We start from the raw sequence: 42,627 nt of genomic DNA on the forward strand, positions 1-42,627 counted from the left end.
TCGGCACCCTGACGCTGCTCAAGGACGACGGCTTCAGCGACGCGGAGGCGCTGGAGTGGCTGTTCACCCCCGACCCCTCGCTCCCGGGGACTCCCGCGCAGGCGCTGCGCGAGAACCGCGGGACGGAGGTCAAGCGCAGGGCGCAGGCGCTGGCTGTGTAGATTCGCGGGGCCGGGCGCGCCGCGCGGGCCCGGCCCCGCGACCGTACGAGGGGGGGAGCGCCGCATGACGGCCGGAACCACTGCCCGCGCCGCTGCTCGTGTCGCCGACGATGCCGCCGGCGACGCCGCTGGCGATGCCCGCCAGCGGCTCGGCGCCGCGCAGCTCTATCTGTGCACCGACGCCCGGACGCGCCAGGGCGACCTGCCCGAGTTCCTCGACGCCGTGCTGGCCGCCGGCGTGGACGTCGTCCAACTGCGCGAGAAGGGCATGGAGGCGCGCGAGGAGCTGGCGCACCTGGAGGTGTTCGCCGACGCCTGCCGCCGCCACGGCCGGCTGCTCGCGGTCAACGACCGCGCCGACGTGGCCCACGCCGCCGGCGCCGGCGTGCTGCACCTGGGCCAGGACGACCTGCCGGTGCCCGCCGCCCGCGCCATCCTCGGCGGCGGCCCCGGCGACGCGCTGATCGGCCGCTCCACACACACCGAGGCGCAGGCGCGCGCCGCCGCCGCGGAGCCCGGCGTCGACTACTTCTGCACCGGCCCGTGCTGGCCCACCCCCACGAAGCCCGGGCGGCCCGCGGCCGGCCTCGGCCTCGTCCGGTACGCCGCCGGGCTCGGCACCGGCCGCCCCTGGTTCGCCATCGGCGGAATCGACCTCGGAAATCTCGACGAGGTCCTGGCGGCGGGCGCCCGCCGCGTCGTCGTCGTCCGCGCCCTCACGGCCGCGGAGGACCCCGGAGCTGCGGCGGGTGAGTTCGTACGGCGGCTGCGGGCGGCCCGGAACGGTGACGTCCGGTAGTCGCCGGGCGGGCTCCGGGGACCGTGTCCTGTACCGGGGATTGAGCTGGCCGTCTTGGGCCCGGGGGTGACCGGCGGTTAACCTGCCGCGTATGGCCACCGGCATCGCTTCGACCAGGAATGATCGCGCAGTCACTGTTCGTGAACTGCTCGCGTCCGGCAAGCAGTCGTTTTCGTTCGAGTTTGCCGCCCCTAAAACCGACAAGGGCGAGCGGACCCTCTGGAACGCCGTACGGCGCATCGAGGCCGTACAGCCGACCTTCGTCTCCGTCACGTACGGGGCCGGAGGCTCGTCCCGCGAGGGCACCGTCCGCGCCACCGAACGCATCGCCACCGACACCACCCTCACGCCCGTGGCGCACCTGACCGCGGTCAACCACTCCATCGCAGAACTGCGCAACGTCATCGGCCAGTACGCGGACGCGGGCATCCGCAACATGCTCGCCGTCCGCGGGGACCCCCCGGGCGACCCGATGGGGGAGTGGGTCGCGCATCCGCAGGGGGTGAACTACGCCGCGGACCTGGTCCGGCTGATCAAGGAGTCGGGCGACTTCTGCGTCGGCGTCGCCGCCTTCCCCGAGATGCACCCGCGGTCCACGGACTGGGACACCGACATCCGGCACTTCGTCGACAAGTGCCGCGCGGGCGCGGACTACGCGATCACCCAGATGTTCTTCCACGTCGACGACTACCTGCGGCTGCGCGACCGGGTGGCCGCCGCCGGCTGCGCGACGCCGGTCATCCCGGAGATCATGCCGGTCACCAACGCCCGCCAGATCCAGCGGTTCGCCGAGCTGAGCGGGGCCACGTTCCCGCCGGAGCTCGCGGATCGGGTTCTCGCGGTCGAGGACGACCGGGCCGCGGTACGCTCCATTGGCATCGAATACGCCACGGACATGTGCGAGCGGTTGCTGTCCGAGGGAATCCCCGGACTGCACTTCATTACGCTGAACCACTCCACGGCAACGCTGGAGATCTACCAGAACCTCGGACTGCACCGGCAGTCCTGAGGGAAGGCACCACCAAGCGGGGGCGGAAGAGAGGCATGTGATGGGCGACTTGGCCTGGTTGGCCCTCTATGCCGCGTTCGGCGTCATCGCGTTGTGGTTGCTCTGGGAAGTCCTGATGCAGTACAAGGCCCCGCTGCGCTGGCGCGCGCTGGCTTTCGTCGGCTTCCTCTGCGTGGTGCTCGGCGTCCTCATGCCGTCGGCCGTCGTGATCGGGCTGGGGGTGGTGACGTTCGCGGTCGGTCAGGCCAAGGTTACCCTCTCGTACCGCAGCGGCTACTCCGGCGGCTGGGCCATGAACAGGCGCGAGGAGGCCGAGGAGTACGGCGACGGGTACGGCGCGGAGGCGTACGAAGGACCGGAGCGGTACGACGACGCGGAGCGCCATAACGCAGCCGGGTTCGACGGCCGCCAGGCGCCGCCGCCCCCGCAGCACGGGGCCGAGTATCCGGCATACGAGCCGGAGAGCGCGCCGCCCGTGGCGCAGGAACAGACCACGCAGTTCTCGCCCTTCGGCGACGAGCAGGCGTTCGCGGGCGCCGCCCCCGCGCAGCAGCAGACGTTCGCGGGCGGCTATGACTCGTACGGCAACGGCGTCGGCTACGACTCCGGCAGCTACGCGACCACCTCCGCCTACGACTCCGGCAGCCACGCCACGACCTCCGCGTACGACTCCGGCAGCTACGCCACCACGTCCGCGTACGACACCGGCAGCCACGCCACCACCTCCGGTTACGAGGCCGGCGGCTACGCCACGAACGGCTACGGGCAGGACCAGCAGATATACCCGGAGGCGGGCGGCTACGGCACGGAGCACCAGTACGCCGGATACGAGACCCCCGCCCCCGCCGGATACGCGGACCCCTACGCCGGCGCGGAGTACGCCGCGCCGGCCCCGCCGCCGCCGTACTACGACTCCACGCAGGGCGGCGCCGGCTACCCGGGCTACGACCAGCAGCAGTACGCGCAGTACCCCGAGGGCTACGACACCGGCCAGCAGCCCGCGTACCCCCAGGAGAACTACCAGACGCCCGGGGAGGGCGTCTGGATGCCGCAGCAGCGCGACGCGGGCGCGCTGGGCGCCGAGGACCCCTACGCCCCGCAGCAGGACTACCCCGGCTATGAGCAGCAGTACCGCTACTGACCCCCGCGCCCCCGCGCCCCCGGCCCCCGCCGCCGGCCCCCCCGCGCCCCCTGCCCCACAGGTCAGCGGGAGCCGCGGAAGTCCGCGCCCTCCAGGATCAGCCCGGCGACCAGGGCGCCCGACATCCCCGCGTGCGCCAGCCCGCCGCCCGGGTGCGACCAGCCGCCGACCGCGTAGAGGTCCGGCACGGCCGTGGCGTTCGGCGGCGGCAGGTACGCGCCCCCGGCGCCGGCCAGCGCCGGCGGCGGCACCGCGCCGCCCGCGGCGCCCGTCTCGGCGGCGGTGTCCGCCGGCGTACGCACCTCGCGCCACAGCACCCGCTCCGCGAGCCCGGGCACCACGCGCCCGGCCGCGGCCACCATCCGGTCCGCGAACGCCTCCGCGGCCTGCCGCCCGCCGTCCCCCGGCCATGCCCCGGCCGGGACGACGGCGGTGAGCGTCACGGCCTCGTGCTCCGCGTCCGGGCGCTGCGCGGGGTCGTCGGGGCGCAGCACGGTGACGGTCGGCGCCGGGGCGGTCCCGGACTGCTCGCCGTCGAAGATCCAGGCCAGCTCGCCCGCCGGGTCGGGGGAGTGCACGACGGTGCGGTGCACGGCGTCGCCGTCCCGCGCGCCGCGCAGCGCCAGGCACACGGTCATGCGCGCGGGCACCGCCCGCGGCGCGGCGGGGGCCGCGCCGTCCTCGTACGCGCTCGGGGCCAGCTCGGCCAGCCGGGCCCGCGGCACTCCGGCGATCACCGCGTCGGCGTCCACCCGCCCGCCGCCGGCCAGTTCGAGGCCGGCCGCCCGGCCGTCCCCGTCCACCCGGACGGCGGCCACCTCCGTGTTGAACGCGAAGGTGATCCCGCGCTCCAGGCAGCGCTCGTACAGCGCGTCCGCCAGCGCCCGCATCCCCCCGTGCACGTACCACCCGCCGAAGGTCTCCTGCACGTAGAGCAGCATCGCCGTGCCCGCCGGCGCATGGCGCGGGTCGAGCCCGTACGCCAGGGCGTGCTGCGCGAACATCGTCCCCAGCGCGGGGTACGCGCCCAGCTCGCCCGCGGCGACGGCGGCCACGGTGGCGGGCGGGGCGGCCGGGCGCGGGCCGCGCAGGCGGCGCAGCAGCCCGCGCCCGGCGGGCGGCGGGGCGGCGGGGTAGAAGTCGGCGGCCAGCGCGCTGCGGTCGGCGGGCAGGGGCTCCTCGACGAGCGGGCGGCGGGCGGCCTCCCAGACCCGGCGGCCCCGGTCGAGCAGGGCGGTCCAGGCCGCGCCCGCGCCCGGGCCCGCGGCGGCGTCGAGGGCGGTGACGACACCCGCGCGGGAGGCGTTCGGCAGGGTGGCGGCGGTGCCGTCGGGGAAGAGGTGCCGCTCGGCCGGGTCCACCGGCACCAGGTCCACGCACTTCTCCAGCTTCCGCCGGCCGGTCTTGACGAACAGGTCGCGGTAGACGGCGGGGAGGTACAGCACCCCGGGGCCGGTGTCGAAGCCGAAGCCGTCGCGCTCCAGGCGCCGTACGCCGCCCCCGTGGGTGCCGGAGCGCTCGTGGACCGTCACCCGGTGACCCCTGAGGGCCAGCCGCGCGGAGGCGGCCATGGCGCCCATACCCGCCCCGATTACCGCGATCTCTGCCATGGCCCGGACCTTATCCGCCGCCCCGCGCGGGGCGGCGGGCGGGACCGGAGGGGCTGGGGGTTCGTACTCAGCTTTGAGTACACGTACTCAGACGGGGGCTTGAGTACCCGAGCGGATGGGCTGCGACCTGCACAAACGGCAAAGTGAGGGACGTGGGACGGACGCAGTGGGGGCCACGGACCGCCGACACGGGGTGGCGGAACGGGGCTCCGGCACCGGCCCACGAGGGGGGAACGGGGGAAGGGGGGAAGCTGCCCCGGTGGTGGAGCGACGGGGGATCGCTTCGCGCCGGGGCAGCGCCCGTCTCCGCGGGCGGCGTGCGCGGGCCGGGGCGGCGTTCCACCCCGGGGCGGCACTTGCCGGCGCCTGTCAGCGCCTGTCAGCACCTGTCTGCTGCGCAATTGCCGCGGAGGGTGCGGTCGGGGGCATCGTCGCTGGTAGCGGGGCAGTTCAGGTCGATTGTCAGTGGTGTGCGCCACGATGGGCACATACGAACAAACGACTGAAGGACTGACGCTGACAGGAGGCAAGCCATGGCAGCCGAGCCGGCTTACGCCCCACCGAGTGATGTCCACCCCGTCCTGCGCCCGGGCAGTGCGCCCAAAGCGGCGCTGGAGCTCCTCGCGCAAGCCCACGCCGGACTGGCGGAGGCCGCGGAGATGGAGACGGCGAACGAGCGCTACTCCCTGGCCCACCTCGCCGCCCTGCGCACCGCCGCCGCGGTGCTCGCGGTGCGCGGGCGCCCCGAGCCGTCGCCGCGGCGCCGGCAGCGCATCCGCAGCGCGTGGGAGGTGCTGCCGGAGGTCGCACCGGAACTCGCGGAGTGGAGCGCGATGTTCGCGGCCGGCGCCCGGCTGCGGGCCCGCGCGGAAGCGGGTATCAGGGATGCGGTCGACGAGCAGGAGGCAGCCGATCTCCTGCGCGCGGCGGGGATGTTCACGCGGATAGTCGAGCGGATGCTCGTCGTCCAGCCGCTGATACGTCCTCAACCGGGCCCGCAGGCGCGCTGAGCCGGCGCGCGCGGGCCCGGGCGCCGGGGGCGCGGGGAGCGGAGGCGCTGCCTCTAAGCTGGGCCACGCCCGATCTCCGAGGAGCGCTCCATGCCCCGTACGACACCGCACGACCACCTGCCGCGCGCGTCGCTGCGCGCCGCCGTCGTCTGGGAGGTGCTGGAGGACGCCCTGGCCCGGCACGGAGCCGCCGGGGAAGCCGGTGCGGACACCGCGCCCGGCGGCCCGCCCGCCGGCCGGGCGCTCGACGTGCTGGACACGGGCGGCGGCACCGGCGGCTTCGCCGTGCCCGCGGCCCGGCTCGGGCACCGGGTGACCGTCGTCGACCCCAGCCCGAACGCGCTCTTCGGGCTGCAGCGGCGCGCCGCCGAGGCCGGGGTCGCCGACCGGGTGCACGGCGTGCAGGGCGACATCCACGCCCTCTTCGACGTCACCGAGCCCGGCGCGTACGACGCCGTGCTCTGCCACGGCGTCCTGGAGTACGTCGACGACCCCGCCGCGGGCCTCGGCAACGCCGTCGCCGCGCTGCGGCCCGGCGGCCTCCTCAGCGTGCTGGCGGCGGGCCTCGGCGGCGCCGTGCTGGCCCGCGCACTCGCCGGCCACTTCGCCTCCGCCCACCGCGCGCTCACGGGCGGCGACGGCCGCTGGGGCGAGGCGGACCCGGTGCCGCGCCGGTTCACCCCCGAGGGACTGACCCGGCTGGTCGCCGCCGCAGGGGTGGAAGTGCGGTCCGTTCAGGGCGTACGGACCTTCTCCGACCTGGTGCCCGACGGCCTCGCCGAGTCCGAGCCCGGCGCGCTCGACGCGCTGCTGGAGCTGGAGCGGGCGGCGGCCGAGTCTCCGGCGTTCCAGCCGGTCGCGGCGCAGCTCCATGTTCTGGGCGGCCGGAAGTGATAACCGGTCCGCCCGCGGGCAAAGGTGCAGTAGGCCACAGGCCACCCGTTCGGCCCCGGCGCGCCGTATGATCTGAGTCAGGGCCTGCTACGGCGGGCAGGTCCGGATCCGCACCGCGGATCGGCGGATTTGGCGCAGAGGGGCGGGTTTCACGGGGGCGGGTACCTGCCTATCCTGGAGGTGCCGCGTCCCGGTCGCCCCCAAGCGACCGACGAGTAGGAGGACTCCGTGCCGCTCTCCGAGAACGAGCAGCGCATGCTCGAACAGATGGAGCGAGCGCTGTACGCAGAAGACCCCAAGTTTGCGACAGCGCTTGAGGGCAGCAAGCTGCGCACGTACACCCGCCGCCGGGTGTACCAGGCGGTAGCCGGCTTCCTGGTGGGTATCGCGCTCCTGATGGCCGGTATGGTCGCGCAGCAGATCTGGGTCAGCGTGGTGGGCTTCCTCGTCATGCTGGGATGTGCGGTGCTCGCCGTCACCGGTTGGCGCAGGACTGCGAACCCGGGCGAACAGCCACAGCAGCAGCCGGGCGACGCCGCGGCCCCTCCGGGCGGCCAGCAGCGGCGCAGGACCCGGCAGCGCCGTTCCATGATGCACAGGATCGAAGAGCGGTGGCAGCGCCGCCGCGACGAGGGTCGCTAGGCCACCAGGCCCCTCACCGTGCAGAGCTCCCCGGGCCCGGCCCGCGGGAGCTCTCCGCACGCGGTAGCGCCTTCGGCCCTTCGGAGGCCGAAGAGACCCGTTTCCCGTACGTCCCGGCCGGCCGGGGCCGGCAGCGGGAGACGTGAGGGAACAGCCGGGTGAGCGCTCACGGACCCGGTCCGTGAGCGCTCACGCATAGCAGAGAACTGCCACCCGCCGACTCACACACCCGGGCAACAAGCAGGCACGGGCGCGGGCATACCCGCCGTGGGAGACGCTCACGCCCGCCGCAGCGCACGTACCGCCCCGGCCTCCGCGTCACGCCTCCGGCCGCAGCCTCGACGGCCCCGGCCCCTGCCCGGGTGCACCGGCCCTCCACCACCCGCCGCCCCGCAGCGGGAGGCGTCACGCGGGAGGCGTCACGGCCGCGACGGCCGCAGCGCCGCGCCCGCGCGGCGTACCGCTGCGCCCCAGCGTCCCGTCACCGCCGCCCAGCGCGCCGACACCGCCCACAGCAACCGCGCCGAGGAGCGCGGCGCCACCGCCGCGCGCAGCCGCGCACCCGCGCCCGCGCTGCGGCCCATGGCCGCCCGCACCCTGTGGACGTCTCCCGCCAGCCCGTCGACCTGCCGCGGGCGCGGCGCGTAGAGCGTCTGCTCCACCGCCCCGGCCACCCGCAGCGCCGACTGCGCCGCCGCGCCGTCCAGGCTGCCGAACCGGATGAGCGCCGCCGCCGTCGTCCGCGGCGTCTGCGACTCGTCGGGCGGCAGCCCGAAGTCCCAGGCGGAGTCGATCAGTTCGCGCCAGGCCGCCAGCGCCCCCGCGCCGGTTCGCAGCCGCCTGCCCCGTTCCCGTACGCGCCACATGGCCGGCAGCGACGGCAGAAGCAGGAGCAGCAGCACCCCTGCGGCCCCCGCCGCGATGCCCGCCGCCGGCGGCCCGCTGTCGGTCGGGCCCGCGGCCCCGCCGGCCGCCGCCTCGTCGTCCGCGCAGCCGCCTTCCCGCCGCAGCCCCGCCGGGCAGTCGTCCTCCGACGCCGACGGGGACGGGGTGGGGACCGCGGAGCTGCCGCGGTCCGGCAGCTCGTTCGCGGGGTCGCCGCTGCCGCCGGGGGTGTCCTCCATCGTGTAGTCGGGCAGCGTGCCGCGCGTCGGCGTGGGCTCGAAGCGGGTCCAGCCGGCGCCCTCGAAGTACAGCTCCGGCCAGGCGTGCGCGTCCTGCAGCCCCACCGACATCGACCCGTCGCCCTGCGCCGTGCCCGGCACGAAGCCGACCGCGACCCGCGCGGGGATGCCGAGCGTCCGCGCCATCGCGGCCATCGTGAAGGAGAAGTGGACGCAGAAGCCCTGCCTGTTCTCCAGGAACTTCAGGATCGCATCGGGGTCGGAGGCGTCGAGACCGGTCTCCGTGTCGTAGACGAAGTTGGTGGTGAAGTAGTCCTGGAGCGCGAGCGCCCGCTCGTAGTTGTTCACCGCGTCCCGGGTGATCTCCCGCGCCTGCTCCCCGACTTCGTCGGGAAGCGAGTCGGGCACCTGCGTGTACTCCTCGCTCAGCGCGGGATCCGGCGCGGGCGCGGCGGCCAACTGGCGCGCGGTGGGCTCCATGATCAGGCTGGTGACCAGGTACTCGGCGCCGCCGGTGGTGGTGCCGCCGTCGCCGACGACCGACCGGCCCTCCGGCTCGTAGCGCCAGTCGCCGTCGATGTCCACCTGGTACGCGGGGTACGGCATGGGCAGCCACTGCTGCCGGAAGTCGTCGTCGGCCTGCACGTTCAGCGAGACCGGCGTGGCCTTGACCTGGCTGTTGGAGTAGCCCTGCGGCGTGGGCAACTGGTCCGGGATGTCCTCGATGCTGCGGCGTGACGGCTGCCAGGAGGTGCCGTCGAACCTGTCGAGGGCGACGAAGCGCATGTACAGCGCCTGGTTCTGGGCGTCGCCCGCGGCGCGGTAGCGGAACACCTCGCGGTTCTCCGGCTGGTTCAGGCTCTGCTGCAGCCGCACCACGGGGTTGATCGCGGTGACCGTGCCGCCGCCGGGACCCCGGCCGGGACCGGTGGTCTTGCCGTCCAGCAGCCCGCCGTCCAGCGACGGCAGCGCCGCGGGCACGACGAGCGCGAAGCCCAGCGCCACGGCGCCGATCCGCCGGCCCGTACGCACCGGTGCCAGCGGCCGGCCGCCGCCCTGGTCGGCCGGTCCCGGGGCGCCCGCGGTCCGGCCGCCGCCGAACATCCGGCCCCACTGCGCCAGCCGGTCCCGCCCCTCGGCGAGCAGCAGCAGCAGATACCCGGCGCCGGCGAGCAGGAACGTCAGCCAGCTCCCGCCCTCGTTGAGCCCGGCGGCGACGGAGTACAGCGCGAGCAGCGGCAGCCCGGCGGGGGCCGCGCTGCGGTACGTCACCGCCACCGCGTCCACCAGCAGCGCCACCCCGGCGATGCCGGAGAGCAGCATCAGCTCGATGCCGTCGGTGACCGGGGCCGGGATGGAGTAGCGGGAGACGTCGTCGCCGCCCTCCTGGAAGAGCTGGCGGAACTCCTCTATCGCCGAAGGCCCGGGGAGCACCCCGCCGGCCGCCTGGTCGGCGGTGAAGAGCATCGTCAGCAGCACCGCCGTGACCGCGGTCTGCGCGAGCACGGTCAGCGGGCGCGCCAGCGGGATGCGGCGGGCGATCATGCCGACGCCGCCGATCACGACGACGATGAAGACCGCCTTGAAGAACCAGGTCATCTTGTCGGTCAGCGGCAGCAGCGCGGTGGCGGCCAGCAGGGATGCCGCCGCCGCGCAGACCGTGAGCCGGGCCCGTCCGCTCATCTCAGCCCTCGCCTCCGCGGGCCGCCGCGGCGAGCTGGCCGGCCTGGTTGCCGGCTTCCCGCCACAGGTCGCCCATCGCCATCCCGGGCCGTACGGACAGCACCGTCCAGCCCGCCTCCCGGAGCTGCCGCACCCGCTCGGTGCCTTTCGGGGCCGCGCCGTACGCGCCGCGGGCCGCGCCGGGACGCGACTCCCAGGCCGCGCTGTCCGTCACGAACGCCACCCCCGCCGCCGTCCGCTGCCGCATCCGCGCGGCAAGCGCCGTCTGCTCCTCGTCCAGCTCGCCGAAGAAGGCCACGAGCAGCCCCTCGTGCCCGCCGCGCAGCACGTCGTACGCGGCCGAGACCGTGTCCCGCTCGGAGTGGTCGATGACGGCGAGGGTGTCCAGGAGTATCCCCGCCGCGTCGGCCGACTCGCCGCCGCGGGAGTTCAGCGCCCCGTCGGCGCCGGCCCCCAGCTCGCCGCCGTCGGTCAGCAGCCGCACCGTGTAGCCGCGCTCCAGCATGTGCAGCGCGACGGAGGCGGCGCCGGAGACGGCCCACTCGAAGGGCGAGTCGGGGCCGGAGCCGGTGTAGGCGTCGCGCCGGGTGTCCAGCAGCACCGTGCAGCCCGCGCGCTGCGGCTGCTCCTCGCGGCGGACCATCAGCTCGCCGTATTTGGCGGTGGAGCGCCAGTGCACCCGCCGCAGGTCGTCGCCGTGCCGGTAGCCCCGGGGGATGACGTCGTCCTCGCCGGCCAGCGCGAGGGTGCGGTGCCGGCCGTCGCCGTAGCCGGTGGCCTCGCCGGCCAGCCGGACCGGGGCCAGCGCCTCGGTGCGCGGCACCACGGTCAGGGTGTCGTACGCGCTGAAGGAGCGGGTCATCTCGCACATGCCGAACGGGTCCGAGAGCCGCAGTTGCAGCGGGCCGAGCGGGTAGCGTCCGCGCAGGTCGGAGCGGACCCGGTAGGTCACCTCGCGCTTGCCGCCCGGCTCCACCCGGTCCAGGACGAAGCGGGGCCGGGGGCCCAGCACGTACGGCAGCCGGTCCTGGAGCATCAGCAGCCCGGTCGGCAGCCGGGAGACGTTCTCCAGACGCAGGTGCACCCGGGCCTCGGAGCCAGCGGGCACCCGGGCGGGCGACAGCTTGCGGCTGCCGCCGACGCGGTAGCGGGTGCGGTGCAGCACGGCCGCGCACACCAGTGGCAGCGCGGCCAGCAGCAGCCCCACTCGCAGCAGGTCGGGCTGGCCGAGTATGTAGCTGCACGCGCCGGCCGCGATCCCGGCGGCGAGGAACGAGCGACCGCGCGTGGTGGTGCCGGCCAGGGCCGTACGCAGCCCGCCGCCCGCCTGGGCGTCCGGGCCCGCGGGCGGCGCGGCGGGGGCGGGCGGGGGCTGGCCGGTCATCAGTACCGCCGGCCGTCCGGGCTGTGCGCGCCGCCGCCGTACGCGGGTGGCATCGGCGGCGGTCGCTGCATGTCGGCGGCGGGCACCGGCACCTGCTGCAGGATCTCGGCGACGATCTGCTCGGCCGTCCGCCGGTTGAGCTGGGCCTGCGCCGTGGGCAGCAGCCGGTGTGCGAGCACGTGCACGGCCAGCGCCTGCACGTCGTCCGGCAGCGTGAACTCCCGCCCGGCCAGCGCCGCGGCGGCCTTCGCTGCCCGCAGCAGTTGGAGCGTGGCCCGCGGCGAGGCGCCGAGCCGCAGTTCCGGGTGCTGCCGGGTGGAGGTCACCAGGTCGACCGCGTAGCGCCGGACGGAGTCCGCGACGTGCACCGTACGCACCGCGTCGATGAGCTTGACGATGTCGTGGGCGTGCGCGACCGGCTGCAGGTCGCCCAGCGGGGAGATCCCGCCGTGCACGTCCAGCATCTCCAGCTCGGCCTCCGCGCTGGGGTAGCCGATGGACAGCCGGGCCATGAAGCGGTCGCGCTGGGCCTCGGGCAGCGGGTACGTGCCCTCCATCTCGATGGGGTTCTGGGTGGCGACCACCATGAACGGGCTGGGCAGCTCGTACGTCTGCGTGTCGATGGTGACCTGCCGCTCCTCCATCGACTCCAGCAGCGCCGACTGGGTCTTGGGGGAGGCCCGGTTGATCTCGTCGCCGATGACGATCTGGGCGAAGATCGCGCCGGGCTTGAACTCGAAGTCCCGGCTCTGCTGGTCGTAGACGCTCACGCCGGTGATGTCGGAGGGCAGCAGGTCGGGTGTGAACTGGATGCGGCGTACGGAGCAGTCGATCGACTTCGCCAGCGCCTTGGCGAGCATGGTCTTCCCGACGCCCGGCACGTCCTCGATCAAGAGATGGCCCTCGGCGAGCAGGACGGTCAGCGACAGCCTGACCGCCTCGGGCTTGCCCTCGATCACGCTCTCCACCGACCGCCGGACATCGTTCGCGGTACTGGTCAGATCGCTGAGGCTCGCTCGCTCGTCATACGTCGTCACCGGCCCTCCTCGGCCCGTCGCACGGGCCGTGCGCCGCGATCGCGGCCCGGCCCTCCCCGATACCGTGGCGCCCCGTGCACGCCGCCGGCACAGCCGGCGGAACGCAGCCACCACACCCGCATTCTTGCTGCCGAATGCCGGTTTCGTCAGTCGCCCGCCGGGAATTGCTCCGCGGACACCTCGCGGAGCAGTCCCGTGCGCACGTCGAACACGAAGCCTCGCACGTCGTCGGTGTGCGGCAGGAACGGGGAGGTCTCCACGCGGCGGATGGACTGGCGCACGTCCTGGTCCAGGTCGCGGAAGGACTCCACCGCCCAGGCCGGCCGCTGGCCGACCTCGGCCTCCAGCTCGAAGCGGAACTCCTCGGTGATCCGGAGCAGGCCGCAGTCGGTGTGGTGGATCAGCACCACGCTGCGGGTGCCCAGGGCACGCTGGCTGATGGTCAGCGAGCGGATGGTGTCGTCGGTGACCACGCCGCCGGCGTTGCGGATCGTGTGGCAGTCGCCCAGCTCGAGGCCGAGCGCGGCGTGCAGGTCCAGCCGGGCGTCCATGCAGGCGACCACCGCGACGCGCAGCACGGGGCTGGCGTCCATGCCGGGGTCGTCGAAGCTGCTCGCGTACCCGCGGTTCGAGGCCACGAGCCGGTCGGTGACGGTGGGGACGGCAGTGGCGGCGGCGGTGCTCTTGCTGGACGACGTGCTCTCAGCGGGCGTCATACTGACGACGGTATCCGGGCGGGGGCGCCGTTGCCCGGTCCGGGTGAGGTAGCCCACAGGGAGCAATGCGCGCGGCCCTCTCCCGTCGGCGGGAGGGGGCGCGCCTTCGGTGCTTGACTGCCCGGGGGGTGCAGTGGGCTAAAGTGACGCGAAGTGGGAGCCGTGGCGCCCCCTTTCATGCGGTTCGCCCGCCGCACGCGCGGCCGGCGGCCCGCTCCGGGCCCGGCCGGCGCCGCCGCGCAGGGCGGCAGCGGCCACTCCCCTTCGGCGAACGGGTGGGACAGGAGGCGGCACCGTGAACGACGCACGCGCCGCCGTCCACGTCCCCGTCATGCTCCGCCGCACCACCGAACTGCTGGCGCCGGCGCTCCGCGCGCCGGGCGCGGTGGCCGTCGACTGCACGCTGGGCCTCGGCGGCCACAGCGAGGCCCTGCTCGCCGCGCACCCCGGGCTGCGGCTCGTCGCGCTGGACCGCGACCCCGCCGCCCTGGAGCTGGCCGGCCGGCGGCTGGCCCCGTACAGCGGGCGGGTGACCCTGGTGCACGCGGTCTACGACGAGCTGCCGGCCGTGCTCGCGAAGCTGGACCTCGGCCCCGTGCAGGGGATCCTCTTCGACCTGGGCGTTTCGTCCATGCAACTGGACGAGGCCGGGCGGGGTTTCGCGTACGCGCAGGACGCGCCGCTGGACATGCGCATGGACCAGACCCGGGGGGTGAGCGCCGCCGAGGTGCTCAACACGTACCCGCCCGGCGAGCTGGTGCGCATCCTGCGCGCGTACGGCGAGGAGAAGCAGGCGCGGCGCATCGTCGAGGCCGTGGTGCGCGAGCGGCAGAAGGAGCCGTTCACGCGCAGCGCGCGGCTGGTCGAGGTGATCCGCGAGGCGCTGCCGCAGGCCGCGAAGCGCACCGGCGGCAACCCCGCGAAGCGCACCTTCCAGGCGCTGCGCATCGAGGTCAACGGCGAGCTGGCGGTGCTCGAACGCGCCGTGCCCGCGGCCGTCGCGTCGCTGGCCGTCGGCGGACGGATCGCCGTGCTCGCGTACCAGTCGCTGGAGGACCGGCTCGTCAAACGGGTGCTGGCGGCCGGCGCCGCGAGCACCGCGCCGCCGGGGCTGCCGGTGGTCCCGGAGCACCACCAGCCGCGGCTGAAGCTGCTCACCCGCGGCGCGGAGCTGCCGGCCGAGGAGGAGATCGCGGAGAACCGCAGAGCCGCCCCCGCGCGGCTGCGGGCGGCGGAGCGGATCCGGGAGGACCTGTGAGCCGTTGCGGAGCGGGTGTGCCGTGAGGCGGCCGAGGATCGCGTTCCCGCGCGAGAGCGGCGCCCGGCTGCTGGGCAGCAGCTCGGCGGCCCGCACGCCGTTCGTGCTGCTCGTGGTGGTGCTGCTGGGCGCGGGCCTGCTCGCGCTGCTGCTGCTCAACGCGGCCGTCAACCAGGGCTCGTTCCGCGTCGGCGACCTGAAGAAGGAGACGACGCGGCTGACCGACGAGGAGCAGCGGCTGCGCCAGGAGGTGGAGGAGCGGTCGGCGCCGGACGCGCTGGAGAAGCGGGCCCGGGAGCTGGGCATGGTGCCGGGCGGGCCGCCGGTGTTCCTCTCGCCGGGGGGCGGCGTACGGGGCGAGCCCTCGGCGGCGACCGGTCCGCCGCCGCCGGCGCCGAGCCCGGCGGACGCGGCGGAGCCGGAGGCGGAGCGGGACGGCGACAAGGCGAAGAAGCCGGATGAATCGGATAGAGCGGCCAGGGCGGCCAGAGCGGCCAGGCCGGACGAGCAGGACAGGGCCGGGGCCGGGGAGCGGGCGGCGGAGGCCGCGGCGGCCGGAACACCGGCGTCCACCGCCCCCGGGGCCTCCGCCTCACCGCCCGCCGCCGAGGAGGCACCGTGACGACCCGCGGCTCTGGCAGCACCCCCGGCGACGGTGACGGCACCCCGCGCCGCCGCGTACCCCGCCCCGCGAGCGGCGCCGGCGGCGCCCGGCCCCGTACCCGCGCGTCCTCCGGCCCCGCCCCGCCCCGCCGCCCTGCCGGCGGCGGGGCGCGGTTCCGGCTCGCCGCGCCCCGCCCCCGGCTGCGTCTGGTCAGCGTCGGCCTGACCCTCCTGCTGCTGGTCTTCACCGCCAGGCTGCTGCAGGTCCAGGCCGTGGACGCCGCCGAGTACGCGGAGAAGGCGCAGGTCAACCGGTACGTGCCGATGACGCTCAGCGCCGAGCGCGGCGTCATCACCGACCGCAACGGCGTCGAGCTGGCCACCACGGTCGACGCGTACGACATCACCGCCGACCCGTACCTCTTCACGCCCGGGCAGGCCGACGTCAAGGACGCGCCCCGGCGGGCCGCCGAGGCGCTGGCGCCGGTGCTGAAGGCGGACGCGAAGGAACTGCAGGCCAAGCTCGCCACGCCCGACTCGCGCTACGTGAAGCTCGCGTCGATGCAGACGCCGCAGGTCTGGGACGAGATCAAGAAGCTGAAGTCCGCGTCGGCCGAGCGCGAGGCGGCGGGCGGCCGGCAGGACGTGCTCGGCGGGGTCTTCGCGGAGGAGCGGAACAAGCGCGTCTATCCGAACGGCGATCTGGCCGCCGGGATACTGGGCTTCGTCAACGCCGACGGCGAGGGCGGCGGGGGCGTCGAGCGGCAGCACGACAAGCTGCTCGCCGGCAAGGACGGCAAGCTCGTCTACGCCCAGTCCGCCGGCCGCCGCATCCCCACCGCGGACGCCGAGGAGAACCCCGCGGAGCCCGGCTCCGACGTCGAGCTGACCATCGACCGCGACATCCAGTGGGCGGCCCAGACCGCCCTGGAGAAGCAGGTCGACGCCTCGGCGGCGGACCGCGGCTACGTCATCGTGCAGGACACCCGCACCGGCGAGATCCTGGCCATGGCCAACGCCCCCGGCTTCGACCCCAACGACCTGTCCGGCGCCGCTCCCGGCACCCTCGGCAACCCGGCCCTGGAGGACGCGTACGAGCCCGGCAGCGTCAACAAGGTCATCTCCATGGCCGCCGTGCTGGAGGAGGAGGCCGCCACCCCCGCCACCCGCGTCACCGTGCCGAACGTGCTGCCCCGCGGCGGCCACGCCTTCCACGACGACATCGAGCACCCGACCTGGTACCTCACGCTCAACGGCGTGCTCGCCAAGTCCAGCAACATCGGCACGATCCTCGCCGTGGAGCAGTTGGGGGAGAACCAGCGGCAGGCCAACAAGGTCCTCCACTCCTACCTGCGCGACTTCGGCCTCGGCAGCCGCAGCGGCCTCGGCGTCGCGGGCGAGACCCCGGGCCTGCTGAAGCCCGCGGCCGAGTGGGACGCGGCGCAGCAGTACACGATCCCGTTCGGCCAGGGCCTGTCCATCAACGCCATGCAGGCCGCCTCCGTGTACTCGACCGTCGCCAACGGCGGCGTACGGATCGAGCCCACCCTCGTCCGCGGCAGCCGCGGCCCCGACGGCCGCTTCGACCCGGCGCCGGAGCCGGCGCGGGACCGCGTCGTCAGCGAGAAGACGGCCAGGACCCTCTCCCGGATGCTGGAGTCCGTCGTCGACGACGAGGAGGGCACCGGCGTGAAGGCCCGTATCCCGGGCTACCGCGCGGCCGGCAAGACCGGCACCTCCAACAGGGTGGACCCGCGGACCGGCCGCTACAGCGGCTACACCGCCTCGTTCGCGGGCTTCGCCCCCGCCGACGCGCCGCGCGTGACCGTGTACTGCGCGATCCAGAACCCCACCGAGGGCAGTTACTTCGGCGGCCAGATCTGCGGCCCCGTCTACAAGAAGGTCATGGAGTTCGCGCTCAAGACGCTCCAGGTGCCGCCGACAGGGGTCAAGGCGCCGCCGATGCCGGTCACGTTCGGCGCCGGCACCGACGGCACGGGCGGGGACGGCGGCGGGGGAACGGACGCCGGCGGCGTGGCCGACGGCGGATAAGAACGGAAAGATCGGACCTGCGCAGTGAGCACAATCACGGACGATCCGGGGAACCGCGAACCGCGGCCCCCCTGGCTTGGCAGTGCGGCAGGCGGGCCCGGTACGCTGCCCGCCGTGCCCCACCCCGATCAGTCCCACCAGGAAGCGTCGGGCGCCCCGGCGAAGCATCCGGGGGCGCCCCGCCCCGCCGAGGTCGGCCCCGTACCGCTCACGGATCTGGCCGACCGGCTGGGCACCGGTGTCACCGGCGAGGCCGGGGGCGTCACCGTCACCGGCATCACCCACGACTCCCGCGCCGTACGTCCCGGCGACGTCTACGCCGCGCTGCCCGGCGCCCGGCTGCACGGCGCCGACTTCGCCGCGCAGGCCGCCGACCTGGGCGCCGCCGCGGTGCTCACCGACCCGGCCGGCCTGGAGCGGGCCGCCGGCACGGGGCTGCCGGTGCTGGTCGTCGGCGACCCGCGGGGCCGGATGGGGGAGCTGGCCGCCGCGGTCTACGGCGAGCCGGGGCGGGACCTGCTGCAGCTCGGGGTCACCGGCACGTCGGGCAAGACCACGACCGCGTACCTCGTCGAGGGCGGGCTGCGGGCCGCGGCCGAGAAGGCCGGCGCCGGGCTCACCGGCCTCATCGGCACGGTCGAGACGCGCATCGGCGACGAGCGGCTGAAGTCGGAGCGGACCACGCCGGAGGCGACGGACCTGCAGGCGCTGTTCGCCGTGATGCGGCAGCGCGGCGTCGCGTCGGTGGCGATGGAGGTCTCCAGCCACGCGCTGGTGCTCGGCCGGGTCGACGGCGTCCTCTTCGACGTCGCCGTCTTCACCAACCTCAGCCCGGAGCACCTGGACTTCCACACCGACATGGAGGACTACTTCCGGGCGAAGGCGCAGCTCTTCACGCCGGCCAGGTCGCGCACGGGCGTCGTCAACATCGACGACGAGTACGGGGCACGCCTGGCCGAGGAGGCCGCGGCCCCCGACGGCGGCTACCCCGTGACCACGTACTCCGCGGAGGGCCACCCGGACGCCGACTGGCGCGCCGAGGACGTGGAGGTCGGCGTGCTCGGCTCCACGTTCACCGCGGTCGGGCCCGGTGGCATCGCGGTCCCCGCCAAGGCCCCGCTGCCCGGCACGTTCAACGTCTCCAACACCCTCGCCGCCATCGCCGCGCTCGTCACCGCCGGCATCGACCCGGCCACCGCCGCGAGCGGCGTGGCCGCCGTGCCGGGCGTGCCGGGCCGGCTGGAGCGGGTCGACGCGGGCCAGGGCTACCTCGCCGTCGTCGACTACGCACACAAGCCCGACGCACTGGAGTCCGTGCTGCGCGCGCTGCGCAAGGTCACCGAGAACCGGCTGCACGTCGTCGTCGGCTGCGGCGGCGACCGCGACCCGCACAAGCGCGGGCCCATGGGCGCCGCCGCCGCCCGGCTCGCCGACACCGCGGTGCTCACCTCCGACAACCCCCGCTCCGAGGACCCCCTCGCGATCCTCGCCGTGATGCTCGCCGGCGCCGCCGAGGTGCCGGTCTACGAGCGCGGCGACGTGCTGGTCGAGGCCGACCGGGCGGGTGCCGTCGCCATCGCGGTGGCCCGCGCCGGCGCCGGCGACACGGTGCTGATCGCCGGCAAGGGCCACGAGCAGGGCCAGGACACGGCCGGTGTCGTACGCCCCTTCGACGACCGCGACGAGCTGCGCGCGGCGATCCGTGCCCGGCTCGCCGGCGGAGGGGATGCCGCCGGCGGCCTACCCGCCGATCCCGCGGGAGGCGACCGGTGATTCCGCTCAGCCTCGCCGAGGTCGCCGACCTGACCGGAGGCGAGCTGCACGGCGTGGCCGACCCGCAGGCGCTGGTCACCCGCCCTGTGGTCATCGACTCGCGGCAGGCGGAACCGGGCAGCCTCTTCGCCGCGTTCACCGGTGAGCACGTCGACGGGCACGACTTCGCCGCCGGCGCCGTCGCCGCCGGCGCCACCGGCGTCCTGGGCACCCGCCCGGTCGGGGGCGTGCCGACCGTCGTGGTCCCGTCCGTGCCCCCGGCGCTCAGCGCGCTGGCCAAGCACGTCGTCGCCCGGCTCAGCGGTTCGCTCACCGCGCTCATCGCGCTCACCGGCTCCTCGGGCAAGACGTCCACCAAGGACCTGCTCGCCCAACTGCTGCAGCGCCTCGGCCCGACCGTCTACACCCACGGTTCCTTCAACAACGAGATCGGCCATCCGGTCACGGCCCTGCAGGCCGCCCCCGACACCCGGTACCTGCTGCTGGAGATGGGCGCGCGCGGCCTCGGCCACATCCGCGAGCTGGCCGACGTGACGCCGCCGCGCATCGGGCTCGTCCTCAACGTCGGCACCGCGCACATCGGCGAGTTCGGCGGCCGGGAGCAGATCGCCGCGGCCAAGGGCGAGCTGGTCGAGGCGCTGCCGCCGGGGGCGGACGGCGGGGTCGCGGTGCTCAACGCCGACGACCCCCTCGTCCGCGCGATGGCCTCCCGCACCCGGGCGCGCACCCTCCTCTACGGCGAGGCACCCGAGGCTGACGTACGGGCCGCGGACGTCCGGCTCACCGATGACGGGCGGCCGGAATTCACCCTGCACACGCCTGCCGGCAGCGCCGGTGTGATCATGCGGCTGTACGGTGAGCACCACGTGTCGAACGCGCTTGCCGCCGCCGCCGTCGCGTACGAGCTGGGCATGTCCCCGAAGCGGATCGCCGAGGCGCTCTCCGCCGCCGAGGCCCTGTCCGGCCGGCGGATGGAAGTCAGGCGGCGGGCGGACGGCGTGACGGTCGTCAACGACGCGTACAACGCCAACCCCGAGTCCACGCGGGCCGCGCTGCGCGCGCTCGCCGCCATGGGACGGGGCAGCACGACGCCGGGGGGCCGGACGTTCGCCGTGCTGGGCGCGATGGCGGAGCTCGGCGACCACGCCATGGCCGAACACGACGGCGTGGGCCGGCTGGCCGTCCGCCTGGGCATCAGCAAGCTCGTGGCAGTGGGCCGGCAGGAGGCCGCCTGGCTGGACATGGGCGCGAAGAACGAGGGTTCGTGGGGTGAGGAGTCGGTGCACGTGTCCGACGTCGACGCGGCGGTCGACCTGATGCGCGGCGAGCTGCGGCCGGGAGATGTCGTGCTCGTCAAGGCATCCAGATCCGAGGCACTGTGGCGGGTGGCGGAAGCGCTGCTCGCCGAGGAGGGCGCCGCCCGATGAGGCAGATCCTCTTCTCCGGGGCCCTCGGGCTCTTCTTCTCCCTCATCGGCACCCCGCTGCTGATCAAGCTCCTGGCCCGCCGGGGCTACGGGCAGTTCATCCGCGACGACGGCCCGCAGGCGCACCACAGCAAGCGCGGCACGCCGACGATGGGCGGCGTCGCATTCATCCTGGCCACGATCGTCGCGTACGCGATCACCAAGGTCGCCACCAGCAGTTCGCCCACGTACTCCGGGCTGCTGGTGCTCTTCCTGATGGCCGGCCTGGGCCTGGTCGGCTTCCTCGACGACTACATCAAGATCGTCAAGCAGCGCAGCCTGGGCCTGCGGGCCAAGGCGAAGATGCTCGGGCAGTTCACCGTTGGCATCGCCTTCGCGGTGCTGTCGCTGAACTTCGAGGACCACCGCCAGTTGACGCCGGCGTCCACCAAGCTGTCGTTCACCCAGGACTTCGGCTGGTCGATCGGGCCCGTGCTCTTCGTCATCTGGGCGCTGTTCATGATCCTGGCGATGTCGAACGGCGTGAACCTCACCGACGGCCTGGACGGCCTGGCCACCGGCGCCTCGGTGATGGTCTTCGGCGCGTACGTCTTCATCGGCGTCTGGCAGTACCAGGAGTCCTGCCTCAACGCGGACGTCCTGACCAACCCCGGCGCCTGCTACGACGTACGCGACCCGCTCGACCTCGCCGTCGTCGCCTCCGCGCTGATGGGCGCCTGCTTCGGCTTCCTGTGGTGGAACACCTCGCCCGCGAAGATCTTCATGGGCGACACCGGCTCGCTGGCCCTCGGCGGCGCGCTCGCGGGACTGGCCATCTCCTCCCGCACCGAGCTGCTCCTGGCCATCCTCGGCGGCCTGTTCGTCCTCATCACCCTGTCGGTGGTGATCCAGGTCGGGTCGTTCCGGATGACCGGCAAACGGGTCTTCAGAATGGCGCCACTCCAGCATCACTTCGAGCTGAAGGGCTGGAGCGAAGTGCTCGTGGTGGTCAGATTCTGGATCATCCAGGGCATGTGCGTGATCGTCGGCCTGGGCATCTTCTACGCCGGCTGGGCGGCCCGGTGAGCGAGTTCGCCGGGCGGCAGGTGACCGTCGCCGGGCTCGGGGTCAGCGGCGGGCCCGCCGCCCGCGCGCTGCACCGGCTGGGCGCGCAGGTCACCGTCGTCGACGGCGCCGACCACGACCGCGCCCGGGCGCAGGCCGCCGAGCTGACGCCGCTGGGCGTGACCGTACGCCTCGGCGACGGCGACACCCTGCCCGCGGGCACGGAACTGGTCGTCACCACGCCCGGATGGAAGCCCTCCGCCCCGCTGTTCGCCGCCGCGGCGGCGGCCGGGGTACCGGTCTGGGGCGACGTGGAGCTGGCCTGGCGGCTGCGCGGCACGTCGCCTTCGGGCCGGCCGCCCGCCGACTGGCTGGCGATCACCGGCACCAACGGCAAGACCACCGCCGTGAAGATGCTCGCGGGCATGCTCACCGCCGCCGGGCTGCGCACCGCCGCCGTCGGCAACATCGGCGTCCCGCTGGTCGACGTCGTCACCGGCCACGGCCCGTACGCGGACCTCGACGTGCTCGCCGTCGAGCTGTCCAGCTACCAACTGCACTGGGCGCCGTCAGTCCGCGCCCACTCCGCCGCCGTCCTCAACCTGGCCCCCGACCACCTCGACTGGCACGGCTCCATGGAGGCGTACGCCGCCGACAAGGGCCGTATCTACGAGGGCAACCGCGTGGCGTGCGTCTACAACACCGCCGACCCGGTCACCGAGGAACTGGTGCGCAAGGCCGACGTCGAGGAGGGCTGCCGCGCGGTCGGGTTCACCCTCGGCGCCCCCGCGCCCGGGCAGCTCGGCGTCGTGGACGGGCTGCTGGTGGACCGGGCGTTCGTGCCGGACCCGCAGCGCACGGCGCAGGAACTCGCCGCCGTCGCCGACGTGCAGCCGCCCGCCCCGCACAATGTCGCCAACGCGCTGGCCGCCGCCGCCCTCGCGCGCGCGTACGGGGTCGAACCCGCGGCCGTACGCGAGGGACTGCGCACCTTCCGCCCCGAGCCGCACCGCATCGAACGGGTCGCCGAGGTCGGCGGCGTGACGTACGTGGACGACTCCAAGGCCACCAACACCCACGCCACCGAAGCCTCGCTGGCCGCGTACGACGGCATCGTGTGGATCGCGGGCGGGCTGGCCAAGGGCGCGGTCTTCGACGACCTCGTCGCCGGCGCGGCGCAGCGGCTGCGCGGCGCCGTACTGCTCGGCCGGGACCGGGCGCTGATCGCCGGGGCGCTGGCGCGGCACGCGCCCGGGGTGCCGGTGGTGGACATCGACCGGACGGACTCCGGGGCGATGGCGGCGGCCGTCGCCGAGGCGGCGCGGCTGGCCGAGGACGGCGGCACCGTGCTGCTGGCGCCGGCGTGCGCGTCGATGGACATGTTCACGAACTACAACGTGCGCGGCGAGGCCTTCACCGCCGCGGTGCACGAACTGGCCTCCGGCAGGGGCCGGGGGACCCGCTAACGCGGCGAGGCGTGCGAGCCGGTCTGCACGCTGTGCCGCGCGGGCGTCGGCCGTGTCCGGCAACCGGCTTCCTGCCGAACGGGCCCGGCGCCGCCCGCCAGCGATCGCCGGCAGCGGCCTCCCTGCGCCCCCGGGGCGCTTGGGCGGTCCCTCCCCGGCACCGCCGGCCGCGGGGGCGGACCACGGCGGGACAGGCACGGGGCCCTGGATCCCCGCGGCCCGAAGGGGACCGCGTACCGTCGCGTCGTGCCCCCGGGCGGGGCGCCGGCGTGGCAACCTCGTTGCCCATGGGGGAAGTGCGGTGCCAGCGAGGAGACGGCGGATGAGCAGAGCGGACCAGGAGCGGCGCGCGCGGCGGCCCGCTGCCGCGCGCGGTACGGCCCCGAAGAGACTGCCGCGGCCGGCCCGTACCGTCCCCGCGGCGCGTCCGGCCCGCCGCCTGGGCGCGGGACCGGCCGGGCTGCGCCGGCTCGCGCGCCGGGTACGCCGCGCCTGGGACCGGCCGCTGACCGCGTACTACCTGCTGCTCGGCGGCAGTCTGCTGATCACCGTGCTGGGCCTGGTGATGGTCTTCTCCGCCTCCCAGATCGAGGCGCTCAACAGCGGCCTGGCGTCCACGTACTACTTCCGCAAGCAGCTCGTCGCCGCCGCCCTCGGCACCATCCTGCTGCTCCTCGCCTCCCGGATGCCGGTCCGGCTGCACCGCGCGCTGGCGTACCCGATCCTGGCGATGTCGCTGTTCCTGATGGCCCTGGTGCAGGTGCCGGGGATAGGGCAGTCGGTCAACGGCAACACCAACTGGCTCAACTTCGGCGGCCCGTTCCAGCTCCAGCCCAGCGAGTTCGGCAAGCTGGCACTGGTGATGTGGGGCGCTGACCTGCTGGCACGTAAACAGGACAAGAAGCTGCTCACCCAGTGGAAGCATATGCTGGTGCCGTTGGCGCCCGTGGCGCTGCTGCTGCTCGGTCTCATCATGCTCGGCGGCGACATGGGCACCGCGATGATCCTGGGCGCGATCCTGCTGGGCCTGCTGTGGGTGGCGGGCGCCCCGACCCGGCTGTTCGCGACCGTCATCGCGGTCGGCGTGACCCTGACCGTCGTGCTGTTCACCTCCAGCCCGCACCGCATGGACCGGCTGCGCTGCATCGGCGCCACCGAGCCGGGCCCCGGCGACATCTGCTGGCAGGGCCTGCACGGCATCTACGCCCTCGCCTCCGGCGGCTGGTTCGGCTCCGGGCTCGGCGCGAGTATGGAAAAATGGGGCGAACTCCCGGAACCGCACACCGACTTCATCTTCGCCGTGACCGGGGAGGAACTCGGCCTGGCGGGGACGCTGTCGGTGCTGGCTCTCTTCGCGGCTCTAGGCTATGCGGGTATCCGCGTGGCCGGACGTACGGAGGACGCTTTCGTAAGGTACGCCGCGGGGGGCGTGACCGCCTGGATCATGGCGCAGGTCGTGATCAACATCGGCGCGGTCCTGGGACTGCTGCCCATCGCCGGCGTCCCGCTCCCGCTGTTCTCCTACGGAGGCTCCGCCCTGCTGCCGGCGATGTTCGCCGTGGGGTTGCTGATCGCGTTCGCGCGCGAGGAACCGGCGGCGCGGGCGGCGCTGGCCATGCGGCCCGCGGGGGTGCTGCAGTCTGCTAGAAGAGTGCTCACCGGCAAAAGGCCGGAGAGCACGGCCAACAGAGCCAGGACAGCCAGGAGACAAGGTGACGGACCGCCGGCGGGCGGCCGTCGCGGAGAGCGGTGAAATTCGGTGCATGTCGTACTCGCCGGTGGGGGGACCGCCGGCCACATCGAGCCCGCGCTCGCCCTCGCCGACGCCCTGCGCAGGCAGGACCCGGCGGTGGGCATCACGGCGCTCGGTACCGAGCGCGGGCTCGAGACCAGGCTGGTCCCGGAGCGCGGCTACGAACTGGCGCTGATCCCCGCGGTCCCCCTGCCGCGCAAGCCCACGCCGGAGCTGATCACCGTCCCCGGACGGCTGCGCGGGACCATCAGAGCCGCCGAGGAGGTGCTGGAGCGCACGAAGGCCGACTGCGTCGTCGGCTTCGGCGGCTACGTCGCCCTGCCCGGCTATCTGGCGGCCAAGCGCCGCGGTGTGCCGATCGTGGTGCACGAGGCCAACGCGCGCCCCGGACTTGCCAACAAGATCGGCTCGCGCTACACGAAGTTCGTCGCCGTCTCCACGCCCGACAGCAAGCTGCGGCACGCGAACTACATCGGCATCCCGCTGCGGCGCTCCATCGCCACCCTGGACCGCGCCGCGATGCGCCCCGAGGCGTGCGCCGCGTTCGGGCTCAACCCCAACCTGCCGACGCTGCTGGTCTCCGGCGGCTCGCAGGGCGCCCGCCGGCTCAACGAGGTCGTCGAGTCGGTGGCGCCGTACCTGCAGCGCTCCGGCGTGCAGATCCTGCATGTCGTCGGGCCGAAGAACGAGCTGCCGCAGGTCGACAATATGCCCGGCATGCCGCCGTACGTCACGCTGCCGTACGTGGACCGGATGGATCTCGCCTACGCCGCCGCCGACATGATGCTCTGCCGCGCCGGCGCGATGACGGTCGCCGAACTGTCCGCGGTCGGGCTCCCGGCCGCGTACGTCCCGCTGCCCATCGGCAACGGCGAGCAGCGGCTCAACGCCCAGCCGGTGGTGAAGGCGGGCGGCGGACTGCTCGTCGACGACGCGGAGCTGACGGCGGATTGGGTGCGTCAGGAGGTCCTGCCGGTGCTCACCGACCGCCAGCGGCTGCACGAGATGTCCTGGGCCGCGGCGGAGTTCGGCCGGAGGGATGCCGACGAACTCCTCGTCGGCATGGTGTACCAGGCTGTGGACGGCAGACGGAGATCATAGGTCCGCGATCTCACCACACCAGGCAGGGGGTACGGGGATGGCCGGAGCGGTCCGCGAGAAGGCGGCGGCCGGCCGCGAGAAGCGCGGCGCCGGGTCCGGCGGTCCGCCCGCCGCCCGGCGGCCGGCCGGCCGCCGGGGCCGGCGGCTGCCGAGCCGCCGGGTGCTGATCGCCGTGCTGCTCGTGGCGCTCGTGCTCGGCGGGTTCTCCGGCTGGGCCCTGTACGGCTCGAACTGGCTGCGGGTGGAGCAGGTGACGGTCTCCGGCACGGACGTGCTGACCGCCGACGAGGTGCTGGACGCCGCCCGGGTCGCCGAGGGTGTGCCGATGGTGACCGTCGACACGGACGCGGTCGAGGCGCGGCTGGCGGCGGAGTTGCCGCGTATCGGCACCGTGGCCGTCGACCGCGACTGGCCGCACCGGATCGCGGTGACGGTCACCGAGCGGCAGCCGGCGGTGCTGTTGCGCAAGGGGGAGTCTTTCGTGGAAGTCGACGACGAGGGTGTGCGGTTCGCCACGGTGCGCACGCCGCCCGAGAAGGTGCCGGTAGTGGAGATGCAGGTGGCGGACTCGCCGAGCCTGGACCGCTTCGGCCGGCAGCGGCTGCGCGAGAGCGCGGTACGGGTCGCGGGCGCGCTCTCCGGGCGCGTGCGCCGTGACACCCGTACCATCCTTGTGCGTTCATATGACTCCGTCACGCTCGAGCTGTCCGGAGGGCGGACCGTGCTGTGGGGGAGCGCGGAGCGGGGCGCGGCGAAGTCGAAGACGCTGGCGGCGGTCATGAAAGCGGAGCGCGATGCCCGGTACTTCGACGTCAGCGTTCCCAGCGCCCCGGCGGCGTCGTCGAGTTGACGCACATATGCGCAGTTCAGACCCCCCGTGAGGGGTCGCAACGCCTGATCACATAGGGTGAAAAGAAAAACGGGAGGTTCGGCGTGTTCATTGAACGCGGAAGCCTTGTCGACTTAGTGTCTCGTTCCAAGAGTCCAGGTACGGGATGCTGCGGTAACCCTAAACTTCACGCTTAGGGTTCGACCGGCGTTCGGGGACCCCCACAAACGGCAGACGTAACTCGAGGCGAGAGGCCTTCGACGTGGCAGCACCACAGAACTACCTCGCGGTCATCAAGGTCGTCGGTATCGGCGGCGGTGGCGTCAACGCCATCAACAGGATGATCGAGGTCGGTCTCAAGGGCGTCGAGTTCATCGCGATCAACACCGACGCGCAGGCACTGCTGATGAGCGACGCGGACGTCAAGCTCGACGTCGGTCGCGAGCTGACCCGCGGTCTCGGCGCGGGCGCCAACCCGGACGTCGGCCGCAAGGCCGCCGAGGACCACCGGGAGGAGATCGAGGAGGTGCTCAAGGGCGCCGACATGGTCTTCGTCACCGCCGGCGAGGGCGGCGGCACCGGCACCGGCGGTGCGCCGGTCGTGGCGAACATCGCCCGGTCGCTGGGCGCGCTCACCATCGGCGTCGTGACCCGCCCGTTCACCTTCGAGGGCCGGCGCCGCGCGAACCAGGCCGAGGACGGCATCGCCTCGCTGCGCGACGAGGTCGACACCCTCATCGTGATTCCCAACGACCGGCTGCTTTCGATCTCCGACCGCCAGGTGAGCGTTCTCGACGCTTTCCGCTCCGCGGACCAGGTGCTGCTCTCCGGTGTCCAGGGCATCACGGACCTCATCACCACCCCGGGCCTGATCAACTTGGACTTCGCGGACGTCAAGTCCGTGATGTCGGAGGCGGGTTCCGCGCTGATGGGCATCGGCTCGGCACGCGGCGACGACCGCGCGGTGGCCGCGGCCGAGATGGCGATCTCCTCGCCGCTGCTGGAGGCGTCCATCGACGGCGCCCGCGGTGTACTGCTGTCCATCTCCGGCGGCTCGGACCTCGGCCTGTTCGAGATCAACGAGGCGGCCCAACTGGTCAGCGAGGCGGCCCACCCGGAGGCGAATATCATCTTCGGCGCGGTGATCGACGACGCCCTCGGCGACGAGGTGCGCGTCACGGTCATCGCCGCCGGGTTCGACGGCGGCCAACTCCCGTCGAAGAACCGGGACAAGGTCCTCGGCTCGTACGGCGGGCGCGACGAGTCCCCGGCCGAGTCGGTCGCGGACCCCGCCCCCGCCAGGGCCGCCGAGCCGGAGCGCCCCGCGTTCAGCGGCCTCGGCTCCCTGTCCGGCGGGAGCACCGAGGACAGCGTCCCGGCGCCGCTGCCGCCGCCCGCGACCCCGCAGGTGCCGGCGGCCCGGCCGTACCCGGACAGCGAGGCCGAGGAGCTGGACGTGCCGGACTTCCTGAAGTGACCGGCGGGTTGATCAAGTAACGTACAACCCGTGATAGGGGAGACATACACGACAGGCGGCGCTCACTTCGCCTTCACCGACCGGTGGGGCGGCGTGAGCGCCGCTCCGTACGCGGAGCTGAATCTCGGCGGCGCCGTCGGTGCGGACGATCCGGCGGCGGTCGCGGCCAACCGCGACCGCGCCGCCCGCTCCCTCGGGGTCGAGCCCGCGCGGGTCGTGTGGATGCACCAGGTGCACGGGCGCGACGTCGCCGTCGTCGACGGGCCCTGGGGCGACGCGCCCCCGCCCGCCGTGGACGCCGTCGTCACCCGCGCCCGCGGCGTGCCGCTCGCCGCCCGCGGCGCCGACTGCGTGCCGCTGCTCCTCGCAGACCCCGCCGCGGGGGTGGCGGGTGCCGCGCACGCCGGGCGGCCCGGCATGGTCGCCGGGGTGGCCGGGGCCGCGGTCGAGGCGATGGCCGGGCTCGGCGCCGAGCCCGCGCGGATCGTCGCCCGCCTCGGGCCGGCCGTCTGCGGACGCTGCTACGAGGTCCCCGAGGCGCTGCGCGAGGAAGCCGCCGGGCAGGTGCCGGCGGCGCGCGCGACGACGAGCTGGGGGACGCCGGCACTGGACATCCGTGCGGGCGTGGTCGCGCAGTTGGCAGCGCTGGGTGTGGGAATGATCACAGTGTCGGACGTGTGCACGCTGGAGTCCGAGGACCACTTCTCGTACCGGCGCGAAGGTGCCACGGGCCGGCACGCGGGGTACGTCTGGCTGGACGGGGAATGATGAACGGGATCACGGGGGACGGCGGGATGCCTGAGGGGGCGGACCGGGAGCGCCGGGACGAGTTGGCGGCGAACCTGGCGCGCGTGGAGGAACGCATCGCCGGCGCGTGCGCCGCGGCGGGCCGCAAGCGCGAGGAGGTCACGCTCGTCGTCGTGACCAAGACCTACCCCGCGAGCGACGTGCTGCTGCTGGCGACCCTGGGCGTGCGGCACGTGGCCGAGAACCGCGACCAGGAGGCCGCGGGCAAGGCCGCACTGTGTGCGCAGTGGTACGCGGAACGGCGCGCGGACGCGCCGCTCACGTGGCACTTCGTCGGCCAGTTGCAGACCAACAAGGCGCGTTCCGTGGCCCGCTACGCGGACTACGTGCACTCCGTCGACCGTCCCCGGCTCGTCACGGCGCTCGCCGCGGCGGCGCAGCGCGAGGGCCGCGAACTGGGCTGCCTGTTGCAGGTGGCGCTCGACAAGGAAGCGGACTCCGGCGAGGATTCCGGCAGCGGTGCGACGGCGGACCGCGGCGGTGTCGCACCCGGTGACGTACCGGCGCTGGCGGACGCGGTGGCGGCGGCCCAAGGGCTGCGGCTGTGCGGGCTGATGACGGTCGCGCCGCTGGCCGGGACGTACGCGGGGCGGCAACGGGCGGCGTTCGAGCGGGTGGTGGAAATCTCATCCCGCCTGCGCGTCGCGCATCCGGCTGCAACGATGGTCTCGGCAGGGATGAGCGGTGACCTGGAGGAGGCAATTTCCGCAGGAGCGACACACGTACGCGTCGGCACCGCGGTACTCGGAGTCCGGCCTCAGCTCCGGTAACGTCGCCAAGCGAGTCGGATCACAGTAGAAAATAAGCTTCATTCCCGGTCAATTCAGGCAGGGCAGCGTGGATCACGTCACTGGCGAAGATCGATCCACCGCAGAGCGGAGGGCGTAGAGCATGGCCGGCGCAATGCGCAAGATGGCGGTCTACCTCGGCCTCGTGGAGGACGATGGGTACGACGGCCCGGGGTACGACCCCGACGACGAGTTCGAGCCGGAGCCCGAGCCCGAGCGTCGCCACCGCCACCAGGCCCCGCAGCCGCCGCAGCAGGAGGAGCCGCCCCGGGCGATCGCTCAGCCGCCGGCGCAGCGGGAGCGGCCCACGGACCGGGAGCCCGCGGGGCGTTCCCCCGGACTACTGTCCGAATCGGGGCGTTCGGGGCGAATCGCTCCCGTGTCTTCCATCACACCTGACCGTCCCAGCCTGGAGAAGAGTGCCCCGGTGATCATGCCCAAGGTCGTATCCGAGCGGGAGCCCTACCGGATCACGACGCTTCACCCGCGTACGTACAACGAGGCACGTACCATCGGGGAACACTTCCGCGAGGGCACGCCTGTGATCATGAACTTGACCGAGATGGACGATACGGACGCGAAGCGACTTGTCGACTTTGCGGCTGGACTCGTCTTCGGTCTGCACGGCAGCATCGAGCGCGTGACTCAGAAGGTGTTCCTGTTGTCGCCTGCTAACGTCGATGTAACAGCGGAGGACAAGGCCCGCATCGCAGAGGGCGGGTTCTTCAACCAAAGCTGAGCCAGGCAACACTGTGCGAGCGGCCGTGGGGGCCGGAACGCGAAGGGGAGAGGACCACAGCGAGATGGACGTCGCGCTTCAAGTGATCTACATCGCGCTGTTCGTTTTCCTGATCGTGCTGATCTTCCGGCTGATCATGGACTACGTGTTCATGTTCGCCCGCTCCTGGGAGCCGGGCAAGCCCATGGTGGTGTTGCTTGAGGGCGCCTATACGGTCACGGATCCACCACTCAAGCTCCTGCGGCGGTTCATCCCGCCGCTGCGTCTAGGGGGCGTGGCGCTGGACCTGTCCTTCTTCGTCCTGATGATCATCGTCTACATCCTGCTCACCGTGGTGGGCGGAGCGAGGTGACGATGGAGCGGGACGGAGACTGTCGATATGCCGATGTCGCCGATGACTACGTTGAGGTGAAGAAATGCCGCTGACCCCCGAGGACGTGCGGAACAAGCAGTTCACGACCGTCCGACTCCGAGAAGGCTATGACGAGGACGAAGTCGACGCCTTCCTCGACGAGGTCGAGGCCGAACTGACCCGGCTGCTCCGCGAGAACGAGGACCTGCGGGCCAAGCTGGCCGCGGCGACCCGGGCCGCGGCGCAGAGCCAGGGGATGCGCAAGGGACCCGAGCCGCAGGACCGTCCCGGTCCTCCCGGACACGGCGGGCCGGTGCCCGCCGCCATATCGGGCCCGCAGCCGGTGCCGCCGCAGCAGATGGGCCCGCCGCAGGGCGGCCCGCCTCAGCTTCCTTCCGGCGCACCCCAGCTGCCCGCAGGTCCCGGTGGCATGGGTCCCGGCGGCCCCGGCGGTCCCGGTGGTCCTCCCGGTCACGGTCCGCACGGCCCCGGCCCGATGGGTCCCGGCGGCCCGGGCGGGCCTGGTGGTCCCGGCGGTCCCGGCGGTCCCGGTCACGCCCCGCACGGCGGCCCGCCGCAGCACGTCGGCGCCCCCCCGCAGCAGCACGCCGGCCCGCCGCAGCAGCACGGCGGCCCCGGCCCGCAGCAGGGCGGTCCCGTCGGCGGTGACAGCGCCGCCCGGGTGCTGTCGCTGGCCCAGCAGACCGCGGACCAGGCGATCGCCGAGGCCCGCGCAGAGGCCAACAAGATCGTCGGTGAGGCCCGCAGCCGCGCCGAGGGTCTGGAGCGCGACGCGCGTGCCAAGGCCGACGCCCTGGAGCGGGACGCGCAGGAGAAGCACCGCGTGGCGATGGGCTCCCTGGAGTCCGCGCGCGCCACGCTGGAGCGCAAGGTCGAGGACCTGCGCGGCTTCGAGCGCGAGTACCGCACCCGGCTGAAGTCGTACCTGGAGTCCCAGCTCCGCCAGTTGGAGAACCAGGCGGACGACTCGCTCGCCCCGCCCCGTACGCCCGCGGCGGCCTCGCTGCCCGCGGCGGCGGCACCCGCGCCGGCGCCCGCGCCCTCGATGGCCCCGGCCGGTGCCGGTGCCATGAGCGGCCCGCCCAGCATGGGCGGCGGCATGGGCGGCCAGCAGCCCATGCCGACCAGGCAGCCGGCGGCGGGCGGCCCGTCGTACGGCAGCCAGCAGCAGATGTCCCCGGCCATGACGCAGCCCATGGCGCCGGTGCGCCCGCAGGGCGGTCCGATGCAGCAGCCGCCGTCGCCGATGCGCGGCTTCCTCATCGACGAGGACGACAACTGAGCACGGCCTGACGGCCGTCGGCATATCGCAAAGGGCCGGGTCCCGCGGAACGCTCGCCGCGGGGCCCGGCCCTTTGCGTGCCCGCGTACGCGGTCAGGCCCGGGCGGGGGCCGCGGCAGGGGCCGTGGCGGGGGCCTCGGCGGGGGGAGTGGAAACGGAGACGGCGCCCCGTCCCCGTGGGCTCACGGAGGCGGGGCGCCGCAGGCAGCGGGCCTGGGTCAGGCCCGGACGAGCCGGAACGTCAGGGACAGCGGCTCGTCGGTGAACGGCTCGCCGTAGCCCGCGGCTTCGGCCGCCTCACCCGGGGCGAAGTCCGTCGCGAGGACCTCCTCCGCGATCAGCCCGGCGTGGTCCGTGAGCGCCTGGCGGACCTCCGCGTCGGTCGTCGACCAGCGCAGCCGGATCCGGTCCGCGACGTCCAGGCCGGAGTTCTTCCGCGCCTCCTGGACCAGCCGGATCACGTCCCTGGCCAGGCCCGCGCGGCGCAGCTCCGGCGTGATCTCCAGGTCCAGCGCCACGGTCGCGCCCGCGTCGGAGGCCACCGACCAGCCTTCCCGCGGGGTCTCCGTGATGATGACCTCGTCCGGGGAGAGCGCCACCGTCTCGCCGTCGACCTCCACCGTCGCGCTGCCGGCGGTGCGCAGGGCGGCCGACAGCGCCGCCGCGTCCGCTGCCGCGACGGCCTTCGCCACGTCCTGCACCCGCTTGCCGAAGCGCTTGCCCAGCGCGCGGAAGTTGGCCTTCGCGGTGGTGTCCACCAGGGAGCCGCCGGCCGCGCCACCGCCGGCCGCGCCACCGGCAGCCTCGGACAGGTCCGCGAGCGCGGTGACGTTCAGCTCCTCGGCGATCTGTGCGCGCAGCTCCTCCGGCAGCGTCCCGAATCCCGCGGCGGCCACCAGCGCCCGTGACAGCGGCTGGCGGGTCTTCACCCCGGACTCCGCCCGCGAGGCCCGGCCCAGCTCCACCAGGCGCCGTACGAGCTGCATCTGCCGCGACAGCTCCGGGTCGAACGCCGCGGCGCCGGAGGCGGCCGGCTCCGGCCACGCCGCCAGGTGCACCGAGGCCGGGGCGTCCGGCGTGACGGGCACCACGAGGTCCTGCCACACCCGCTCGGTGATGAACGGCACCACCGGGGCCAGCAGCCGCGTCACCGTCTCCAGTACGTCGTGCAGGGTGCGCAGCGCCGCCGCGTCGCCCCGCCAGAAGCGCCGCCGGGAGCGGCGCACGTACCAGTTCGACAGGTCGTCGACGAAGGCGGACAGCAGCTTGCCGGCGCGCTGGGTGTCGTAGGCGTCGAGGGCGTCGGTCACCCGGGCCGTCAGCGCGTTCAGCTCGCCGAGCAGCCAGCGGTCCAGCAGCGGGCGGTCGGCGGGCGCCGGGTCGGCGGCCGAGGGCGCCCAGCCGGCGGTGCGGGCGTACAGGGCCTGGAAGGACACCGTGTTCCAGTACGTCAGCAGGGTCTTGCGCACGACCTCCTGGATCGTCCCGTGGCCCACCCGCCGGGAGGCCCAGGGCGAGCCGCCGGCGGCCATGAACCACCGCACCGCGTCGGCGCCGTGCTGTTCCATCAGCGGGATGGGCTCCAGGATGTTGCCCAGGTGCTTGGACATCTTGCGGCCGTCCTCGGCGAGGATGTGCCCGAGGCAGACCACGTTCTCGTAGCTGGACTTGTCGAAGACGAGCGTGCCGACGGCCATCAGCGTGTAGAACCAGCCGCGGGTCTGGTCGATGGCCTCGCAGATGAACTGCGCGGGGTAGCGGGTCTCGAAGACGTCCTTGTTCTGGTACGGGTAGCCCCACTGCGCGAAGGGCATCGAGCCCGAGTCGTACCAGGCGTCGATGACCTCCGGCACCCGCTCCGCCCGCAGCGTGCAGCCGTCGGCGGTGCAGGGGAAGGTGACCTCGTCGATGTACGGGCGGTGGGGGTCGAGACCGGACTGGTCGGTGCCGGTCAGCTCGGTCAGCTCGGCCAGGGAGCCGACGCAGGTGAAGTGGTCCTCGGCGCAGCGCCAGACGGGCAGCGGGGTGCCCCAGTAGCGGTTGCGGGACAGGGCCCAGTCGACGTTGTTGTCGAGCCAGTCGCCGTAGCGGCCGTGCTTGACGGAGTCCGGGTGCCAGTTCGTGCGCTCGTTCTCGCGCAGCAGGGCGTCCTTGACCTCGGTGGTGCGGATGTACCAGGACGGCTGGGCATAGTAGAGCAGCGCCGTGTGGCAGCGCCAGCAGTGCGGATAGCTGTGCTCGTACGGCTCGTGCCGGAACATCAGCCCGCGCGCCTCGAGATCGGCGACCAGCGCCTCGTCGGCCTTCTTGAAGAACTGGCCGCCGACCAGGGGCAGCTCCGCTTCGAAGGTGCCGTCGGGACGGACCGGGTTGACCACGGGCAGGCCGTACGCCCGGCAGGTCCTCATGTCGTCCTCGCCGAACGCGGGCGACTGGTGCACCAGGCCGGTGCCGTCCTCGGTCGTCACGTACTCCGCGTTGACGACGAAGTGCGCGTCGGGGATCTCCACCAGGTCGAACGGGCGGCGGTAGGTCCAGCGCTCCAGCTCCCGGCCGGTGAAGGTCTGCCCGGTCGGCTCCCAGCCCTCGCCGAGCACCTTCTCCACGAGCGGCTCGGCGACGACGACCCGCTCCCTGCCGTCGGTGGCCACGACGTAGGTGACGTCGGGGTGGGCGGCGACCGCGGTGTTGGACACCAGGGTCCACGGGGTCGTCGTCCACACCAGCAGCGCCGCCTCGCCGGCCAGCGGTCCTGAGGTGAGCGGGAAGCGGACGTAGACCGAGGGGTCGACCACGGTCTCGTACCCCTGCGCCAGCTCGTGGTCGGACAAGCCGGTGCCGCAGCGCGGACACCAGGGGGAGACGCGGTAGTCCTGGACGAGCAGGCCCTTGTCGTAGATCTGCTTCAGGGACCACCAGACGGACTCCACGTACTCCGGGTTCATCGTCCAGTACGCGTCGTCGAGGTCGACCCAGTAGCCCATCCGCTCGGTGAGCTCGGCGAAGGCGTCCGTGTGCCGCTGGACCGAGGCGCGGCACCTGTCGTTGAACTCGGCGATGCCGTACGCCTCGATGTCCTGCTTGCCGTTGAAGCCGAGCTCCTTCTCCACGGCCAGCTCCACCGGCAGCCCGTGGCAGTCCCAGCCGGCCTTGCGCGCCACGTGGTAGCCCCGCATGGTGCGGAAGCGCGGGAAGACGTCCTTGAAGACGCGGGCCTCGATGTGGTGGGCACCCGGCATGCCGTTGGCGGTGGGCGGCCCCTCGTAGAAGACCCACTCGGGCCGGCCCTCGGACTGCTCCAGGGAGCGGGCGAAGACCTTCTGCTCCCGCCAGAAGTCGAGCACGGCGTGTTCGAGGGCGGGCAGGTCGACCTGGGCGGGTACCGGTCGGTACAGGGGCGTAGTCATCGGGGACTCATCCTCCGGCTGGCGTGCTGACGGCCGAACCGGAGGGACGAGAGCCGGGGCTCCCGCGGTACCACCCTCCTTGGCGGCGGAGCGCATCTCACGCGCCCACCGCCCCCTCGTTGGGGCAGCGCTGCCGGTTCTACTCGCCCGGGGGCTTTCCTCCGGCGGCTCCGGGGTGATCTTCGCGCCGTGCACACCGCCCGGGCTCGCACCGTCCCCGGGTCGCTCCTCGGCTGCGTACGGAACTACTCGTCCCCATCCACGCCTGTCGCTGCCGACAGTGTACGGCCCCGGGGTACGCGCCGCCGACCGGGTTTGTGCGCCGCGGGTGCCGGGGCCGTTTGGCCCAGCGGCGGCGAACCGTACGAGTGGGCGGAAGCCCGGGATTACCCGGCGCGCGGCTGGGCACAACGTTTTGAGACCGGTCAGCCATGGCGTGCCCTGTTGCCGCGGACCCAGTGTCGATTTATCGTTCCGGCACCATTCGCGAACAAGATCACAATATGTGAAGGGGTCCCGGCCATGGTTGCGAAGAAGACCGCGCCGGCGGCGAAAAAGTCCACAGCGAAGAAGACCGCGGCGAAGAAGGCGGCAAAGAAGGCGCCGGCGAAGAAGGCCGCCGCAGGCCGGGCCACGGCGGAGGCCGCGGGGGAGCGGGCGGCGGAGCAGGCCACGAAGAAGCAGGCCACGAAGAAGCAGGCGCCGAAGGTGGCCGCGAAGGTGGCCGCGAAGGCGGCGGCCACGACGGCCACGAAGGCGGCTGTGAAGAAGGCCGCGGGGAAGAAGACGGCGGCGACCGCGGGGGCGGCCGGCGGCGCCGTCCCCGCGAAGAAGTCGCCGCCCGCGAAGAAGGCCGCGGCCAGGAAGGCGCCGGCCGAGAGGACCGAGCCCGCGAGGAAAACCGCGGCACGGGCCGCCGCCCCGGCGCGGAAGCCGGCGAAGAAGGCGGCGGCCAAGAAGACGTCCGCCAGGACGTCTCCGGGGAAGAAGACGGGAGCCAAAACGGTGGTCGCAAAGAAGACGCAGGTGGTGGAGGCCCCGGTCGCCGAGGCGGCGGGCGGGACGGCAGCACCGGCCGAGCCGGGGGAGCTGGCCGTGCGTCCGGGGGAGGACCCCTGGACTCCCGAGGAGATCGAGGAGGCCCGCCAGGGCCTGCTGGACGAGGTCGCGAGCCTGCGCTCGGAGATCCGCGCCTCCGAGGAGGCCGTCAGCGGGCTGATGCGCGACTCCGGCGGCGGCGCCGGAGACGACCAGGCCGACACGGGGACGAAGAACATCTCGCGCGAGCACGAGATGGCGCTCGCCGCCGGTGCCCGGGAGCGGCTGATGCAGACCGAGCGCGCCCTCCTGCGGCTGGACGACGGCACGTACGGGCGGTGCGAGAACTGCGGCAAGCCGATCGGCAAGGCGCGGATGCAGGCGTTCCCGCGGGCCACCCTGTGCGTGGAGTGCAAGCAGCGGCAGGAGCGCCGCTGAGGGGCTGCCGAGGCGCTGACGGGGCCGGTGGGCAGCGGTTACGGGCTGTGGTGCGGCGGCTCGTACGGGTGTGCCGTACGCTCGACCCCAGTCAGCGCACCGGAGGGCACACGTGACAGAGGCGGAGCGGATCAGCGGGGACGCCACGGAGCCCCGCGGTCAGGACGAGGGGTCCTCCGCGGCGGACGAGAAGCCCGTGGCCGGTGCCGGTGCCGGCGAGACCGGCACGGCAGCCGCGACGGGTGCGGCAGGTGAGGCCGGCAAGGGCGAGGACGACGCGCAGGAGGCGGCGGCCCGCGGCCCCAGGCGCATCGGCGTGCTCCTCGGCGTCGCCGCCCTCGTCTACGTCCTCGACCTCGTCACGAAGCTGATCGTGGTCGCAGAACTGGAGCCGGACAACCGCTCCGTCGAGGTCGTCGGCGACCTGCTGCGCTTCCAGGTCGTCCGCAACGCGGGCGCGGCGTTCGGCATCGGGGAGTCGATGACCGTCATCTTCACGCTGATCGCGGTCATCGTCATCGCCGTCATCGCCCGGCTGGCGCGCAAGCTCTACAGCCTGCCCTGGGCCATCGCGCTCGGCCTGCTGCTCGGCGGCCCGCTCGGCAACCTCACCGACCGCCTCTTCCGCTCCCCGGGCTTCTTCGAGGGCCACGTCGTGGACTTCATCGCCCCCGAGCACTTCGCGGTGTTCAACCTGGCGGACTCCGCGATCGTCTGCGGCGGCATCCTCATCGTGGTCCTGTCCTTCCGCGGCCTGGACCCCGACGGCACCATCCACCGCGGCTGACTGCGGCTGTCCGGGGAGCCCGTACGCGCCTGCGATACTTCCCCCGTGAGTACCGTGCCCGAGATCCGCACCCTGCCCGTACCCGACGGCCTCGAAGGCGAGCGGCTCGACGCCGCGCTCGCCCGGATGTTCGGGTTCTCCAGGACCAAGGCCGCCGAGCTGGCCGGCGCCGGCAAGGTCCTCGTCGACGGGCGGGAGGCCGGGAAGTCGGACCGGGTGACGGCCGGCGCGTGGCTGGAGGTCGAGATGCCGGCGCCCGCGGCGCCGGTGCGGATCGTCGCCGAGCCGGTGCCCGGGATGACCGTGGTCTACGACGACGAGCACGTGGTCGTCGTCGACAAGCCGGTCGGCGTCGCCGCCCACCCCAGCCCCGGCTGGAGCGGGCCCACGGTGGTCGGCGGCCTGGCCGCCGCGGGGTACGCCATCTCCACCTCCGGCGCCGCCGAGCGGCAGGGCGTGGTGCACCGGCTGGACGTCGGCACCTCGGGGCTGATGGCGGTGGCCAAGTCGGAGCGCGCGTACACGCTGCTGAAGCAGCAGTTCCGGGAGCGTACGGTCGACAAGCGCTACCACGCGCTGGTCCAGGGCCACCCCGACCCGCTCAGCGGCACCATCGACGCCCCCGTGGGCCGCCACCCCGTGCACGACTACAAGTGGGCCGTCGTCGCCGACGGCAAGCCCAGCGTCACGCACTACGACCTCGTGGAGGCGTTCCGCGCGGCCAGCCTGCTCGACATCAAGCTGGAGACCGGCCGCACCCACCAGATCCGCGTGCACATGTCCGCCCACCGCCACCCGTGCGTCGGCGACCTCACGTACGGCGCGGACCCCGTGCTCGCCAGGCGGCTCGGCCTGGAGCGGCAGTGGCTGCACGCCGTACGGCTGGGCTTCGAGCACCCCGAGGACGGCCGGTGGGCGGAGTTCACGTCGGAGTACCCCGAGGACCTGCGGCGGGCCCTGGAGACCGTACGCGCGGACAGCGCCTGACCGCCGCCGGGGCCTCCGCGTCCTACGGCACCTCGGCGTCCGGGCGGTGCGCCGCGCCGGACGGCGGCGCCTGCGCCGTCATCACCTTCGGCAGCGCGTACGGGTGCTTGTCCCGCAGCCAGGCGATCAGCTCCTCGCGCACCATGCAGCGCAGGTCCCACAGCGCATCCGCGTCCCGCGCGGTGGCCAGTGCCCGTACCTGCATCGTGGTCGGCGTGGTGTCCGTGACCACCAGGCTCCAGTTGCGCCCGTCCCAGTGCGCGCAGCCGAGCAGCACCTCGTGCAGCCGCTCGCGCAGCTCGCGCACCGGCGCGGAGTGGTCCAGGTGGAAGTAGACCGTGCCGGTCAGCTCGGGGCCGCCGCGCGACCAGTTCTCGAAGGGCTGGCCGGTGAAGTATGAGACGGGGATGGTGATGCGGCGCTCGTCCCAGGTCTTCACGGTCAGGAACGTCAGCGTGATCTCCTCGATCGTCCCCCACTCGCCCTCCACGACGACCGTGTCGCCGATACGCACCAGGTCGCCGAAGGCGATCTGCAGCCCCGCGAAGAGGTTGCCCAGCGTCGACTGGGCGGCGATGCCGGCGATGATGCCGATGACGCCGGCGGACGCCAGCATCGACGTGCCCACCGCCCGCATCTGCGGGAACGTCAGCAGCATGGCGGCCACGGCGACCGTGCAGATGACGAACACCACGACGCGCTGGATCAGCGTGAGCTGCGTACGCACCCGCCGGCGGCGGGCGGAGTCGCGGGCCTTGGCCTTGTAGCGGTGGTACATCAGCTCCACCGCGACCGCGACCACCTTCGTCAGCAGCCACGCCAGCGCCGCGATCAGCAGCAGCGTCAGCACGCGCGTGACGAACGTCCTGCTGTCGTCGCTGTGGGCCAGATCCGCGCGCGTGTACGTGCCCAGCAGGATCGACGTGAGGATGGCGAACTGCAGCGGCGCGCGGCAACTGCGCAGCAGACCCCATATCGGGGTCTCTGGGTGCCGGGCGTCGGCGCGGCGCAGCAGCAGGTCGACCACGACCCCGGCGATCGCGGTGACCGCGACGGCGCCGCCGATGACCAGGACGGGCCGGAGCACATCCTCGGTGGACACGTGAGCCTCCTTCGAGCGCGGACCTCCCTGACCGTATCTGCCACGATGGGCGCATGACGATTCTGCTCTTCCACTCCATGTACGGACTGCGACCGGCCGTGCACGCCACGGCGGAGCGCTGGCGCGCCGCCGGGCACGAGGTGGTCGTGCCCGACCTCTTCGACGGGCGTACCGCGGAGACGGCCGAGGAAGGGCTGGCGCTCAGGGACGAGATCGGCAGGGATGAGCTGCTGGCGCGCGCCGTGAAGGCCGCGGCGCCGCACTCGGCGGGCGGGGTGCTGTACGCGGGGCTGTCGCTCGGGGGCGCGCTGGCGCAGAACCTGGCGCTGGCCGACGAGCGCGCGCGGGGGCTGCTGCTGATGCACGGCACGTCCGACGTCGCCGACGGGGCCACCGCCGCCTCCGGCGAGCTGCCGGTGCAACTGCACGTGGCGGACCCCGACCCGTACGAGACGCACGACTGGCAGACGGCCTGGTACCTGCGGATGGGCCGGGCCGGCGCCGACGTGGAGGTCTTCCGCTACCCGGGCGCGGGGCACCTGTTCACCGACCCCGGCCTGGCGGACTACGACGCCCAGGCGGCGCAGTCCGCCTGGCCGGTGGCGGATGCGTTCGCGGCGGAGCTGGACGTGCGCTCCGCCGCGTAACGCGGGCGGGAGCGCTTACGCGCCCAGCTTGTCCAGCTCGGCGGGGAGCGCGGAGCCCTCGACGTTCTCGCCGTCGATCCTGATCGTCGGGGTGGAGTCGACGCCGGCGTCCTCGAAGCTGTTGATCATCTCCAGGGCCCACTTGTCGAACGTGCCCTTGTTGACGGCCTTCTGGAACTGCTTGTTGCCCTTCAGCTCGTCGACGTTCTTGGCGACGTCCAGCAGGTACTCGTTGTCGGCGAACTTGTCCTCGCTCTCCGCCGGGTGGTGTTCGGCGGAGTAGAGCAGCCCGTGGTACTCCTTGAACGCCTCGGTGCTGACGTCCAGGGCCGCGCCCAGGGCGCTGGCGGCGTTCTTGGAGCCGTTGCCGCCGAAGTTGCCGTCGATGATCGCGCCGAGGGTGACGCGGAGCTGGTACTTGCCGTCCTCGGCGCCCTTCTTGAGCCGCTCGCCCAGTTGCTGCTCGAACTGCGCGCAGGCGGGGCAGCGCAGGTCCTCGTAGACGTCGATGGTCTTCTCGGCGTCCTCGCCGCCGAGCACGACGGTGGTGCCCTTCTCGCCCTCGGCGTTCGCCGGCTGGACGAGCTTGGCGCTCTTCGCGGCGCTCCAGTCCTTGTCGCTGCCGCCGTCGTCACCGCCGCCGGCGACGGAGATCGCGACGGCGATGCCGCTGACGATGGCCAGCACGCCGACGACGGCGCCGGCGACGAAGAGCTGCCGGCGCACCTTCTCCTTCTTGGCCTGCTTCTCGCGCTCGACGCGCAGCCGCTCGCGCGCGGCCCGCTTGGCTTCCTGGCTGTTTCGCTTGCTCATGAGGTGAGGTCCTTGTGTGTGGTCGGAGTGGCTGTGTGCGTGCTTGTTCGGCCTGGCTGCCGGATCAGGCAGCGGCCGGGCACGGCGGGCCACGCCGCAGGACCGAGTGCAGCAGGTGCGGCTGCGGGCGGGCGGCGCGGGTACGGTCCGACCGGCGGCCGGGGCGGCCGGTGCTCCGTACCGGGGCGACGGTGACGATCGCGACGGCCAGCAGCAGCGGCCGGAAGGCCACGGCAGCGGCGGCGCGCAGCAGCCCGGCGAGCGCCGCCTCGCCGCGGCGCAGCCAGGCGGCGGCGACCAGGCCGACGGCGACGTGGGCGGCGAGCAGCAGCCAGGGGCTGGCGGCGGTGCCGGCCAGGGCCTCGCCGCGGGCGGTCATCCGGGCCAGCGGGGTGCCGAACTCGCCGGAGCAGAGCAGGTCGAGCCCCAGGGAGCGCATGGAGCCGGCGACGGGGCCGCCGGACTGGCCGTAGCAGGTGTGCTGGCCGGTGGTGAAGACGGTGTCGGCCGTCAGCTCCAGCGGCACGAGCAGGGCCGCGATGCCCCAGTAGCCCCGCTCGCGGCGGCCGGCGAGCAGATAGGCGACGGCGAAGACGCCGGCGGAGAGCGCGGCGAGCGTGCCGAGGGGGAGGGGGGTGGCCGAAAGGAGGACGTGGGCGCCCGCGGACAGGCTGATGCACAGCGCGGTGAAGACCGCCGCGCGCATCAGCCTGATCGTTACGGTCGCGTGTTCCATCGTGCGTGATTCTGCCATGGCGGACGGTAAACCGCGGCTAAAGGGGAGGCCCGGTTCCGGTCCGGCCGGGGCCCGCGGTGTCAGTGCCGGGTCCTAGACTTCCCAGCGTCCTGCCCGAGCCCTCGCGCCCGTCGTCTGCTGGAGGTCCTCCGCCGTGGCCAAGCCGCCTTTTACGCATCTGCATGTGCACACGCAGTATTCGCTGCTGGACGGGGCGGCGCGGTTGAAGGACATGTTCGCGGCGTGCCGTGAGATGGGGATGTCGCATATTGCGATGACGGACCACGGGAATCTGCATGGTGCGTATGACTTCTTTACGCAGGCGTCGGCGGCGGGGNTGACGCCGATTATCGGTATTGAGGCGTATGTGGCGCCGGAGTCGCGGCGGAACAAGCGGAAGGTGCAGTGGGGGCAGCCGCATCAGAAGCGTGATGACGTGTCGGGTTCCGGTGGGTATACGCATAAGACGATCTGGGCGTCGTCGCGTACGGGTCTGCATAATCTGTTCCGGTTGTCGTCGGANGCGTACAAGGAGGGGTGGCTGCAGAAGTGGCCGCGGATGGACAAGGAGGTGATCGCGGAGCATGCGGAGGGGNTGATCGCTTCTACGGGGTGTCCGTCGGGTGAGGTGCAGACGCGGTTGCGGCTGGGGCAGTTCGATGAGGCGCTGGCGGCGGCGGCGTGGTATCAG

37 protein-coding genes (1 of these 37 only partly in view) are annotated in these 42,627 nt (G+C 73.6%); 28 read left to right on the forward strand and 9 right to left on the reverse strand.

Features of this window, described 5'->3' with window-relative positions:
* The 4 genes from B124_RS06785 to B124_RS06800 form a co-directional block, all read left to right on the forward strand.
* Nucleotides 1-161 carry the 3' end of an Rv2175c family DNA-binding protein gene (locus B124_RS06785; protein WP_496501753.1) on the forward strand. It extends 208 nt beyond the left edge of the window, so 161 of the gene's 369 nt are visible here — the last part of the coding sequence; the start codon falls outside the window, past its left edge; it ends in the stop codon at nt 159-161.
* 64 nt (nt 162-225) lie between these two features.
* Entirely contained in the window at nt 226-960 is a 735-nt protein-coding gene (gene thiE, locus B124_RS06790) for a thiamine phosphate synthase (protein ID WP_496501754.1), read from the forward strand.
* Between the two features lie 91 nt (nt 961-1,051).
* Nucleotides 1,052-1,969: a methylenetetrahydrofolate reductase [NAD(P)H] gene (gene metF / locus B124_RS06795; RefSeq protein WP_496501755.1), complete on the forward strand. Its 918-nt coding sequence runs from the start codon at nt 1,052-1,054 to the stop codon at nt 1,967-1,969.
* 40 nt (nt 1,970-2,009) lie between these two features.
* Nucleotides 2,010-3,110 carry a hypothetical protein gene (locus B124_RS06800; RefSeq protein WP_496501756.1) on the forward strand — a complete coding sequence of 367 codons (1,101 nt, stop codon included), beginning with the start codon at nt 2,010-2,012 and terminating at the stop codon, nt 3,108-3,110.
* Between the two features lie 62 nt (nt 3,111-3,172).
* Here the strand turns inward: B124_RS06800 and B124_RS06805 are convergent, their stop codons facing one another.
* Nucleotides 3,173-4,720, reverse strand: coding sequence for a phytoene desaturase family protein (locus B124_RS06805; RefSeq protein ID WP_496501757.1), 1,548 nt, complete (start codon nt 4,718-4,720; stop codon nt 3,173-3,175).
* A gap of 533 nt (nt 4,721-5,253) precedes the next feature.
* Here B124_RS06805 and B124_RS06810 point away from each other — a divergent pair.
* From B124_RS06810 to B124_RS06820, 3 genes are all read left to right on the forward strand, one after another.
* A complete protein-coding gene (locus B124_RS06810; protein ID WP_496501758.1) occupies nt 5,254-5,730 on the forward strand; it encodes an SAV_6107 family HEPN domain-containing protein in 477 nt (158 codons plus the stop codon).
* Nucleotides 5,731-5,820: 90 nt separating this feature from the next.
* Nucleotides 5,821-6,624 carry a methyltransferase gene (locus B124_RS06815; protein WP_496501759.1) on the forward strand — a complete coding sequence of 268 codons (804 nt, stop codon included), beginning with the start codon at nt 5,821-5,823 and terminating at the stop codon, nt 6,622-6,624.
* Between the two features lie 228 nt (nt 6,625-6,852).
* A complete protein-coding gene (locus B124_RS06820; RefSeq protein ID WP_496501760.1) occupies nt 6,853-7,266 on the forward strand; it encodes an SCO2097 family morphological protein in 414 nt (137 codons plus the stop codon).
* A 419-nt stretch (nt 7,267-7,685) separates the two neighbouring features.
* On the opposite strand, the gene B124_RS06825 is transcribed toward B124_RS06820, so the two are convergent.
* The 4 genes from B124_RS06825 to B124_RS06840 all read right to left on the reverse strand — a co-directional run bounded on the left by B124_RS06825 (nt 7,686) and on the right by B124_RS06840 (nt 13,210).
* Nucleotides 7,686-10,073, reverse strand: a complete 2,388-nt coding sequence (locus tag B124_RS06825; RefSeq protein ID WP_496501761.1) for a transglutaminase TgpA family protein — start codon at nt 10,071-10,073, stop codon at nt 7,686-7,688.
* A gap of 1 nt (nt 10,074) precedes the next feature.
* Nucleotides 10,075-11,457, reverse strand: a complete 1,383-nt coding sequence (locus B124_RS06830; protein ID WP_496501762.1) for a DUF58 domain-containing protein — start codon at nt 11,455-11,457, stop codon at nt 10,075-10,077.
* Complete coding sequence (locus B124_RS06835) at nt 11,457-12,494, reverse strand: AAA family ATPase (RefSeq protein ID WP_496501763.1); 1,038 nt, start codon at nt 12,492-12,494, stop codon at nt 11,457-11,459. Before B124_RS06835 ends, B124_RS06830 begins: the two co-directional genes overlap by 1 nt.
* Before the next feature lie 146 nt (nt 12,495-12,640).
* Nucleotides 12,641-13,210: a beta-class carbonic anhydrase gene (locus B124_RS06840; protein ID WP_496501764.1), complete on the reverse strand. Its 570-nt coding sequence runs from the start codon at nt 13,208-13,210 to the stop codon at nt 12,641-12,643.
* Nucleotides 13,211-13,505: 295 nt separating this feature from the next.
* On the opposite strand from B124_RS06840, the gene rsmH reads away from it, so the two are divergent.
* The 16 genes from rsmH to B124_RS06920 all read left to right on the forward strand — a co-directional run bounded on the left by rsmH (nt 13,506) and on the right by B124_RS06920 (nt 31,981).
* A complete protein-coding gene (gene rsmH / locus B124_RS06845; RefSeq protein WP_496501765.1) occupies nt 13,506-14,468 on the forward strand; it encodes a 16S rRNA (cytosine(1402)-N(4))-methyltransferase RsmH in 963 nt (320 codons plus the stop codon).
* Nucleotides 14,469-14,490: 22 nt separating this feature from the next.
* Nucleotides 14,491-15,090, forward strand: a complete 600-nt coding sequence (ftsL, locus tag B124_RS06850) for a cell division protein FtsL (protein ID WP_496501766.1) — start codon at nt 14,491-14,493, stop codon at nt 15,088-15,090.
* On the forward strand, nt 15,087-17,123 hold the full coding sequence (locus B124_RS06855; RefSeq protein WP_496501767.1) for a peptidoglycan D,D-transpeptidase FtsI family protein: 2,037 nt from the start codon (nt 15,087-15,089) through the stop codon (nt 17,121-17,123). Before ftsL ends, B124_RS06855 begins: the two co-directional genes overlap by 4 nt.
* Nucleotides 17,124-17,147: 24 nt before the next feature.
* Nucleotides 17,148-18,896, forward strand: coding sequence for a UDP-N-acetylmuramoyl-L-alanyl-D-glutamate--2,6-diaminopimelate ligase (locus B124_RS06860; protein WP_496501768.1), 1,749 nt, complete (start codon nt 17,148-17,150; stop codon nt 18,894-18,896).
* A complete protein-coding gene (locus B124_RS06865) occupies nt 18,893-20,323 on the forward strand; it encodes a UDP-N-acetylmuramoyl-tripeptide--D-alanyl-D-alanine ligase (protein ID WP_496501769.1) in 1,431 nt (476 codons plus the stop codon). Before B124_RS06860 ends, B124_RS06865 begins: the two co-directional genes overlap by 4 nt.
* Nucleotides 20,320-21,387: a phospho-N-acetylmuramoyl-pentapeptide-transferase gene (gene mraY / locus B124_RS06870; protein ID WP_496501770.1), complete on the forward strand. Its 1,068-nt coding sequence runs from the start codon at nt 20,320-20,322 to the stop codon at nt 21,385-21,387. Before B124_RS06865 ends, mraY begins: the two co-directional genes overlap by 4 nt.
* On the forward strand, nt 21,384-22,832 hold the full coding sequence (gene murD, locus B124_RS06875) for a UDP-N-acetylmuramoyl-L-alanine--D-glutamate ligase (protein ID WP_496501771.1): 1,449 nt from the start codon (nt 21,384-21,386) through the stop codon (nt 22,830-22,832). Before mraY ends, murD begins: the two co-directional genes overlap by 4 nt.
* Before the next feature lie 322 nt (nt 22,833-23,154).
* Nucleotides 23,155-24,585 (forward strand): putative lipid II flippase FtsW, encoded by a 1,431-nt coding sequence (gene ftsW / locus B124_RS06880; RefSeq protein ID WP_496501772.1) that lies wholly within the window; start codon nt 23,155-23,157, stop codon nt 24,583-24,585.
* Between the two features lie 6 nt (nt 24,586-24,591).
* Nucleotides 24,592-25,686: an undecaprenyldiphospho-muramoylpentapeptide beta-N-acetylglucosaminyltransferase gene (gene murG / locus B124_RS06885; RefSeq protein WP_496501773.1), complete on the forward strand. Its 1,095-nt coding sequence runs from the start codon at nt 24,592-24,594 to the stop codon at nt 25,684-25,686.
* 37 nt (nt 25,687-25,723) lie between these two features.
* A complete protein-coding gene (locus tag B124_RS06890) occupies nt 25,724-26,536 on the forward strand; it encodes a cell division protein FtsQ/DivIB (RefSeq protein WP_496501774.1) in 813 nt (270 codons plus the stop codon).
* A gap of 241 nt (nt 26,537-26,777) precedes the next feature.
* Nucleotides 26,778-27,992, forward strand: a complete 1,215-nt coding sequence (ftsZ, locus tag B124_RS06895; protein ID WP_496501775.1) for a cell division protein FtsZ — start codon at nt 26,778-26,780, stop codon at nt 27,990-27,992.
* A 33-nt stretch (nt 27,993-28,025) separates the two neighbouring features.
* The gene (gene pgeF / locus B124_RS06900; protein WP_496501796.1) at nt 28,026-28,760 is read left to right on the forward strand and encodes a peptidoglycan editing factor PgeF; all 735 of its coding nucleotides are present in this window, start codon (nt 28,026-28,028) and stop codon (nt 28,758-28,760) included.
* Nucleotides 28,760-29,569 carry a YggS family pyridoxal phosphate-dependent enzyme gene (locus tag B124_RS06905; protein ID WP_496501797.1) on the forward strand — a complete coding sequence of 270 codons (810 nt, stop codon included), beginning with the start codon at nt 28,760-28,762 and terminating at the stop codon, nt 29,567-29,569. The genes pgeF and B124_RS06905 overlap by 1 nt, the downstream gene beginning before the upstream one ends.
* 121 nt (nt 29,570-29,690) lie before the next feature.
* Nucleotides 29,691-30,326 carry a cell division protein SepF gene (locus B124_RS06910; RefSeq protein ID WP_496501776.1) on the forward strand — a complete coding sequence of 212 codons (636 nt, stop codon included), beginning with the start codon at nt 29,691-29,693 and terminating at the stop codon, nt 30,324-30,326.
* A gap of 64 nt (nt 30,327-30,390) precedes the next feature.
* Complete coding sequence (locus B124_RS06915; protein WP_281618893.1) at nt 30,391-30,678, forward strand: YggT family protein; 288 nt, start codon at nt 30,391-30,393, stop codon at nt 30,676-30,678.
* A 64-nt stretch (nt 30,679-30,742) separates the two neighbouring features.
* Nucleotides 30,743-31,981, forward strand: a complete 1,239-nt coding sequence (locus tag B124_RS06920) for a DivIVA domain-containing protein (protein WP_496501777.1) — start codon at nt 30,743-30,745, stop codon at nt 31,979-31,981.
* A gap of 218 nt (nt 31,982-32,199) precedes the next feature.
* Here B124_RS06920 and ileS read toward each other — a convergent pair whose 3' ends face one another.
* On the reverse strand, nt 32,200-35,388 hold the full coding sequence (gene ileS, locus B124_RS06925) for an isoleucine--tRNA ligase (protein ID WP_496501778.1): 3,189 nt from the start codon (nt 35,386-35,388) through the stop codon (nt 32,200-32,202).
* Between the two features lie 522 nt (nt 35,389-35,910).
* Between ileS and B124_RS06930 the strand changes: the two genes are divergently transcribed.
* The 3 genes from B124_RS06930 (at nt 35,911) to B124_RS06940 (ending at nt 38,638) form a co-directional block, all read left to right on the forward strand.
* Complete coding sequence (locus B124_RS06930; protein ID WP_496501779.1) at nt 35,911-36,864, forward strand: TraR/DksA family transcriptional regulator; 954 nt, start codon at nt 35,911-35,913, stop codon at nt 36,862-36,864.
* A gap of 112 nt (nt 36,865-36,976) precedes the next feature.
* Entirely contained in the window at nt 36,977-37,651 is a 675-nt protein-coding gene (lspA, locus tag B124_RS06935) for a signal peptidase II (protein ID WP_496501780.1), read from the forward strand.
* 45 nt (nt 37,652-37,696) lie between these two features.
* Nucleotides 37,697-38,638: an RluA family pseudouridine synthase gene (locus tag B124_RS06940; RefSeq protein ID WP_496501781.1), complete on the forward strand. Its 942-nt coding sequence runs from the start codon at nt 37,697-37,699 to the stop codon at nt 38,636-38,638.
* A 22-nt stretch (nt 38,639-38,660) separates the two neighbouring features.
* On the opposite strand, the gene B124_RS06945 is transcribed toward B124_RS06940, so the two are convergent.
* Nucleotides 38,661-39,740 carry a mechanosensitive ion channel family protein gene (locus B124_RS06945; RefSeq protein ID WP_496501782.1) on the reverse strand — a complete coding sequence of 360 codons (1,080 nt, stop codon included), beginning with the start codon at nt 39,738-39,740 and terminating at the stop codon, nt 38,661-38,663.
* Nucleotides 39,741-39,793: 53 nt separating this feature from the next.
* Between B124_RS06945 and B124_RS06950 the strand changes: the two genes are divergently transcribed.
* On the forward strand, nt 39,794-40,387 hold the full coding sequence (locus tag B124_RS06950; protein ID WP_496501783.1) for a dienelactone hydrolase family protein: 594 nt from the start codon (nt 39,794-39,796) through the stop codon (nt 40,385-40,387).
* 15 nt (nt 40,388-40,402) lie between these two features.
* On the opposite strand, the gene B124_RS06955 is transcribed toward B124_RS06950, so the two are convergent.
* Nucleotides 40,403-41,200, reverse strand: coding sequence for a thioredoxin domain-containing protein (locus B124_RS06955; protein WP_496501784.1), 798 nt, complete (start codon nt 41,198-41,200; stop codon nt 40,403-40,405).
* A 64-nt stretch (nt 41,201-41,264) separates the two neighbouring features.
* Nucleotides 41,265-41,906 (reverse strand): hypothetical protein, encoded by a 642-nt coding sequence (locus B124_RS06960; RefSeq protein ID WP_496501798.1) that lies wholly within the window; start codon nt 41,904-41,906, stop codon nt 41,265-41,267.
* A 184-nt stretch (nt 41,907-42,090) separates the two neighbouring features.
* Here B124_RS06960 and B124_RS06965 point away from each other — a divergent pair.
* The coding region (locus B124_RS06965) for a PHP domain-containing protein (protein WP_496501785.1) at nt 42,091-42,627 on the forward strand (537 nt) is incomplete at its 3' end.

This window comes from Streptomyces sp. CNP082 (assembly GCF_059570535.1).

Coding starts and splice junctions, on each gene's coding strand:
- ftsW (WP_496501772.1), top strand. CDS start 23,155: ATGAGCAGAGCGGACCAGGAGCGGCGCGCGCGGCGGCCCGCTGCCGCG.
- B124_RS06890 (WP_496501774.1), top strand. CDS start 25,724: ATGGCCGGAGCGGTCCGCGAGAAGGCGGCGGCCGGCCGCGAGAAGCGC.
- B124_RS06955 (WP_496501784.1), bottom strand. CDS start 41,200: ATGAGCAAGCGAAACAGCCAGGAAGCCAAGCGGGCCGCGCGCGAGCGG.
- mraY (WP_496501770.1), top strand. CDS start 20,320: ATGAGGCAGATCCTCTTCTCCGGGGCCCTCGGGCTCTTCTTCTCCCTC.
- B124_RS06915 (WP_281618893.1), top strand. CDS start 30,391: ATGGACGTCGCGCTTCAAGTGATCTACATCGCGCTGTTCGTTTTCCTG.
- B124_RS06800 (WP_496501756.1), top strand. CDS start 2,010: ATGGGCGACTTGGCCTGGTTGGCCCTCTATGCCGCGTTCGGCGTCATC.
- B124_RS06920 (WP_496501777.1), top strand. CDS start 30,743: ATGCCGCTGACCCCCGAGGACGTGCGGAACAAGCAGTTCACGACCGTC.
- B124_RS06905 (WP_496501797.1), top strand. CDS start 28,760: ATGAACGGGATCACGGGGGACGGCGGGATGCCTGAGGGGGCGGACCGG.
- thiE (WP_496501754.1), top strand. CDS start 226: ATGACGGCCGGAACCACTGCCCGCGCCGCTGCTCGTGTCGCCGACGAT.
- B124_RS06805 (WP_496501757.1), bottom strand. CDS start 4,720: ATGGCAGAGATCGCGGTAATCGGGGCGGGTATGGGCGCCATGGCCGCC.
- B124_RS06950 (WP_496501783.1), top strand. CDS start 39,794: ATGACGATTCTGCTCTTCCACTCCATGTACGGACTGCGACCGGCCGTG.
- B124_RS06825 (WP_496501761.1), bottom strand. CDS start 10,073: ATGAGCGGACGGGCCCGGCTCACGGTCTGCGCGGCGGCGGCATCCCTG.
- B124_RS06810 (WP_496501758.1), top strand. CDS start 5,254: ATGGCAGCCGAGCCGGCTTACGCCCCACCGAGTGATGTCCACCCCGTC.
- B124_RS06910 (WP_496501776.1), top strand. CDS start 29,691: ATGGCCGGCGCAATGCGCAAGATGGCGGTCTACCTCGGCCTCGTGGAG.
- ileS (WP_496501778.1), bottom strand. CDS start 35,388: ATGACTACGCCCCTGTACCGACCGGTACCCGCCCAGGTCGACCTGCCC.
- B124_RS06960 (WP_496501798.1), bottom strand. CDS start 41,906: ATGCGCGCGGCGGTCTTCACCGCGCTGTGCATCAGCCTGTCCGCGGGC.
- metF (WP_496501755.1), top strand. CDS start 1,052: ATGGCCACCGGCATCGCTTCGACCAGGAATGATCGCGCAGTCACTGTT.
- B124_RS06830 (WP_496501762.1), bottom strand. CDS start 11,457: ATGACCGGCCAGCCCCCGCCCGCCCCCGCCGCGCCGCCCGCGGGCCCG.
- B124_RS06815 (WP_496501759.1), top strand. CDS start 5,821: ATGCCCCGTACGACACCGCACGACCACCTGCCGCGCGCGTCGCTGCGC.
- B124_RS06840 (WP_496501764.1), bottom strand. CDS start 13,210: ATGACGCCCGCTGAGAGCACGTCGTCCAGCAAGAGCACCGCCGCCGCC.
- B124_RS06930 (WP_496501779.1), top strand. CDS start 35,911: ATGGTTGCGAAGAAGACCGCGCCGGCGGCGAAAAAGTCCACAGCGAAG.